The sequence below is a fragment of the Bradyrhizobium sp. MI1.3 genome, assembly GCF_055811695.1.
Genome location: NZ_JBVVPQ010000036.1, coordinates 1 through 56,395 on the forward strand (window position 1 = coordinate 1; position 56,395 = coordinate 56,395).

Annotated in this window: 51 protein-coding genes (1 of these 51 cut by a window edge); 24 read left to right on the forward strand and 27 right to left on the reverse strand. The window is 64.5% G+C overall.

Going from position 1 to position 56,395, the window contains the following annotated elements:
* Positions 1-141 precede the first annotated feature (141 nt).
* The 10 genes from AC0L3A_RS24425 to AC0L3A_RS24470 form a co-directional block, all read right to left on the reverse strand.
* On the reverse strand, positions 142-1,179 hold the full coding sequence (locus AC0L3A_RS24425) for an amino acid ABC transporter substrate-binding protein (RefSeq protein WP_473255366.1): 1,038 nt from the start codon (positions 1,177-1,179) through the stop codon (positions 142-144).
* Between the two features lie 54 nt (positions 1,180-1,233).
* Entirely contained in the window at positions 1,234-1,827 is a 594-nt protein-coding gene (locus AC0L3A_RS24430) for a L,D-transpeptidase (RefSeq protein ID WP_007597994.1), read from the reverse strand.
* Positions 1,828-2,210: 383 nt separating this feature from the next.
* On the reverse strand, positions 2,211-3,185 hold the full coding sequence (locus tag AC0L3A_RS24435) for a hypothetical protein (RefSeq protein ID WP_354127045.1): 975 nt from the start codon (positions 3,183-3,185) through the stop codon (positions 2,211-2,213).
* Positions 3,186-3,288: 103 nt separating this feature from the next.
* Positions 3,289-3,852 carry a thioredoxin family protein gene (locus tag AC0L3A_RS24440; RefSeq protein WP_473255353.1) on the reverse strand — a complete coding sequence of 188 codons (564 nt, stop codon included), beginning with the start codon at positions 3,850-3,852 and terminating at the stop codon, positions 3,289-3,291.
* Positions 3,853-3,883: 31 nt separating this feature from the next.
* Complete coding sequence (locus tag AC0L3A_RS24445; protein WP_007597990.1) at positions 3,884-4,582, reverse strand: cytochrome c biogenesis CcdA family protein; 699 nt, start codon at positions 4,580-4,582, stop codon at positions 3,884-3,886.
* 508 nt (positions 4,583-5,090) lie between these two features.
* Entirely contained in the window at positions 5,091-5,702 is a 612-nt protein-coding gene (locus tag AC0L3A_RS24450; RefSeq protein WP_018456005.1) for a sigma-70 family RNA polymerase sigma factor, read from the reverse strand.
* A 409-nt stretch (positions 5,703-6,111) separates the two neighbouring features.
* On the reverse strand, positions 6,112-6,846 hold the full coding sequence (locus AC0L3A_RS24455; RefSeq protein WP_007597984.1) for a response regulator: 735 nt from the start codon (positions 6,844-6,846) through the stop codon (positions 6,112-6,114).
* A 10-nt stretch (positions 6,847-6,856) separates the two neighbouring features.
* On the reverse strand, positions 6,857-8,602 hold the full coding sequence (locus tag AC0L3A_RS24460; RefSeq protein ID WP_007597982.1) for an ATP-binding response regulator: 1,746 nt from the start codon (positions 8,600-8,602) through the stop codon (positions 6,857-6,859).
* Positions 8,572-10,602 (reverse strand): sensor histidine kinase, encoded by a 2,031-nt coding sequence (locus tag AC0L3A_RS24465; RefSeq protein WP_473255367.1) that lies wholly within the window; start codon positions 10,600-10,602, stop codon positions 8,572-8,574. The genes AC0L3A_RS24460 and AC0L3A_RS24465 overlap by 31 nt, the downstream gene beginning before the upstream one ends.
* Before the next feature lie 54 nt (positions 10,603-10,656).
* Positions 10,657-11,652, reverse strand: coding sequence for a TRAP transporter substrate-binding protein (locus AC0L3A_RS24470; protein ID WP_473255357.1), 996 nt, complete (start codon positions 11,650-11,652; stop codon positions 10,657-10,659).
* A gap of 185 nt (positions 11,653-11,837) precedes the next feature.
* On the opposite strand from AC0L3A_RS24470, the gene ugpB reads away from it, so the two are divergent.
* From ugpB to AC0L3A_RS24520, 10 genes are all read left to right on the forward strand, one after another.
* A complete protein-coding gene (gene ugpB, locus AC0L3A_RS24475; RefSeq protein ID WP_473255368.1) occupies positions 11,838-13,178 on the forward strand; it encodes a sn-glycerol-3-phosphate ABC transporter substrate-binding protein UgpB in 1,341 nt (446 codons plus the stop codon).
* 190 nt (positions 13,179-13,368) lie between these two features.
* Positions 13,369-14,316: an aminoglycoside phosphotransferase family protein gene (locus tag AC0L3A_RS24480; protein WP_354127040.1), complete on the forward strand. Its 948-nt coding sequence runs from the start codon at positions 13,369-13,371 to the stop codon at positions 14,314-14,316.
* A 395-nt stretch (positions 14,317-14,711) separates the two neighbouring features.
* Positions 14,712-16,334 (forward strand): ABC transporter substrate-binding protein, encoded by a 1,623-nt coding sequence (locus AC0L3A_RS24485; RefSeq protein WP_007597970.1) that lies wholly within the window; start codon positions 14,712-14,714, stop codon positions 16,332-16,334.
* 239 nt (positions 16,335-16,573) lie between these two features.
* Positions 16,574-17,587: an ABC transporter permease gene (locus AC0L3A_RS24490; protein WP_106941332.1), complete on the forward strand. Its 1,014-nt coding sequence runs from the start codon at positions 16,574-16,576 to the stop codon at positions 17,585-17,587.
* Between the two features lie 9 nt (positions 17,588-17,596).
* Positions 17,597-18,496 (forward strand): ABC transporter permease, encoded by a 900-nt coding sequence (locus tag AC0L3A_RS24495; RefSeq protein WP_354127039.1) that lies wholly within the window; start codon positions 17,597-17,599, stop codon positions 18,494-18,496.
* Between the two features lie 103 nt (positions 18,497-18,599).
* A complete protein-coding gene (locus tag AC0L3A_RS24500; protein ID WP_354127038.1) occupies positions 18,600-20,357 on the forward strand; it encodes an ABC transporter ATP-binding protein in 1,758 nt (585 codons plus the stop codon).
* 19 nt (positions 20,358-20,376) lie between these two features.
* The gene (locus AC0L3A_RS24505; RefSeq protein ID WP_007615797.1) at positions 20,377-20,556 is read left to right on the forward strand and encodes a DUF4089 domain-containing protein; all 180 of its coding nucleotides are present in this window, start codon (positions 20,377-20,379) and stop codon (positions 20,554-20,556) included.
* A gap of 7 nt (positions 20,557-20,563) precedes the next feature.
* A complete protein-coding gene (locus AC0L3A_RS24510; RefSeq protein ID WP_354127037.1) occupies positions 20,564-21,961 on the forward strand; it encodes an AtzE family amidohydrolase in 1,398 nt (465 codons plus the stop codon).
* A gap of 1 nt (position 21,962) precedes the next feature.
* On the forward strand, positions 21,963-22,355 hold the full coding sequence (hpxZ, locus tag AC0L3A_RS24515; protein ID WP_219678985.1) for an oxalurate catabolism protein HpxZ: 393 nt from the start codon (positions 21,963-21,965) through the stop codon (positions 22,353-22,355).
* A 4-nt stretch (positions 22,356-22,359) separates the two neighbouring features.
* Positions 22,360-23,082, forward strand: coding sequence for a GntR family transcriptional regulator (locus AC0L3A_RS24520; RefSeq protein ID WP_007597956.1), 723 nt, complete (start codon positions 22,360-22,362; stop codon positions 23,080-23,082).
* A gap of 111 nt (positions 23,083-23,193) precedes the next feature.
* On the opposite strand, the gene atzF is transcribed toward AC0L3A_RS24520, so the two are convergent.
* On the reverse strand, positions 23,194-24,999 hold the full coding sequence (atzF, locus tag AC0L3A_RS24525) for an allophanate hydrolase (protein ID WP_354200164.1): 1,806 nt from the start codon (positions 24,997-24,999) through the stop codon (positions 23,194-23,196).
* A 308-nt stretch (positions 25,000-25,307) separates the two neighbouring features.
* Between atzF and AC0L3A_RS24530 the strand changes: the two genes are divergently transcribed.
* On the forward strand, positions 25,308-27,158 hold the full coding sequence (locus tag AC0L3A_RS24530; protein WP_354127035.1) for a feruloyl-CoA synthase: 1,851 nt from the start codon (positions 25,308-25,310) through the stop codon (positions 27,156-27,158).
* Positions 27,159-27,517: 359 nt separating this feature from the next.
* Here AC0L3A_RS24530 and AC0L3A_RS24535 read toward each other — a convergent pair whose 3' ends face one another.
* Entirely contained in the window at positions 27,518-28,024 is a 507-nt protein-coding gene (locus tag AC0L3A_RS24535; protein WP_007597952.1) for a MarR family winged helix-turn-helix transcriptional regulator, read from the reverse strand.
* Positions 28,025-28,108: 84 nt separating this feature from the next.
* Here AC0L3A_RS24535 and AC0L3A_RS24540 point away from each other — a divergent pair, with 84 nt between their 5' ends.
* Both AC0L3A_RS24540 and AC0L3A_RS24545 read left to right on the forward strand, forming a co-directional pair.
* Complete coding sequence (locus tag AC0L3A_RS24540; RefSeq protein ID WP_354127034.1) at positions 28,109-29,329, forward strand: cytochrome P450; 1,221 nt, start codon at positions 28,109-28,111, stop codon at positions 29,327-29,329.
* Positions 29,330-29,373: 44 nt separating this feature from the next.
* Complete coding sequence (locus AC0L3A_RS24545) at positions 29,374-30,585, forward strand: ABC transporter substrate-binding protein (protein ID WP_354127033.1); 1,212 nt, start codon at positions 29,374-29,376, stop codon at positions 30,583-30,585.
* Positions 30,586-30,761: 176 nt separating this feature from the next.
* Here the strand turns inward: AC0L3A_RS24545 and AC0L3A_RS24550 are convergent, their stop codons facing one another.
* Positions 30,762-32,024 carry an NAD(P)/FAD-dependent oxidoreductase gene (locus tag AC0L3A_RS24550; protein ID WP_473255361.1) on the reverse strand — a complete coding sequence of 421 codons (1,263 nt, stop codon included), beginning with the start codon at positions 32,022-32,024 and terminating at the stop codon, positions 30,762-30,764.
* 307 nt (positions 32,025-32,331) lie between these two features.
* On the opposite strand from AC0L3A_RS24550, the gene AC0L3A_RS24555 reads away from it, so the two are divergent.
* Complete coding sequence (locus tag AC0L3A_RS24555; RefSeq protein WP_007597947.1) at positions 32,332-33,504, forward strand: ABC transporter substrate-binding protein; 1,173 nt, start codon at positions 32,332-32,334, stop codon at positions 33,502-33,504.
* Positions 33,505-33,654: 150 nt separating this feature from the next.
* Here the strand turns inward: AC0L3A_RS24555 and AC0L3A_RS24560 are convergent, their stop codons facing one another.
* The 9 genes from AC0L3A_RS24560 to AC0L3A_RS24600 form a co-directional block, all read right to left on the reverse strand.
* Positions 33,655-35,526 (reverse strand): bifunctional sugar phosphate isomerase/epimerase/4-hydroxyphenylpyruvate dioxygenase family protein, encoded by a 1,872-nt coding sequence (locus tag AC0L3A_RS24560; RefSeq protein ID WP_473255363.1) that lies wholly within the window; start codon positions 35,524-35,526, stop codon positions 33,655-33,657.
* Positions 35,523-36,260 (reverse strand): ABC transporter ATP-binding protein, encoded by a 738-nt coding sequence (locus AC0L3A_RS24565; protein WP_007597945.1) that lies wholly within the window; start codon positions 36,258-36,260, stop codon positions 35,523-35,525. Before AC0L3A_RS24565 ends, AC0L3A_RS24560 begins: the two co-directional genes overlap by 4 nt.
* Positions 36,261-36,270: 10 nt before the next feature.
* The gene (locus AC0L3A_RS24570) at positions 36,271-37,014 is read right to left on the reverse strand and encodes an ABC transporter ATP-binding protein (RefSeq protein WP_007597944.1); all 744 of its coding nucleotides are present in this window, start codon (positions 37,012-37,014) and stop codon (positions 36,271-36,273) included.
* On the reverse strand, positions 37,011-38,009 hold the full coding sequence (locus AC0L3A_RS24575; RefSeq protein WP_473255364.1) for a branched-chain amino acid ABC transporter permease: 999 nt from the start codon (positions 38,007-38,009) through the stop codon (positions 37,011-37,013). The genes AC0L3A_RS24570 and AC0L3A_RS24575 overlap by 4 nt, the downstream gene beginning before the upstream one ends.
* The gene (locus AC0L3A_RS24580; protein ID WP_354127029.1) at positions 38,006-38,881 is read right to left on the reverse strand and encodes a branched-chain amino acid ABC transporter permease; all 876 of its coding nucleotides are present in this window, start codon (positions 38,879-38,881) and stop codon (positions 38,006-38,008) included. Before AC0L3A_RS24580 ends, AC0L3A_RS24575 begins: the two co-directional genes overlap by 4 nt.
* Positions 38,882-39,038: 157 nt before the next feature.
* Entirely contained in the window at positions 39,039-40,169 is a 1,131-nt protein-coding gene (locus AC0L3A_RS24585) for an ABC transporter substrate-binding protein (RefSeq protein WP_007597937.1), read from the reverse strand.
* 58 nt (positions 40,170-40,227) lie between these two features.
* Positions 40,228-41,106, reverse strand: a complete 879-nt coding sequence (locus AC0L3A_RS24590) for a shikimate dehydrogenase (protein WP_007597935.1) — start codon at positions 41,104-41,106, stop codon at positions 40,228-40,230.
* Between the two features lie 143 nt (positions 41,107-41,249).
* Entirely contained in the window at positions 41,250-42,188 is a 939-nt protein-coding gene (locus tag AC0L3A_RS24595) for a LysR family transcriptional regulator (RefSeq protein WP_219679008.1), read from the reverse strand.
* 328 nt (positions 42,189-42,516) lie between these two features.
* Entirely contained in the window at positions 42,517-42,693 is a 177-nt protein-coding gene (locus tag AC0L3A_RS24600) for a hypothetical protein (protein WP_007597932.1), read from the reverse strand.
* Between the two features lie 167 nt (positions 42,694-42,860).
* Between AC0L3A_RS24600 and AC0L3A_RS24605 the strand changes: the two genes are divergently transcribed.
* From AC0L3A_RS24605 to AC0L3A_RS24635, 7 genes are all read left to right on the forward strand, one after another.
* A complete protein-coding gene (locus AC0L3A_RS24605) occupies positions 42,861-43,589 on the forward strand; it encodes a helix-turn-helix transcriptional regulator (RefSeq protein WP_007597931.1) in 729 nt (242 codons plus the stop codon).
* 83 nt (positions 43,590-43,672) lie between these two features.
* Positions 43,673-44,332, forward strand: coding sequence for an acyl-homoserine-lactone synthase (locus AC0L3A_RS24610; protein ID WP_354200159.1), 660 nt, complete (start codon positions 43,673-43,675; stop codon positions 44,330-44,332).
* A 1-nt stretch (position 44,333) separates the two neighbouring features.
* Entirely contained in the window at positions 44,334-44,552 is a 219-nt protein-coding gene (locus tag AC0L3A_RS24615) for a hypothetical protein (protein WP_027514447.1), read from the forward strand.
* A gap of 311 nt (positions 44,553-44,863) precedes the next feature.
* Complete coding sequence (locus AC0L3A_RS24620) at positions 44,864-45,781, forward strand: branched-chain amino acid ABC transporter permease (RefSeq protein ID WP_007615745.1); 918 nt, start codon at positions 44,864-44,866, stop codon at positions 45,779-45,781.
* A complete protein-coding gene (locus AC0L3A_RS24625; RefSeq protein ID WP_473255365.1) occupies positions 45,778-46,722 on the forward strand; it encodes a branched-chain amino acid ABC transporter permease in 945 nt (314 codons plus the stop codon). The genes AC0L3A_RS24620 and AC0L3A_RS24625 overlap by 4 nt, the downstream gene beginning before the upstream one ends.
* Entirely contained in the window at positions 46,715-47,482 is a 768-nt protein-coding gene (locus AC0L3A_RS24630) for an ABC transporter ATP-binding protein (protein WP_354127025.1), read from the forward strand. Before AC0L3A_RS24625 ends, AC0L3A_RS24630 begins: the two co-directional genes overlap by 8 nt.
* A complete protein-coding gene (locus AC0L3A_RS24635) occupies positions 47,475-48,203 on the forward strand; it encodes an ABC transporter ATP-binding protein (RefSeq protein ID WP_354127024.1) in 729 nt (242 codons plus the stop codon). Before AC0L3A_RS24630 ends, AC0L3A_RS24635 begins: the two co-directional genes overlap by 8 nt.
* Positions 48,204-48,384: 181 nt before the next feature.
* On the opposite strand, the gene AC0L3A_RS24640 is transcribed toward AC0L3A_RS24635, so the two are convergent.
* The 3 genes from AC0L3A_RS24640 to AC0L3A_RS24650 form a co-directional block, all read right to left on the reverse strand.
* Positions 48,385-48,762, reverse strand: coding sequence for a hypothetical protein (locus tag AC0L3A_RS24640; protein WP_354127023.1), 378 nt, complete (start codon positions 48,760-48,762; stop codon positions 48,385-48,387).
* Positions 48,763-49,101: 339 nt separating this feature from the next.
* Positions 49,102-50,550: a glutamine synthetase family protein gene (locus tag AC0L3A_RS24645; RefSeq protein ID WP_354127022.1), complete on the reverse strand. Its 1,449-nt coding sequence runs from the start codon at positions 50,548-50,550 to the stop codon at positions 49,102-49,104.
* A gap of 130 nt (positions 50,551-50,680) precedes the next feature.
* Positions 50,681-52,039, reverse strand: a complete 1,359-nt coding sequence (locus AC0L3A_RS24650; protein WP_354127021.1) for an aromatic ring-hydroxylating dioxygenase subunit alpha — start codon at positions 52,037-52,039, stop codon at positions 50,681-50,683.
* Positions 52,040-52,149: 110 nt separating this feature from the next.
* Between AC0L3A_RS24650 and AC0L3A_RS24655 the strand changes: the two genes are divergently transcribed.
* A complete protein-coding gene (locus tag AC0L3A_RS24655) occupies positions 52,150-52,935 on the forward strand; it encodes an IclR family transcriptional regulator domain-containing protein (RefSeq protein ID WP_354127020.1) in 786 nt (261 codons plus the stop codon).
* A gap of 87 nt (positions 52,936-53,022) precedes the next feature.
* Here AC0L3A_RS24655 and AC0L3A_RS24660 read toward each other — a convergent pair whose 3' ends face one another.
* Complete coding sequence (locus AC0L3A_RS24660) at positions 53,023-53,418, reverse strand: group II truncated hemoglobin (protein ID WP_219679028.1); 396 nt, start codon at positions 53,416-53,418, stop codon at positions 53,023-53,025.
* Between the two features lie 12 nt (positions 53,419-53,430).
* Complete coding sequence (locus AC0L3A_RS24665; protein ID WP_007597907.1) at positions 53,431-54,339, reverse strand: helix-turn-helix transcriptional regulator; 909 nt, start codon at positions 54,337-54,339, stop codon at positions 53,431-53,433.
* Between the two features lie 152 nt (positions 54,340-54,491).
* Here AC0L3A_RS24665 and AC0L3A_RS24670 point away from each other — a divergent pair, with 152 nt between their 5' ends.
* Positions 54,492-56,033, forward strand: coding sequence for a benzoate-CoA ligase family protein (locus AC0L3A_RS24670; RefSeq protein WP_219679030.1), 1,542 nt, complete (start codon positions 54,492-54,494; stop codon positions 56,031-56,033).
* 245 nt (positions 56,034-56,278) lie between these two features.
* A protein-coding gene (locus AC0L3A_RS24675; RefSeq protein WP_007597904.1) for an alpha/beta fold hydrolase crosses the window boundary here: on the forward strand, positions 56,279-56,395 show its beginning. The gene runs 705 nt beyond the window's last position; only the first 117 of its 822 coding nucleotides appear in the window; its start codon is at positions 56,279-56,281; its stop codon lies off the right edge, out of view.

Below are 56,395 nucleotides of genomic sequence, written 5' to 3' on the forward strand. Positions count from 1 at the left end.
CCATCGGCTATATCAGCCCGGTCGAGATGGAGCTAAAATCGGCTTGATCCATGTCCACTTTTTTGGGGGAAGATCAGACTGTCACCGCGGAGGGATTCTGGATTGCTTCGCTTCGCTCGCAATGACGGCGGATAGAGCTCCCTACCGCACCGGCGGTGCATACTGCACGCCGCCCGCATTCCACAGCTGGTTCATGCCCCGCGGGATCTTCAGCTTCGACTTCTCGCCGATGTTGCGCTCGTACATCTCGCCGTAGTTGCCGACGTGACGGATGATGCGGACCACCCAATCCTTGGTCAGGCCGAGCTGCTCGCCGTAATTGCCCTCGGTGCCGACCAGCCGCATCACTTCCGGCTTCTTCGACTTCAGGGCCTCGTCGATGTTCTCCGAGGAGACGCCGAGCTCCTCGGCGTTGATCATCGCGTACAGCGTCCACTTGACGATCATCATCCAGTCGTCGTCACGCTGGCGCACGACGGGCGCGAGCGGCTCCTTTGAGATCATGTCCGGCAGGATCATGTGGTCGCCGGGCTTCGACAGGTTGATCCGCAGCGCGTAGAGCTGGGAGACGTCGGCGGAGAGCGTGTCGCATTTGCCGGTGTCGTAGGCTTTCACGACGTCGTCCAGCTTGTCGAACTTCACCTCTTCATACTTCATGTTGTTGGCACGGAAGTAATCCGCGACGTTGAGCGCCGTGGTGGTCCCGGTCTGGACGCAGATCTTGCTGCCGGTCAAGTCCAGCGCGGTTTCCTTGTTGCGCGCGCGCGGCAGCATGAAGCCTGCGCCGTCGTAATAGGCGACCGCGGGGAAATAGAGATCGTAGTCGAGCTCGCGCGCCATGCTCCAGGTCGAGTTGCGCGAGAGGATGTCCACTTTCCGGCTCTGCAATTCCTTGAAGCGCTCGCTGGCATCGAGCGCGACGAACTTCGCCTTGCTCGGGTCGTTGAAGATCGCGGAGGCCACCGCGCGGCAGAAATCGACGTCGAAGCCGGTCCAGTTGCCCTTGTCGTCGGGGATCGAGAAGCCCGGCAGGCCCTTGTTGACGCCGCACAGCACTTCGCCGCGGCGGACGGTGCGCTTCAGCGTGCGGGTGTCGTAGAATTCATAGATGATGGCCAGGACGGCGACCAGCACGGCGACTGCGAGCCCGATCAGCAGGCCGCCACGAAAAGTGCGCATCATGTTGCTCTCTCGAAATAATCGGGAAAAGGAATATTCGCCAGGGCGAGGAGATCAGAGTTCGGGCTTCTGCCGGATGACCACCTTGGTGCCGACCGGGACGCGATCGTAGAGATCGGCGACGTCGCGGTTGACGAGCCGGAAGCAGCCCGAGGAGACCTTGGTGCCGATCGTGTCGGGCCGATTGGTGCCGTGGATGCGGTAGACCGTGGTGCCCAGATACATGGCGCGTGCGCCGAGCGGATTGCCGGGGCCGCCGGCCATGAAGCGCGGCAGATAGGGCTGGCGCTGGATCATCTCCGGCGGCGGCGTCCAGTCCGGCCACTCCTTCTTGTTGGTGATGTTCACCAGCCCTTGCCACTGAAAACCATCGCGGCCGACGCCGATGCCGTAGCGGATCGCGCGACCACCGGGCTGCACCAGATAGAGATGCCGTTCGGCGGTCGAGATGATGAGGGTGCCGGGCGCCTCGGTGGTGCGGAAGTAGACGACCTGCTTCTGCCATTCCGGATCGAGCTCATAGGCATCGTCGGCGACCAGGCCCGGCTCGTCGCCGCGGTCGGGCTGCTGGGCGTAGGCATGGGGCGCGGACAGGATCAGGCCGATCGCAGCCACAAACATCCCGGTCAGGCGACGAAAATCCGTCATTTCAAGCTCTCCCCCACTGCCACAGCAAATATCGTTCGGAACCATCTGAACCCAGCGGCAGCTTCATGGCAAGTTGATGGCGCGCCCGGCTGGCATGTCACGAGAATGCTTTGGTTTTCTGACGGACCGCCGGCAATGCCACAAACAGGGGATGGCGCGAAAAGCAGTGAGCTGGGCACGATGTGCTCCCTCCCCCGCCTGCGGGGGAGGGTCGGGGAGAGGGTGTCTCTGCAATGGGGCACTGCCAACGTGGAGAGAACCCTCACCCGTCGCGCGGGACGATGCTTCGCATCGCCCGGACGCGCCGACCTCTCCCGCAGGCGGGAGAGGCTCAGACCGAATTCGCGGCGAGATCAAACTTCGCCAATCGCACTGGATCCCAGCTAGATCTGGTTGTTCTCCGGCGCGATCCCGAGCCGCCGGACGATCTCCGTCCCCACGGCCCGGGCCTCTGGCCTTGACCCGATGCGAGGGCTGCGAAACCGTCGTCCCGACTGCAATCGGATCACGACGATGCAGTGCTCGTCCTCGGAGCGGCCGCGGCGCTCGACCGTGATCGACTTCACGTCGCGCCCCTCGATGTGGTCGGCGCGCAGCGTGCCGTCGCCCCACAGGCGTTCGACGCGGATATCGCCCTGGCGGATGATCCAGAAGGCGCCGGTCACAAGGTTGGCATATCGATAAACGCCGATAGCGGCGATCGCGCCGACCGGCAGCAGCATGATGTCCACCGGCCCGGGCGACAGGCCACGCCAGAGCCTGTAGGCGTAGGGAACGGCGCACAATGCGACGACGATCAGTGCGACGATCCTGATGTCTCTTGCGGAAAACGGCTCGAGGGGGTCGCCGAGGCGCATCTCGGGATTGCTGGCATCGAGAGGATTGACCGGAGACTCGACCTCGGGAACGTCGAATTGCGTGGCGATCCGCGCCACCGTCTCGTGCACGTGGGTGACATCGGCGATCGGCGGCGATGTCAGCCGCTCACCGGAGGCCAGCGTGAAGGCGAGCTGGAAGCGGGCTTTCGCCCTCTTGCTGCCGGGAACCTGTAATCCCTTGATGTCGTCCTTGGCGACGATCCGCGTCCGGAGTTTTCCGAACGGGCGCTGCTCCCCGATCAGGATCTCGTCTGGCGTGATGATCCACACCACCGCCGGCGCCAGCATGATGATTCCGACGAACGCTGCTCCCACCAGCAGCGCGACCACGGAGATGATCACCTCCAGGGGGTCGTGCGTGAACAGGCCCGGCGTGAAGCACAGCGCAACGGCAGCCGCAAAGCCGGACATGACCAGCCGCTGCGCGATCGAGGCGCCTTCACGAAGGCGAATGTCAGTGCTGCTGGTGGCGTCGTCCATCGCGGGCGGCTGATTACGTGGCCCGCGAAACTCCACGGACGGGTCCGTGGAGTCAAGCAACAAGCCCGTCAGGCGAACCCAGCCGCGTGATATCCGGGCCGCATCAGCTGCTGGCGTTCAGCAGCTTTGCCACGGTGCGGTCGATCTCGTCATAGCGGCCCTCGCCCGCGTGCTGGAACACGATCTTGCCGTTCTGGTCGATGATGTACTGCGCCGGCCAATACTGGTTGCTGTAGGCGTTCCAGGTCCTGGAATCATTATCCTGCGCCACCGGATAGGAGATGCCGTGGCGCTTCAGCGCCGCCTGCACATTGGACGCCGAGCGCTCGAACGGGAATTCCGGCGTGTGCACGCCCACCACGACGAGACCCCGGTCCTTGTACTTGGCGTAGAGCTCGGTGACGTGCGGCAGCGTGTTGACGCAGTTGACGCAGCCATAGGTCCAGAAGTCCACCAGCACGACCTTGCCGCGGAGGTCGGCGAGGCTGAGCGGCTTCGAGTTGAACCAGTTGTTGATGCCGGTGAAGTCGGGCGCAGTCTGCTGGCTTGCGGCAGCGGTGACGACAGGGACAGCGCGCGCGGCCTCGCCGCAGATGCCGGGGATGACAGCGCCTGTTACGGCGATGCCGATCAGTGCGGCGGAGACGGCGAGCAGTTTGAAAGTCATGGACGAGTCCTCCGGTTGAGATGCGCGATGATCACAGGCCGATCTGGCCGGTGGGATAGAAGCCGGTGAGCCACGCCACGATCAGCGTGTCGTATTGGAAATAGGCGGCGAGCGCGAAGCCGATCACGACGACGCCAAAGCCCTGCTGCAGCCGCGGCGAGATGCGCGCGAGGCTGCGCACCCGCGTCGTCGCGGCCTGCCCGCCATAGGCAATCGCCAGCATCGGGATCGCCGCGCCGATCGCGTAGGCGATCAGCAGCGTGCCGGCCCAGGTCGCGTTCTGAGTCGTCGCGACCAGCGTCAGGATCGAGCCGAGCACCGGGCCGGCGCAGGGCGTCCAGACCAGGCCAAGCGTGGTGCCGAGCACGAGCCCGCCGAGCGCACCCTCGCGCTGCGTGGCGCCGGAATTGCCGAGATCGAGCCAGCCGTTGAGCCGGATCGACAGCCATTCGAACGGCGCCGGCCACAGCATCAACAGGCCGAAGCCGAGCAGCAGGATCGATGCCGCCTCGCGCAGCACGTTCGGATCGAAATTAAACAGCCGCGTGATGGCGCCGAGCAGCAGCGCGGTCGCGGAGAACGACACGACGAAGCCGAGCGCGATCATCGCCGGACGCAGATGCGAGCTGCGGCCGATCGAGGCGCCGAGCAGGATCGGGAGCATCGGCAGCGTGCACGGCGCGGCGATGGTGAGGATGCCGGCAAGGACGGCGAAGAGAAGTTCGAGCATCAGGGCACTCGTGAAGGGGTCACGAGGATGGTTCGGCGGTGATGGGCGGATTGTTACGAGTGTCACGTGCTCGTGACGGAGGAGGTGCCGGCCAAGGGCGGCGGTGCGTTCCCTCCCCCCTTTGTGGGGGAGGGTTAGGGAGGGGGTAGCCCAGCAAATGGTCTATCCGTCTGGCATCATGCCGCGCGTACAAGTCGAGAGAGTCCCCGTGTGGGCCCCTCTCCCTGCCCCTCCCCCACAAGGGGGGAGGGAAGGAGAGAGACCGCCCGCCTCACTCAAGCGCACCGCCGCAGCAGTCTGCCCCAAACACAAAACGACCCGGAGGGGGGCATCCCGTCCGGGTCGTTGGAGGTCTTGGGAGGTTTAACGAAACCGTATGTGAGCTTTATAGGAGGGAAGTTTTTCCGCCTGATGTTGTGCTTTGTTTCAATTGTTTCGTCGGCGGTAACACTTCCGTGTCCGGGGCAGGGCCAAAACAGATGTCCTATCCCATTGAAATATCTGAACTTCAGGCGGCGAAGCGCTCGACGCCACAGCCCTTGAGCAATTCGGCGAGTTGCTTGCGGGCGTAGAACATCCGGGTCTTCACCGTGCTCTGCGGGATGCCGATGATCTGTCCGACCTCCTCCACCGACTTCTCGTGGTAGTAGACAAGCGTGATGATCTCGCGATGGGCGGGCGACAGCTTCTGAACGCAGGCGCGCAGGATGGCGCTGGTGTCGCTGCGGTCGAGCGAGGTCTCCGGCGTGTCGCAACCATCGGCGATCTGGCGCACGTCTTCCTGGTCGATGTCCTCGAAGCGACGCTGGCGCATCGCGGTCAGCGCCTTGAAGCGGGCGATCGAGAGCAGCCAGGTCGAAACCTGCGACCGGCCCTGGAATTGGCCAGCGGTCCGCCACACGTCCAGAAACACCTGACTGACGAGGTCTTCCGCCGTGGTGGCGTCGCGCACGATCCGCAGGATGAAGCGGTAGACGCGCACATTGTGCCGGCAATAAAGGATGTGCATGGACGTCCGGTTGCCGTCGGCAATGCTTTCGAGAAGCATGTCGTCCGAGGTCGCCTGAGCGGCAATGATGCTCTGGCTGGCTTGGGCGTTGATGGCGATCACGTTCGGCATTGACTTGGCTCCCCGTAGCGCCGCAACCGAGCGGCGTTTCCTTCGACCAAAGTGTTAATGAGCCAACGTTTCGGGACGTCTGCACGAAAAGGGGAAAATGGTTTCGTGCGCCGCCAAATTGTTTCGTCGGATTAGTCGCGACGAAACATTCCGGGCAAAAAAGCGTGGAATTTCAATGTACGGAAAATACGGGGTGGGGATGAGGCGACAAGCGGAGGCGCCGGGAACGTATTTCGGGCTTTTGCGTTCGCGCTCCCGTGTCGTCCTGGACAAGGGAGCAAAGCGAGCGCCGATCCAGGACCCATTACCCCAGGGAGACGTTTTGCGACGACTGGCGATCACCAGCCGTGTGCCAAATTAGCCGTCGGGGTAATGGGTCCTGGCTTTCGCCAGGACGACGATGGGGCCGCTACGCCTTCTCGCCCGCCGGCGAGAACAAATAGCCGCCGCCGCGGATGGTGCGGATCACGGCGGGCTTTGCCGGATCGGGTTCGATCTTGCGGCGGATGCGCATGATGCGCAGATCGACGGCGCGGTCGAAGGCTTCGGCATCGCGCGCGTTGGCCAATTCCAGCAGGCGCTCGCGCGACAGCACGCGTTTCGGATTGGCCGCGAACACTTTCAAGAGCCCGAACTCGGATGCGGTCAGCGGGTGCTCGTTGCCCTCGTCGTCGCGCAAGGCCTGCGCTTCGAGATCGAGCCACTTCGTCCCGAACCGTACCAATTGCTCCTTGTCCGATTTCGCAGCCGCCGTTTCCGCCACCGCTTTCGCCGGCGCGCTCCGGCGCAGCACCGAGCGGATGCGCGCCATCAGCTCACGCAGCTCGCACGGCTTGGCCACGTAATCGTCCGCGCCGAGCTCGAGGCCGACGACGCGGTCGATCGGGCTCGCCGTCGCCGTCAGCATGATCACCGGCACGTTGATGCGGCTCTTGAGGTCGCGGATGATCGAGAGCCCGTCTTCCTCCGGCATGTTGAGGTCGAGCACGACGAGGTCGGGCATGCTGCCGTCGATCGCCGTGCGCAAGGACTTGCCGCCGTCGCACAGCGTCACGGTGAAGCCGTGCATCTTGAGGTAATCGCCGACCATCTCCCGGGCCGGGGCCTCGTCGTCGACGATCATGATGTGCTGGCTTTGGGTCATGGTCCTGAGATCACGGAATTTCGGTCGCGGGGAGGGTGATGGTGAAGGTCGAGCCCTTGCCGGGGCCCTCGCTCTCGGCGGTCACCTCGCCGCCGTGCATGTCGATAATACGCTTGACGATGGACAACCCAAGCCCGGTCGAGCTCTCACCGGCGGTCGGTTTTGCCGACAGTCGCTGGAACCGGCCGAACAGGCGGCCGAGATCCTCCGGCGACAGGCCGGCGCCCTCGTCGCTGACGCGGACGATGGTGTCGCCGCCTTCATGGCTCACGATGACGCCGATCTTGCCGCCGATCGGTGAGTATTTGATGGCGTTGCTGATCAAATTGTCGATCGCCTCGCGGATGCGGTCGGTGTCGCACATGGTGACGATGTTGACGGGCGCGGTGACGCTGATCGCCTGCTGCTTGTTGACGGCGAGCGGCTGGTTGGCCTCGGCGACCTCCTTGACCAGAGCCGCGACGTCGACGGGCTCGCGGCGGATGGTGATGTCGAAGGCATCGGCCATCGCGTCCGAGATCAGATGATCGACCATCGTGGTCAGGCGCTTGGTGGCATCGCGGATGTGATCGACCTGGGCCACCACGCCGCTTGACGACGCGCCGGTCGAGATCAGCTCCTTCAGCATCTCGGTGCGGCCCAGGATGACGCCGAGGGGATTCTTCAGATCGTGAGCAACGGTGCCGAGAATTTCGTTCTTGAAGCCGTTGGCGCGCTGCAGCCGCAGCCATTGCGCCGAGAGGCGGCGGTTCGCCTGCATCAGCGCGCGGGTGCGCTGGGCGACGCGGTCTTCCAGCTGGGTGTTGGCGGCCTGGAGCTGCTGGTAGAGGATGACGTTGTCGAAGGCGATCGAGAGCCGGCTGGAGAAGATCTCGACCAGCGAGCGGTCGGTCTCGGACAGCTCGCGCTCGGCCTGCAGCAGCACCACGACCTCGCGTCCGCTTCCGGTGCGCAAATAGATCACGCTGCGGTGGTCGGCGAATTCGTTCTTGCGGCCCTGGAAAGCGGCTTCCACCATTGCGCGCAGATCGGGGTCGAGCGCCTTCGACGAGGTCGTGCCGATGAAGCGGCTGTAGCAGCCGCTGCCGGCGAGCACCGAGAGCTCGGGGTCGATGCCGCCATTGTCGCGCAAGACCAGGATGCCGGCGCAATCGACGTTGAGCAGCGAGGCGAGCTGGGTCAGCACGCCCTCGGCGAGCCGTTGCATCGACTTGAAGTCGTACAGCGTGGAAGCCGCGTCGATGATGATCTCGAGCCCGCGCCGGGTTTGCAGCATGCGCTCGAGCTGCTGGTAGGAGCGCAGCGCCGCGGTCAGCGAGGTGAACAGCTTGTCGGCAGTGAGCTCGGTCTTGGCCTTGTAGTCGTTGATGTCGTACTGCACGATCACGCGCCGCTCGGGCGCCTGGCCGGGCTGTCCGGTGCGCAGGATGATGCGGACGGTCTCGTTCTTGAGCTCGTTGCGGATGTACTCGACCAGCTCGAGGCCGGCGACATCAGTCTCCATGATGACGTCGAGCAGCACGGCGGCGATGTCGTTGTGCGCGGCCATCAGCTTGCGACCTTCGGCCGCGGAATGGGCGGAGAGGATCTCCAGGCCCTGGCCGTTGAGGTTGTAGTCGGACAGCGCGAAGCGCGTGCCGTCATGCACGGCCGGATCGTCGTCGATGACGGCGATCTTCCATTTCCGGGCGTCAACATCCTCCGATGCGGTACCGGTGTCGTCGATCAGGTGGAGGACATCGTCCTGTTCGGCCATTGAGAAGTCCCGTCAGTCTCTGTGCTTTGCCCGCCGCCCCTGGCGACCCGGGGCATGATAATGCGAAATGTAGTGCCTTGTCCCAGCTTGGATTCCAGCATCATGCGACCGCCGAGCTGCTGGGTGACGAGGTTATAGACGATATGGAGGCCGAGTCCCGTGCCACCTTCATTGCGCCTGGTGGTAAAGAATGGGTCAAAGGCCTGGCGCTGCACGTCGGAGGTCATGCCGGCCCCGTCATCGGTGAATATGATCTCGACGTCGTCGGCCCCGCGCGGCCGCGCCGAGATCGTGATCGTGCCGGCGCGGCCGTCGGCAAAGGCGTGGTTGGCGGCATTGAGGAACAAATTGGTCAGGATCTGGCCGTAGGAGCCGGGATAGCCATCGAGCAGCAGCCCCTCGGGCATGTCGACATGGAGCGTGATCGGCGACCGCTTCAGCACCGGCCGCAGGCTCGCGATGATCTGGTCGGTGGCTTCGCTGAGTGAGAACTGCCGCCGCTCGGCATGGGAGCGGTCGACCGCGACCTGCTTGAAAGACTGGATCAGTTCGCCGGCGCGCTGCAAATTGGCGACGAGCTGCTGCGAGGCGTCGCGTGAGGACTGCACGAATTCTTCCAGCTGCGAGCGGCGCAGGCCGCCTTCACCCTTGAGCTGGGCCTCGAAGATTTCGGTGCGCCGGGCAAAACTCGACGCAACGGTGAGGCTGATGCCGATCGGATTGTTGACCTCGTGCGCAACGCCGGCGACGAGGCCGCCGAGGGCTGCGAGCCTCTCGGCATCGATCAGATTCTGCTGCGCGGCGTTGAGCTCGAGCAGTGCACTCTCGGCTTTCTCCTTGGACGCGCGCAGCTCGTCCTCGGTCTGACGCTTCGCGATCGCGTTCTCGCGGAACACTTCCACCGCGCGCGCCATGGCGCCGACTTCGTCGCGCGCGCGCGTGCCCTGCACCTCGCGGCCGAGGTCGCCGAGCGTGATCGCGCGCATCGCCGCCATGATCTGCTGCAGCGGCAGCCGGATCGACAGCGCGATCAGCACGCCGGCGGTGAGGATGATGCCGAGGAAGATCACGGCGATGGAGAGAACACGGCGGGAGATGTCCGCTAGCGTGCGGTCGAACGTCTCCTGGGCCTTCTGCTCGCGCTGGCGCATCTTGGTGGAGAGATCGTCGATGGCGCCGATCGCCTCGGCCTGGTTGGCGTCGATGGTGTTGCGCAGCAGCTCGGTACGGTTCGTGAGCTGCTCGGAGAGCTTTGCAAAGCCTTCGCGCAGCGCGGCGGTCCGGGCCGCGAGTCGTCGCAGCGCCATGCGCTGGAGGTCGTTGTCGGCGAGATCGATCATCACGGGGATGGTCTTCTCGATCGTCTCGGTGTTGCGGCGGGCGTCGTCGGCCGCACCCGATGACAGCGACAGATAGTAGGAATTGGCCGCGACCAGCATCGCGGTGAAGGCCTCGCGCGACTTGCCGAGCGAAGGCCAGATCAGCGCGTCGCGATGGCCGGTGGCGCCTTCGATGATGGAGTAGAGTCCGGCCATGTCTCTGGCCGGTCCCTGCACCTGATCCTCATAGGTCCTGGCGATGGTCGCCTGCACGCTGCGCAGCTCGCCGAAGCCGTTGAGGAAGCGGTCGGTGGTGCGCTCCAGCTCCTCGACCGAGCCCGACAGCATCGGGTCCTTGGCGGCTCGGTTGCTCAGTGTCCCCAGCACCGCCTCGCGCAGCAGCAGGATCTCGGCGAACAAATCGGGGCTCGGCTGGTTGATGTAGCGGTGGATCAGATTGTGCAGCCGCCCGGTCTCGCTTTCGAGCAGCGCCAGGATCCGGTCGGATTCGCGCACCTGGCGCACGTCGTCCCAGGCCGAGCCGAGCACCTGCGAGCCGTTCCAGATCAGCCCGACCAGCACGATGACCACGGCGGAGTTCAGCGCCGCGATGGACAGGATGCGCCAGCGGATCGGCACGGCCCGGAGCATGCCGACCAGCCGCGCGCGCAGCCGCCCCATCGGGCCCGGCGACCTGTCTGCGTGCTCGCTGTGTCCAAGCCCGGGCAAGTGGCCTCACTCCACCTTGCGAATGCGTTCGATCAGCGCGGCCGCGACCGGATCCTGCCCGGCCTTGGCGTAGATCGCGACCATCGCGTCCTCGAACGGCTTGCGGTCGATATCCCTGACGATGGTGACGCCCGCTGCTTCCGCCTTGCGCTGCGACTGCTCCTCGAGGTCGCGCCATTTCTCGCGCATGAAGCGGCTCGACCGCTGCGCGGCTTCCCTGAAGATGGTCTGGTCAGCGGCCGACAGGCTTTTCCAGGCCTTCAGCGAGATCACCAGCACTTCGGGGCTCATCGTGTGCTCGGTGAGCGCGAGATAGCCGGCATGTTTGTAATGGTCCGTCGTCACGTAGGAGGGCCAGTTGTTCTCCGCGCCGTCGATCAGATGGTTGGCAAGCCCGGCAAGCACCTGCCCATAGGGCATCTCGACCGGCTCCGCGCCGAGCGCGCGGATCATCTGGCTCATCAACTCCGACTGCTGCACCCGGATCCGCAATCCCTTGAGGTCCCCGACACTCCGCACAGGCCGGGCGCCGTTGTAGATCGACCGCGCGCCGGAATCGTAGAAGGCGAGGCCGACGAAGCCATAGGGCTCGAAGCTGCCGAGGATCTCGCCGCCGATCGGTCCGTCCAGCACCTTCTGCATGTGCCCGATGGACCGGAACAGGAACGGCATCGCCAGCACGTTCATCGCCGGGACGAAATTGCCGATCAGCGCCACATTGGTCCGGTTGAGATCGATCGCGCCGACCCGGGTCTGCTCGATGGTCTCCTTCTCCTCGCCGAGCTGGCGGGAGTGAAACACCTTGACCTCGTGCCGGCCGCCGCTGCGCTCGGCGATCAGGGCGCCCATGTAGCGCAGCGCCTGCACGGTCGGATAATCCTCGGTCTGGGTGTCGGCCGCGCGGAATTCGCGCGCAACGGCTCCCGTCGCGCAGATGGCGATCAGAAGCGCGACGAAAACCACCCCGGTCCGCTTGCGTTCGGCACGGTTCAACACTGGCACACTCAACCCCTCAGTGGTGGAGTCTATGGCGGGAGGAAAAGGTTCAATGCAATCTAGCAGATGGTCGTGGGAAGGCCATCCCGCCCGGCACTGCTGTGTGATTGTGCGGCGCGGCCGGGGCTCATTCCCGGTTGAAACCGCAAATGCCGCGCCTTAAGCAGGGACAGCCGCTTTCGTCGTGCGGCATGGAAAGAGCCATCGTGACTTCAGCATCGCGCCTTTTGCAGGTCGTCGCCGCCTTTGCGGCCCTCTCATTGGCCGCGCCGGTGCGTGCCGCGACCGACATCGCGTGGTGGCACGCCATGTCCGGCGAGCTCGGCCGCCAGCTCGAAAAGCTCGCCTCCGACTTCAACGCCTCGCAGCCGGATTATCGCGTGGTGCCGACCTACAAGGGCAATTACACCGAGACGGTGACGGCCGCGATCTTCGCCTTCCGATCGCGCAGCCAGCCCGCGATCGTCCAGGTCAACGAGGTCGCCACCGCCACCATGACGGCGGCCAAGGGCGCGATCTATCCCGTGTTCAGCCTGATGCGGGACATGAACGAGCCGTTCTCGCTCAATGACTACCTTCCCGCCGTCTCCGGCTACTACACCGATGCCGCAGGCAATCTCTTGTCGTTCCCGTTCAATTCGTCGACGCCGATCCTCTATTACAACAAGACCATGTTCCGCGACGCAGGGCTAGATCCGGAGACGCCGCCGAAGACCTGGCCGGAGCTTGGTGCTGCTGCGAAACGCCTGCGCGATCGCGGCGCGGCGTGCGGCTTCACCACGTCCTGGCCGTCCTGGATCCATGTCGAGAATTTCTCCGCCTTCCACAATCTGCCGCTGGCGACGCGGACCAACGGCTTCGCCGCGCTCGATGCCGAGTTGACCATCAACAATCCGTCTCTGGTGCGTCACGTCTCCGAGCTCAGCGAGTGGCAGAAGACCAAAGTGTTCGACTACAGCGGCCGCGGCCAGTCGGCCGAGCCGCGCTTCCAGAACGGCGAATGCGGCATCTTCATCGGCTCCTCGGCGACGCGCGCCGACATCAAGGCGAATTCGAAGTTCGAGATCGGCTACGGCCTGATGCCGTATTGGCCCGACGTGAAGGGCGCGCCGCAAAACTCGATCATCGGCGGCGCCACGTTGTGGGTGCTGCGCGACCGCCCCCGCGAGGAATACAAGGGCGTGGCGCGATTCTTCGCCTATCTGTCGCAGCCCGGCGTGCAGGCCGCCTGGCACCAGAACACCGGCTATCTGCCTGTGACGCGCGCGGCCTTCGAGCTGACGCGCGCGCAAGGTTTTTACGAGCGCAATCCCGGCTCGGCGATCTCGTTCGAGGAGATCACGCTGCATCCTCCGACGGAGAATTCGAAAGGGATCCGGCTCGGCTCCTTCGTGCTGATCCGCGGCGCGATCGAGGACGAGCTGGAGCAGGCCTTTGCCGGCCGCAAGAGCGCGCAAGCCGCGCTCGATGCCGCGGTCGAACGCGGCAACAAAATCCTGCGCCAGTTCGAACGCGCCAGCCCGGATCGGTAGCGGGCGCTGAGCGCACGCCTCGTCCTTCGAGACGCCCGCTGGCGCGGTCTCCTCAGGATGAGGCTAAGCGGCTTCGCTGCCCGCCAAAATTGTTGTCGCGCACTCCGTCCTCATCCTGAGGAGCCCGCCAAAGCGGGCGTCTCGAAGGATGGGCCGCGGGGAAACTACTCTTGAAATGTATTAGGTTACGATGTCGATGTTACTCCCCCACTTCGCCGACGCCGAGAGCTTTCGCGCGTTTCGCGCCGACCCTCCGCGATGGCTGCCGATCGCGCTCGACATCGCCCGCAGCCACGATCTCGATGTCAGCGCGCCGCACGTGTTTACCACCGGCACCAATCTCGTGGTCGGGCTCGGCGATCGCTTGATCCTCAAAATCTTCCCGCCGCTGCTCCGCGCGCAATTCGTCTCCGAGCGCGGCTCGCTGGCCCAGCTTGCCCGCCGCCTTGACCTGCCGATCCCCGAGATCGTCGCGGAAGGCGAGCGCGATGGCTGGCCTTATCTCGTCATCACGCGCCTTGCCGGCACGCTCGGCTCGGAGGTCTGGCCGTCGTTGCCGGAAGCGCAGAAGGAGCGCGTGCTGCGCCAGATCGGCGAGACCATCGCGTCCGTGCAGCGCGCGCCGCTCGGTCCGCTCGCGCAGATCCAGCCGCGCTGGGACGACTTCATGCGCGCCCAGATGCAGGGCTGCGAGGCGCGCCACACGCGTCTCGGTCTTGCGCCGAAATTCCTCGCCGGCCTCGACGATCTCCTGCGTGATGCGGCAAAACTGATTCCGACGGATGCGCCGCCGGTGATCCTGATCGGCGAATACATTCCGGAGAATTTTCTGCTCGCCTGTCATGACGATCAATGGTCGCTCGCCGGACTGTTCGACTTCGGCGACGTGCTGGCGGGATGGCGCGACTACGATCTGCTCGGCCCCAGCGCCTTCATGGCAGCGGGCCGGCCGGGGAGGGTGCGCAGCCTGCTCGAAGGCTTTGGCTACGCCAAGCCCGACTTCGCGCTCAAGCGCCGCCTGATGGCGCTGATGCTGCTGCATCGCGCCAGCGACCTCAACAGCCACATCTGCATCGAGGGCTGGCAGGACAAGGCGAACGATCTGGTCGAGCTGCAGGAGCTGATCTGGGCAGAGTAATTCACCGCTGCCGACCTCATCAACGCTGTCGTCCTGGACAAGCGCAGCGCTGATCCAGGACCCCTTACCCCAGGGCGGGGGTTTGCGAAGACTCGTGGTTGCCAGCTTCGCGCCGCAACTTCTCCCTGGGGTAATGGGTCCTGGCTTTCGCCAGGACGACGGCGGTTCAATAAGCCGCCCGCCAAACAAGCGAAGCTCAATTCAGCTTATTTTATGAGCAAATGCGCATCTTTGTATGCAACGCCCCAAATGATTGGCCCTTGATCGACGGTCCGGTCAATGGCTGTTTCATGTAGATATATCAGTGGCTTATGCTGGTTTAAACGCTCCTTAAGCCTTGGCACGAACCTTGCGAATCCAGTTCCAACCAGAAAACTTTGTGTTGGAGCCATTTCATGAAGCGCCGCGATTTCCTCAAGTCCGTTTCCGGATTGGCCGCAGGCGCGGCGCTTCCGGCCATGCCGTCCGTGATCTCGTCGGCCAAAGCCGATGCGCGCTCGGAGACGCTGCTGATCGTCTCGGAAGGCGGCCCCAACAATCTCGACATCCACGGCGTCGGCACCAACGTGCCCGGCTACGAGGTGTCCTGGAATTGTTACGATCGCCTGCTCAGCCACGAGATGAAGACCGGCCCCGGCGGCGTGCCCTATTACGACCGCGACAAGTTCAAGGGCGAGCTCGCCGAGGACTTCAAGATCGACGACATGTCGGTCACCTTCAAGCTGAAGAAGAACGCCAAATTCCACGACGGCGCGCCTGTCACCGCCAAGGACGTGAAGTGGTCGCTCGACCGCGCCGTCAGCGTCGGCGGCTTCCCCACCTTCCAGATGAGCGCGGGCTCGCTGACCAAGCCTGAGCAGTTCGTCGTGATCGACGACTACACGGTGCGTGTCGACTTCCTGAAGAAGGACAAGCTGACGATCCCCGATCTCGCGGTGATCGTGCCCTGCATCATCAATTCCGAACTGGTGAAGAAGAACGCCAGCGAGAAGGATCCCTGGGGTCTCGAATTCACCAAGCAGCAGACCGCGGGCTCGGGCGCCTACAAGGTGACGAAGTGGACCGCCGGCACCGAAGTGGTGATGGAGCGCAACGACGACTGGGTCGGTGGCCCCCTGCCGAAGATCAAGCGCGTGATCTGGCGCATGGTGCCGCAGGCCGGCAATCGCCGCGCGCTGCTGGAGCGCGGCGACGCCGACATCTCCTATGAGCTGCCGTTCAAGGACTTTCAGGAGATGAAGGCGAGCGGCAAGCTCAACGTGGTGTCGCTGCCGTTCTCCAACGGCATCCAGTATATCGGCATGAACGTGACCAAGCCGCCGTTCGACAATCCCAAGGTGCGTCAGGCGGTCGCCTACGCGATTCCCTATCAGAAGATCATGGACGCGGTGATGTTCGGGCTGGCGAACCCGATGTTCGGCGCGCCGAAGGACAAGCCGACCGAAGTCGCCTGGCCGCAGCCGCACAAATACAACACCGACATGGACAAGGCGAAGGCGCTGCTGGCCGAGGCCGGTTATCCCAACGGCTTCGAGACCACGATCTCGTTCGACCTCAACTTCGCGGGCGTCAACGAGCCGCTCTGTGTGCTCGTGCAGGAGAGCCTGGCCCAGATCGGCATCAAGACCACCATCAACAAGGTGCCCGGCGCCAATTGGCGCACCGAGTTGAACAAGAAGGAGATGCCGCTCTTCACCAACGTGTTCTCGGGCTGGCTCGATTACCCCGAATACTTCTTCTACTGGTGCTATCACGGCAATAATTCCGTCTTCAACACCATGAGCTACAAGTCGGCGGAGATGGACAAGCTGATCGACGGCGCACGCAATGCTGCCGCCACAGGCGACACCGCGACCTACGACACCGACGTGAAGGGCTTTGTCGACCTCGCCTACAGCGACATCCCGCGCATCCCGCTGTACCAGCCCTTCGTCAACGTCGCGATGCAGAAGAACATCAGCGGCTACCAATACTGGTTCCACCGGAGGCTGGATTATCGCGCGATGGCGAAGGGGTGAGGGCGGATGGCGGGCGCTGTCCTTCAGAGTGAGGTGAGCACGCTCTTCGGGCTCCCTCCCCCCTTGTGGGGTCCGAGGCGAGCGAAGCTCGCTCTCGAGGTTGGGGAGAGGGGTAGCCACAACCTCAGACCTCTCGCGGAGCCACCCCCCTCCCTAGCCCTCCCCCACAAGGGGGGAGGGAACGCAGTGGAGCGAGCCGCGCGAGCGTGCTCACCAGCGCAGCCCAGGAGGAGCACCCCATGCTGACCATGATCGGCAAGCGCCTGATGTTCGCGATTCCCTCGTTGATCGGGGTCGTCATCGTCACCTTCCTGCTGACCCGCGCGCTGCCCGGTGATCCCGCCGCGTATTTCGCCGGCCCCGCCGCGACGAAGGAAGCCGTCGAGCAGATCCGCAAGAAGCTCGGCCTCGACAAGCCGCTGATCGAACAGTTCTTCCGCTACACCAACGATCTCGCCCATGGCGATTTCGGCAACTCGCTCACGACCGGCCAGCCGGTCGCGGCCGAGATCCGCAACCGCCTGCCGGCCTCCGCCGAGTTGACGCTGCTCGGCCTCATCGTCTCGATCGTGATCGCCATCCCTCTCGGCGTGCTGGCGGCGACGCGGCCGGGATCGTGGGTCGATCATCTCTGTCGCATCACGACGACGGCCGGCGTCTCGCTGCCGGTATTCTTCACCGGTCTCGTGCTGGTCTATGTCTTCTATTTCCGGCTCGGCTGGTCGCCCGCGCCGCTCGGCCGGCTCGATGTGTTCTACAGCGCGCCGCCGACGGTCACAGGCTTCTATCTGATCGACACCCTGATCGCGCGCGACTTCGAGGCGTTCCGTTCCGCATGCAGCCAGCTCATCCTGCCGGCGACGACGCTTGCGATCTTCTCGCTGGCGCCGATCGCGCGCATGACGCGCGCCTCGATGCTGGCGGTGCTGTCGTCGGAGTTCGTGCGCACCGCGCGCGCCAGCGGCCTGTCGCCGGCGACCGTCATCGTCACCTACGCCTTCCGCAACGCGATGCTCCCCGTCATCACCACGCTGAGCATGGTGTTCTCCTTCTTGCTGGGCGCCAACGTGCTGGTCGAGAAAGTGTTCGCCTGGCCCGGCATCGGCTCCTATGCGGTCGAAGCGCTGATCTCGTCGGACTTCGCGCCGGTGCAGGGTTTCGTACTGACCATGGCGGTCATGTACGTGCTGCTCAATCTCGTGATCGACATTCTTTATGGGGTGATCGATCCGCGCGTGCGCTTGGAAGGGTAGGGGGACACAATGAGCACCGTTGCGCCTGCTGTTGAACCTGTCGGTCCCGCGCGGACCTCGGGATTCGTCGCGCTCCTCGACCAGACCCGCTACGTGCTCGGCGAGAACAAGGTCACCGGTTTTGCCTTCGCACTGCTGATCGTGATCCTCCTTGCCGCGATCTTCGGTCCCTATGTGGTGCCGTATGACCCGCTGGCGTCCGACACCGCGGCGTCGCTGAAGCCACCCTCGGCCGCGCACTGGTTCGGCACCGACCAGTTGGGCCGCGATATCTTCAGTCGCGTCGTGGTGGCGACGCGGCTCGATACGTTCATCGCGGTCGCCTCGGTCGTCCTGGTGTTCCTGATGGGCGGGCTCGCCGGCATCGCGGCCGGCTATTTCGGCGGCTGGACCGATCGCATCGTCGGTCGCATCGCCGACACCATCATGGCGTTCCCGCTGTTCGTGCTCGCCATGGGCATCGTCGCCGCGCTCGGCAACACCGTGCAGAACATCATCCTGGCCACCGCCATCGTGAACTTCCCACTCTATGCCCGCGTCGCGCGCGCCGAAGCCAATGTCCGCCGCAACGCCGGCTTCGTGCAGGCCGCGCGTTTGTCCGGCAACGGCGAATTCCGCATTCTCCTCGTGCATATCCTGCCAAACATCATGCCGATCATGATCGTGCAGATGTCGCTGACCATGGGCTATGCCATCCTCAATGCCGCCGGTCTCTCGTTCATCGGCCTCGGCGTCCGTCCGCCGACGGCGGAATGGGGCATCATGGTCGCCGAAGGTGCCGGCTTCATGGTGTCAGGCGAATGGTGGATCGCGCTATTCCCGGGCCTCGCTCTGATGATCGCCGTGTTCTGCTTCAACCTCCTCGGCGACGGCCTGCGCGACATCGTCGACCCCCAGCGGAGGACGTGATGGCTGGATTCCGCGCAAATTTTCGCTCAAAATTCTCCAATGATTTCAATCCCGTTCTACTGTGCATGGGGTTGTTTTCGACGTTTTTGTTTGGGAGGCACCCATGACCGCCCAGCCGCTGCTCGACGTCCAGGACCTCACGGTCGAATTCACCACCCGCCGCGGCATCGTCAAAGCCGTCCAGCACGTCAACATCTCCGTCGCCAAGGGCGAGACGCTGGCGATCGTCGGCGAGTCCGGCTCCGGCAAATCGGTGACCTCCTATGCCGTGATGCGCATTCTCGATCGTGCAGGGCGGATCGCCGAGGGCTCGGTGATGTTCTCGGGCATCGACGTGAAGGCCGCGACCGAAGACCAGATGCGTGATTTGCGCGGTCGCGAAGTCTCGATGATCTTCCAGAACCCGCGCGCCGCGCTCAACCCGATCCGGAAGGTCGGCGACCAGATCGAAGACGTGCTGCGCACCCATGTCCAGCAGGCCATGGTTTCCGATCGCGGCGAAAAGGCGATCGAGGCGCTGGAGCAGGTCAAGATCGCCCGCCCGCGCGAGCGCTATCACGCGTATCCGTTCGAATTGTCCGGCGGCATGTGCCAGCGCGTCGTCATCGCGCTCGCGCTTGCCTGCAATCCGCAGCTGCTGATTGCGGACGAGCCGACGACTGGATTGGACGTCACCACGCAGAAGGCGGTGATGGATCTGATCGTCGAGCTGACCAAGCGCAAGGCGATGTCCACCATCCTGATCACGCATGATCTCGGCCTCGCCGCAGCCTATTGCGACCGCGTCGTGGTGATGGAAAAGGGCCGGGTGGTCGAGACCGCAAAGGCCGCCGACATCTTCGCCAACCCGCAGCACCCCTATACGAAGAAGCTGATGCGCGCGACGCCGCGGCTCGGCGTGAGCCTGCGGGATCTGTTGCCGGAGGAGGAGACTCTTGCCTCTCCCAGCACCGTGCCCGCGGAAGCAGCCCCTCACCCCAACCCTCTCCCCGTGAAGGACGGGGAGAGGGAGAAGACGCCTCTTCTCCTCATCGACAAGCTGGTCAAGGAATATCCCCGCCAGGGCGCGACCGCCACGCTCGGAAAATTGTTCGGCCGCAAGCCGCCGGTCGAGCCGGATGTGTTCCGCGCGGTCGACGGCATCAGCTTCACGGTCGGCCATGGCGAGAGCGTCGGCCTGGTCGGCGAGTCCGGCTGCGGCAAATCGACCACGTCGATGATGGTGATGCGGCTGCTGGACCAGACCTCGGGCCTGATCCAGTTCGACGGCGAGGATATCGGCGCCATCGCGCCCGCCGGCTTTGCCCGGCTGCCGCAGCGCAGCCGCATCCAGATGGTGTTCCAGGATCCGACCGACAGCCTCAACCCGCGCTTCACCGCCGTGCGTGCCATCGCCGATCCCATCATGCAGCTTGGCGACATCAGGGGGCGGGACGCGCTCCGCGCCCGCTGTGAGGAGCTCGCCACCATGGTGGGCCTGCCGCACAATCTGCTGGATCGCTTCCCGCACCAATTGTCGGGCGGCCAGAAGGCCCGCGTCGGCATCGCCCGCGCCATTGCCCTGCACCCGAAACTCGTCATCCTGGACGAGCCGACCGCCGCGCTCGACGTCTCGGTCCAGGCGGTGGTCCTTAATCTGCTCCAGGACCTCAAGGCGCGGCTAGGTATGAGTTATCTGTTCGTCTCGCATGATTTGAACGTAGTGCGCTTGTTGTGCGATCGTGTCATTGTCATGCGGTCGGGTCGAATCGTCGAGGAAGGATCTTCCGAGAGGGTCTTGAGCGATCCGCAGGACGATTACACCAAGGAGCTGCTGACGGCGATCCCGCATCCGCCGCTGCAGACACTGGGCGCACACTGAGAGCTTGTTTGGGAGCGTGATGGCCGAACCGCTGGACGATTATATCGACGCTGTTACGAAAGCGTTGGCGTTGCCTGTCGAGGAAGCATGGAGGTCGTCCATTCGCGCCAATCTCGAGGTCTCGCTACGGCTCGGCCGCCTCGTCGACGAATTCGCGCTGCCGGACGAGACCGAGCCGGCGCCCGTCTTCACGGTCTGACGCCGCCATGACGACCAAGCCAGAGATGACGGCCTCCGAGATCGCGAGCGCGGTTGCGGGCCGCAAGATGTCGGCGCTCGATGCGACCGAAGCAGCGCTTGCGCGTATCAAGCAGCACGACACCATCCTCAACGCCTTCACCGACATCACCGCCGATCGCGCCCGCGCCAAAGCGCGCGCGATCGATGCCGACATCGCCGCCGGCAAGACCGTCGGCCCGCTCACCGGCGTGCCCTTCGCGGTGAAGAATTTATTCGACGTCGCAGGCCTCGCCACCCGCGCCGGCTCGAAGATCAACCGAGACCGCGCGCCCGCGACGCGCGATGCCACGCTGATCGAGCGTATGGAAGCGGCTGGCGCCGTGCTGGTCGGTGCGCTCAACATGGGCGAATACGCCTATGACTTCACCGGCGAGAACGTCCATGACGGTCCCTCGCGCAATCCGCATGATACCACGCGGATGAGCGGCGGCTCCTCCGGCGGATCCGGCAGCGCCGTCGGCGGCGCGCTGGTGCCGATCGCGCTCGGCTCCGACACCAACGGTTCGATCCGCGTGCCGTCCTCGTTCTGCGGCATCTTCGGCCTGAAGCCCACCTATGGCCGGCTCTCGCGTGCGCGCTCCTTCCCGTTCGTCGCGAGCCTCGATCATCTCGGCCCGTTCGCGCGCTCCGCCACCGATCTCGCGCTCGCCTACGACGCGATGCAGGGGCCGGATGCGGACGACGCCGCCTGCACCACCACACGTGGTCTGGAGCCGACGCTGCCGCTGCTCGCCAATCCGGTTTCGGACCTGCGCATCGCAATCGCCGGCGGGTACTTCCAGCAGAATCTGTTTCCGGAAGCCGTCGAAGCCGTCAGCCGCGTCGCCAAGGCGCTGGGCGCAACGCGCGTGGTGGACGTGCCGGAAGCCGCGCGCGCCCGCGCGGCGGCCTATGTCATCACCACCACGGAAGGCGCCTCGCTGCATCTCGACCGGCTCCGCAAGCGGCCGAACGATTTCGATCCCGCCGTGCGCGACCGGCTGATCGCGGGCGCTATGGTGCCGGCGCCGCTGGTCGACCGCGCGCAAAAATTCCGCCGCTGGTATCGAACGCAACTCGCCGAGATATTCAAGTCGGTCGACGTGCTGATCGCACCGGCGACGCCGTGCACCGCGCCGAAACTCGGCCAGATCAATTTCAATCTTGGCGGCGTCGAGCTGCCGGTGCGCGCCAATATCGGCATCCACACCCAGCCGATCTCCTTCATCGGCCTGCCTGTGGTTGCCGTGCCGGTGCCGCTCGAACCGCTGCCGATCGGCGTGCAGATCATCGCCGCGCCATGGCGCGAGGACATCGCGCTGCGCGTCGCATACGCGTTGGAGAAGATGGGCGTCGCCGCCGCGCCCAGCGCAAAAGGATTTTGAGATGGAGATCGATCTCCCCGACGTGATCGCGGACGTCAAAGCCGCGTTCGATCGCTATGAGCAGGCGTTGATCACCAACGACGTCGCGGTGCTCGGCGAGCTCTTCCGCAACGATCCCCGCACGCTGCGTTATGGCATCGGCGAGAATCTCTACGGCTATGAGGCGATCTCCGGATTCCGCGCCGGGCGCTCGCCGGTCGGCCTCAATCGCCGCACCGCGAAAACCATGATCACCAGCTATGGCCGCGACACGGCGGTCGCCTCCACCCTGTTCTATCGCGACACGATGCCGGGCAAGGTCGGCCGGCAGATGCAGACCTGGGTAAAATTCCCGGAGGGCTGGCGCGTCGTCGCCGCCCATGTCAGCATCATCGACGAGTCGAAAGAGACCTGACCGTATGACGCTTGACGATCTTCCGCCCGGAGCGCTGCCGGCCGATCCGGCGGTGCCGCGTGTCGACCGGGCGTCACCATCAGCGCACAAAATCACGCGCGCCGAGGAGCTGCGCCTGCAGCTCGCCGACGAGATCGTGCGCGGAGCTCTGCCGCCCGGCGCGCCGCTTGACGAGACCGACATCGCGCGCCGCTTCAGCGTCTCGCGCACACCGGTGCGGGAAGCGCTGCGCCAGCTCGTGGCAAGCGGCCTCGTCGAAGCACGCGCCCATCGCGGCGCGGTGGTGGCACAGCCTTCGTTCGAACGGCTGACGGGCATGTTCGAGGCGATGGCGGAGCTGGAAGCGCTGTGCGCGGGTCTTGCCGCCGAACGCATGTCGGCCACTGAGCGTCACGGTCTGGAAGCCATCCACGAAGAGCTGCGGGTGTTGAGCTACGCCGGCAATCCCGAGCGCTTCCACGAGGTCAACGAGCGCTTCCACAACGCGATCTATGCGGGATCGCAGAACGGCTACATCGCCGAGATCACGCTGGCGACGCGCGTGCGCGTGCAGCCGTTTCGTCGCGCCCAGTTCCGCAACCTCGGCCGATTGGCAAAGTCGCAAGCCGAGCACGACCGCGTCGTCGTCGCCATCATGCGCGGCGACAAGCAGGGCGCCGCCGCCGCGATGCGCGCGCATATCGAGCTGGTGCGCGGGGAGTACGAGATCTACGCGGTGTCGGTGTAGGGCCGCGCGCACGGTGCCGTAGGATGGGCAAAGGCGCAAAGCGCCGTGCCCACCATCTACCCAAGCTGACGGTGATGGTGGGCACGCTTCGCTTTGCCCACCCTACGAGACCTATGCCGTAGCGGCTTCCGCCATAAACTTCCGCCATCCACCATAAGCCGTGATATCTCGCGCCTCGCCCAGCACCTCGGGCTCGACGAGAAATCCCTTCACGCTGCGGCCATCCGCCAGCCGCACGGTGCCAATCGCCATCGGCGCGGGAATCGCGTTGACGAACTTGCCGAAGGCGGACGACGACAGCATCCAGATCTCCAGCTCGATCGACGCGCCCTTGCCGGTTTCGACGCGCAGCATGCCCGGCTTCGGCGGCGTGGTCTTCAATGCGTAGAGCTTGTAGTCCGCCGCGGTCCTGGTCGCCTCGATCAGCTGGCCGTTCAGCGCTTTCAACTCGCCGTTCAACGCCATGCCGGACAGATGCGCGCCGACCACGGCGATGGGAATCTCGTCGATGCCGTTTGCGGCAAGCGGCGCCAGCGCTGCTTGCGCCGCACCCTTTGCGCCAAGCGTCAGTTTGGTATCGGCATGAAACACGCGTCCGATGCTCGCGAGCAGCGCGTCGTGACCCGTGGGTGCAAGGAGCGTGATGCCGAACGGGATGCCGTCGGCGCGCATCGCCGCCGGCAGCGCGAGACCGCAGAGGTCGAGCAGATTCACAAAATTGGTGTAGGTGCCGAGCCGGCTGTTGAGCTCGATCGGATTGGCCAGCACCTGCGCGGTCGTATAGGCCGTCGGCGCCGTCGGCAGCACCAGCGCGTCGATATTGGTGAAGGTTCGCTCGGCGATCTTGCGCAGGCCCTGCAGGCGATAGAGCGCGGAGAAGGTCTCCGCCGCCGTCAGCCGCGCGCCGGCAGCAGTGATCTCGCGTGTCACCGGATGGATCGTATCCGGCGCGGACGCCAGCAGGTCGCGGATCACGAGATAGCGCTCGGCGACCCACGGTCCTTCGTAGAGCAGCCGCGCCGTCTCGTAGAATGGCTCGAGGTCGAACTCGACGAGGGTTGCGCCAAGCGCGGTCCAGCGCTTCAACGCGTCGGCGTAAGCCGCTTCCGCCTTCTTGTCGCCGAAGAAGATCAGCTGTCCGCTGCGCGGCACGCCGAGGCGCAGGTTTGCCGGGAGCGGGGTGATCGCGCCGAGCGGCCGGTCGCGCGAGAACGGATCGGCCTGATCGGGACCCGCCATCACCGACAGTGCGAGCGCGGCGTCGTCGACCGTCAAAGCGAACACCGAGATACAGTCGAGCGTCCGGCAGGCCGGCACCAGGCCAGCGGTCGAGATCATGCCGAGGCTCGGCTTGAGACCGACGATGTTGTTGAGCATCGCCGGCACGCGCCCGCTGCCGGCGGTGTCGGTGCCGAGCGACAGCGGCACCAGCCCGGCGCCGACGGCGGTAGCCGATCCCGAACTGGAGCCGCCGGGAATGAGGTCCTCACGGATCGCGTTTCTGGGGATGCCATAGGGCGAGCGCACGCCGACAAGGCCGGTCGCGAACTGGTCGAGATTGGTCTTGCCGATGATGATCGCGCCGGCGGCGCGCAGCCGCTGCACCGCCGTCGAATCGTGTGTCGGGATGTACGAGAAGGCCGGACACGCCGCAGTGGTCGGAAATCCCAGCGCGTCGATATTGTCCTTCACCACGACCGGCACGCCATAGAGCGGCAGGCCGGCGGCCTCCCCGGTGGCGAGCTTCTCGGCCTCCGCGATCGCGTCCTTTTCGTCGCGCAGGCTGATGAAGACGGCGGGATCGTTGTGGTCGCGGATGCGCTGATAGGTGCGCGCGACCGTCTGCGCCGGGGTGAGCGTGCCCGCGCGGTGCGCGGCCACGATCGCGGCAATCGTTTCAGGCTGCTCAGCCCCCATTTCAGCCCTCATGGCGACAAAACTCCGGCTACGTCTCTTCACCCGGATCGAAGCAAGCGATGTGCCATTGTGTACAGAATCCGGGCAGGACAAGTGCTGCGGATATTATCGATGGATCAGTGGCTTGGGGGATATTTCGAGCGCCGGCGGGCCTGCGTGTCAGCGCCCTGTTACGGGCATTTGCGCAAATAATGGGCAGCTCACCGGCCTCGAGCTTGCGCCCCAACAATTGTCGTGGCCAACATGCCGGCCAACGCGGTCCGCGACGAGGCTGCGGTCGATCCCGGCTTCCGGGCGAGGAGGAAACCATGACAGCCGCCCCTCGCGGTGATGCTTCGAGCCTGTTCGCGACACCCAGAACCGTTGCCGAGCATCGCGCGGACGGCAGCATCGTGCTGCGCTCGCCCGAGGCCCTGCGCGATGGCGCGCGTTGCGTCGGCGACTGGCTGGAGCAATGGGCGCGGCAAAAGCCCGACACGGTCTTCCTCGCTGAGCGTGACAGCGCCGATACGCCCTGGGCCACCATGACCTACGCGGGGGCCTTGCGGAGAGTCCGCGCGGCCGCGTCGTGGATTTTGGCGCAAAGACTCGGCGCCGAACGCCCGCTCGTGATCCTATCCGATAACAGTATCGACCATGCGCTGCTTGCGCTCGCGGCCCAGCATGTCGGCGTGCCCTCGGCCGCGATCTCGCCAGCCTATTCGCTGATGTCGAAGGATTTTGACAAGCTCAGGAGCATGATCTCGTTGCTGGAGCCCGGCGCGATCTATGTCTCCGCGACCAAGCCGTTTGCGGCGGCGCTGGCCGCGATCAAGCCGCTGCATCGTGCGCAGGTCATCAGCGGCAACGCGAGCGACGCCGATGCGCTCGCCTTTCGCACCGTTGCGGCGACGCCTGAAACGGCGGACGTCGCAAGAGCCTTCGCCGCTGTCACACCGGACACCATCGCAAAATTCCTGTTCACCTCGGGCTCGACCGGCACGCCGAAAGCCGTGATCAACACCCAGCGCATGCTGACGTCGAGCCAGCAGGCCAAGGCGCAGACCTGGACGTTTCTCGAACAGGGGCGCGACGATCTCGTCATTCTCGACTGGCTGCCCTGGAGCCACACCTTCGGCGCCAACCACAATTTCAATCTCGTGCTGCGCAATGGCGGCTCGCTCTATATCGACGGCGGCAAGCCGGCGCCCGGTCTGTTTGCGATGTCACTCGCCAATCTCAGAAGCGTGATGCCGACGGTCTATTTCAACGTGCCGCGCGGCTTCGATATGCTGATCGCGGCGCTGCGCGGCGACGGGGAACTGTGTCGCCGCTTCTTCAGCGAGGTGAAATTCGCGTTCTACGCCGGTGCCGCGTTGCCGCAGAATCTCTGGGACGCGCTCGAAGAACTCTCCGTCAAGACTGTTGGCCGCGCGATGCCGATGGTCTCGGCCTGGGGCTCGACCGAGACCTCGCCGCTGGCCACCGACTGCCATTTCCTCGCGGAACGCTCGGGCAACATCGGCGTGCCTATCCCCGGCACCGAATTGAAGCTCGTCACCTCGGGCGACAAGCTGGAGGTGCGCGTGCGCGGCCCCAACGTCACGCCGGGCTATTGGAAAGCGCCGGAGCTGACCAGGCAGGCGTTCGACGACGAGGGATTTTATCTCATCGGTGACGCCGTGAAGTTCGCCGATGCGAAGCGGCCCGAGCGCGGCCTGTTCTTCGACGGCCGCGTCGCGGAGGATTTCAAACTCAATTCCGGCACCTGGGTCAGCGTCGGCACGCTGCGCCTCGCCGGCATCGCCGCGCTGGCGCCGCTCGCGCAGGATATCGTCATCACCGGCCATGGCGGCGACGAGGTGCGCTTCCTGGTGTTTCCGAACATCGCTGCGTGCCGCGCGCATGCGGGCCTGCCTGAGACCGCAGGCGTCAACGACGTGCTTGCGCATGACAAGGTCAGAGCCGCGATCGCGCAGGGTCTGGCGAAGCTCAAGCAACACGGCGCCAACTCCTCCGGCCACGCCACGCGTGCCCTGCTGCTCGACGAGCCGCCGTCGGTGGACGGCGGCGAGATCACCGACAAGGGCTACATCAATCAGCGCGCGGTGCTGACGCGGCGTGCCGATGCGGTGGCGCGGTTGGATGACGCTGCGCCAGGCGAGTGGATCGGTCTGTAGGGCTTGGGCCCGTGCCCCGGAAGCAGCGCAGCACCCAGTGATGCGCTGCAGAGCCGGGCCTATCTCGTTTGTGCGCGCGGTCGCGTGGATCCCGGCTCTGCGCAGCAGCGCTTCACGCTGCAGCGCGTCCGGAACACGAGAGCGGGGCAAAGAAAAAGGCCAGCCAACCTGCCGCATTATCCTGCATGATTCTTTTGTTGCCTAAGCAACTAGTTTGTGCGAACCGTTCCAGACTAGGATGACGGCGGGAGAACCGCCGCGTCGGATCGGAGGAAGCTATGCTCGGCAGAGAGGGTACCGCCGGCGAACGACGGTGCATGCCCGGACATGACAGGGCTCAGCGCTCGCTGCGTGGTTCGTCAGGTCTCGGTGCTGCCGGTGACCGCGCCGAGATTTTCGTGCAGACGGCGCAACAGGTCGATCAGCACCTCGCGCTCGTCTTTGTCCAGGCAGGACAACAGGCGCCGTTCGCGCTCGAATGCCGCGACGATCACCTTGTCATGGATGGCGCGGCCCTTCGCCGTCAGCGAGATCGAGTGGGTGCGCCCATCGTTGGGATCGGTGCGGATCGAGATCAGGCCCCGCTTTTCCAGACCGGCCAGCGTTCGGCTCACCGGGCCCTTGTCGAAACCGATGACGTGGCAGATGCGCGACGCCGGAATGCCGGGCTCGATCGCCAGCAGCGACATGATCCGCCATTCCGTGACGTTGACGCCGAACTGCCGCTGATAGAACGCCGTGGCGCTGTTCGAGAGCTTGTTGGCGATGAAGGTGATGAACGCGGGGACGTAGCGGTCGAGATCGAGCGTCGGTCCCGTATCGGCGGGCGCAGGTTTCTGGCGGGCTCTGGTCGAAGACGGCGGCATATCGGGATTCTGTCTCGCGGCGTGTCCGAAAGACCTAAGGGTAAGCGCCGCCCTTGCACAAGATCAAAATAAGTGAGGACTTCCATGAGCGCTTCCAGCTCCCCGGAAATCAACGGTTCGTCGGCCGTCCCGCATCTCGACGTCGATCCTTTCGCGATGGATTTTTTCGCCGATCCCTATCCCACGCATGAGCTGCTGCGGGAGGCGGGACCTGTCGTCTATCTCGACAAGTGGAACGTCTATGGCGTCGCGCGCTATGCCGAGGTCCATGCCGTCCTGAATGATCCCGCGACCTTCTGCTCCAGCCGCGGCGTCGGCCTGTCCGACTTCAAGAAGGAGACGCCGTGGCGGCCGCCGAGCCTGATCCTCGAAGCCGATCCGCCCGCGCACACCCGCACCCGCGCGGTGCTCTCAAAGGTGCTGTCGCCGACGGTCATGAAGGGGCTGCGCGACCGCTTTGCCGCGGCAGCGGAACAGCGTGTGGACGCGCTGCTGGAGAAGCGCAGCTTCGATGCCATCACGGACCTCGCCGAGGCCTATCCGCTGTCGATCTTCCCGAATGCGCTCGGGCTGAAGCCGGAGGGGCGCGAACATCTGATTCCCTATGCGAGCGTCGTGTTCAACGCCTTCGGCCCGCCGAACGAGCTGCGCCAGGAAGCCATCGCGCGCTCGGCGCCACACCAGGCTTACGTCACCGAGCAGTGCCAGCGGGACAACCTCACGCCCGGCGGCATCGGCGCCTGCATCCACGCCCATGTCGACGAGGGTGCCATCACCGCCACCGAAGCGCCGCTGTTGGTGCGTTCGCTGCTGTCGGCGGGCCTCGACACCACCGTCAACGGCATCGGGGCTGCGGTCTACTGCCTCGCGCGCTTCCCTGAGCAGTGGCAGCGCCTGCGCAACGATGTCACGCTGGCACGCAACGCTTTCGAGGAGGCCGTTCGCTTTGAAAGCCCGGTGCAGACCTTCTTCCGCACGACAACCCGCGAGGTCGAACTGTCAGGCGCGACCATCGGTGAGGGTGAGAAGGTGTTGATGTTCCTGGCGGCTGCCAATCGCGATCCGCGGCGCTGGGACAAGCCTGACAGCTACGACATCACCCGCCGCACGTCCGGCCATGTTGGCTATGGCTCAGGTATTCACATGTGCGTCGGCCAGCTGGTCGCGCGGCTCGAAGGCGAGACAATGCTTGCGGCGCTGGCTCGCCGGATCGCGAAGATCGAGATCACGGGCGAGCCACAGCGCCGCTTCAACAACACGCTGCGCGGTCTTGACAGCCTGCCTGTAACGATCACGCCGGCCTGATGCTACTGGCGTCGAAGACAATCAATACGACAGGGGAGGGAACCATGAGACATTTGAAGTGGACGCTTGCGCTGGCCGCGAGCCTGATTGGCGGTGCGGCAAATGCCGAGATATCGGACAATGTCGTGCGCGTCGGCGTGCTCAACGATATCTCGGGCATCTTCCAGGACACCAACGGCATGGGTTCGGTCGAGGCCGCGCGCATGGCCGCTGAGGATTTCAACGGCGGCGGCAAAGGCATCAAGGTCGAGATCGTCTATGCCGATCACCAGAACAAGGCCGACGTCGGCAATGCCATCGCGCGCAAATGGCTCGATGTCGAAGGCGTCGACGCCATTGTCGACGTGCCGAATTCGGCGGTCGGTCTGTCCATCAACACGCTGCTGCGCGACAGCCGCATGACGTTCCTGGCATCGTCGACCGCGAGCTCCGATCTCACCGGCAAGGCCTGCTCCCCCAACACCATCCAATGGGTCAACGACGCCTGGGCCACCGGCAACACCACGGCGGCCGCGATGATGTCGCGCGGCGGCAAGGACTGGTATTTCCTCACGGTCGATTACGCGCTCGGCAAGGGCATCGAGGCGGAAGCCCAGAAATACATCGAGGCGCATGGCGGCAAGGTGTTGGGGTCCTCCAAGCATCCGCTCGGCACCTCCGACTTCGCCTCCTTCCTGTTGCAGGCGCAGGGCTCGAAGGCGCAGGTGATCGGGCTCGCCAATGCCGGCGGCGACACCATCAATGCGGTGAAGCAGGCCGCCGAGTTCGGGATCCAGCAGGGCGGACAAAAGCTCGTCGCCTTCCTGCTCTTCATCAACGACGTCCACGGCATGGGCATCAAGGTCGCGCAAGGGCTCCAGCTCATGGAAGCCTTCTACTGGGACATGAACGACGACACCCGCGCCTTCGCCAAGCGGTTCGCCGCGCGGCCCGGCATGAACGGCAAGATGCCGAGCGGCAACCAGGCCGGGGTCTATGCATCCACGCTCGCTTATCTCAACGCGGTCGCCGCGACCGGCAGCGACAACGCCAAGGACGCCGTGCCCGAGATGAAGAAGTTTAGGGGTAAGGACAAGCTGTTCGGCGACACCACGATCCGCCAGGACGGCCGCGTCGTGCATCCGATGTATCTGTTCGAGGTGAAGAAGCCGGAGGAATCGAAATATCCGTACGACTATTACAAGCTGGTCTCGACGATCTCTGCGGAGCAGGCGTTTCGACCGTTGGCGGAAGGTGGGTGCGGGTTGGTGAAGTAGTGATGTAGCCGCGAGCGCCGCTGCACCCTCTCCACCTGTGGGAGAGGGTGGCTTCGCAAAGCGAAGCCGGGTGAGGGGTTCTCTCCGCGAGTCATTCTCTTTCGAGCGCGCTGAGACAGACCCCTCATCCGGCGCTTCGCGCCACCTTTTCCCGCAAGGGGAGAAGGAAGAAAAAGCTACACCACCTTGCTGCTTCCCTGCGTAATCAGCCGCGCGGCGCGCTGGTCGCGGGCGTAGATCCAGAGCCAGCTCAGCGCGACGCTGAGGCGGTGGCGCAAGCCGATCAGGAAGTAGATGTGGGCGATGCCCCAGATCCACCACGCGATGGTGCCGCGCAGCTTGATGCGGCCGAAATCGATCACCGCGAGCCGCTTGCCGATCTGCGCGAGGCTGCCGGAGTGTTTGTAGCGGAACGGCCCGGTCGGCTCCTGGCGCAGCCGGGCCTTGATGGTCTCGGCCACGTGACGGCCCTGCTGCTTGGCGGCCGGCGCGATGCCGGGCACCGGCTTGCCGTCCCAGGCGTTGATCAAAACGGTGTCGCCGATCGCAAAGATTTCTGGATGACCGGGGATGGTGAGATCGGCTTCCACTTGGACGCGTCCGGCGCGATCGGCCGGTGCGCCCAGCCATTCCGCGGCGGGCGAGGCACGGACGCCGGCGGCCCAGATCTTGGTTTTGGCATCGAGCCGCTCGCCGCCGAACACCACGCCGTCGCGGTCGATCTCAGTGACGGCCTGTCCCAGCACGACCTCGACGCCGATTTTCTCCAGCGAGGCCTGCGCATAGGCCGAGAGATCATCGGGAAAGCCTGCGAGCACGCGCGGACCCGCCTCGATCAGCACCACCCGCGCCTTGTTGGTGTCGATATTGCGGAAGTCGGCTGGCAAGGTGTGGTGCGCCATCTCGGCGATGGTCCCCGCGAGCTCCACGCCCGTTGGACCGGCGCCGACGATGACGAAAGTCAGCCGTGCCGCGCGTTTGGCCGGATCGGTCTCGCGCTCGGCGCGCTCGAACGCCACCAGGATATGACGGCGCAAGGTGGTCGCGTCCTCCAGCGTCTTCAGGCCGGGCGCGAACTGCTCCCATTCGTCGTGGCCGAAATAAGCGTGCCGCGCGCCAGTGGCGAGCACCAGCGTATCGTACGGCACCTCGCTGCCATCGTCGATCAGCACGCAGCGCCTGCCGGCATCGACGCCGCTGACGGTCGCAAACAGCGTCGTCACATCGCGCCGGTCGCGCATCAGGTGCCGGACCGGCCAGGCGATCTCGCTGGTCGCGAGCGAGGCGGTCGCGACTTGGTAAAGCAGCGGCTGGAACAAATGATGGTTGCGGCGGTCGATCAGCGTGATCTCGACCGGGCTGCCGGCGAGCCGGTAGGTCGTCTCCAGCCCGCCGAAGCCGGCTCCGACAATGACGACGCGGTGCGGTGTCGTGGTCATGATGCGCCCTCGAATCTCGCTGCTCTATTCTCTCATTTAAGTGCGGATTGGGCGTGGCGGTCCAATAGCCGTCATCAATGGACGGATAGGCTAAGGGTATCGAGTGTATCGCTATCCCGCTAAAAAGCGCCGCATGCTCCGCCGAAGTGAGTAGAATTATATTTCTTGCTATCGCCGATCGGGGCGAAATATGGTGCAGGGGCGGGCGCCGAGCCATTGGCGGCGCGACAGATTTTGCGTTCAATAGAGATGACCCGGGGCGGCAATCACCCCGCTTCCGGGCATAATAATATGGAGGGGAGTGGTTATGAGGACGGCATTCTGGCTGGCGGGCGCAGCGGCGCTGGTGCTGGCAGGCCCGGCATCCGCCGGCGACACCATCAAGATCGGTTTCGTTTCGACCTTCAGCGGCCCGACCGCCGTGATCGGCAATGACATGCGCAACTCGTTCGAGCTCGCGCTCGATCATCTCGGCCGCAAGATGGACGGCAAGCCGGTCGAGGTGATCTACGAGGACGACGGACAGAAGCCCGACGTCGGCAAGCAGAAGACCGAGAAGCTGGTGCAGTCCGACAAGGTCGACTTCATCGTCGGCTATATCTGGTCCAACGTGCTGCTGGCCTCGCTGAAGACCGCGGTGGACTCGCAGACTTTCCTGATCTCGGCCAATGCCGGCCCGTCGCAACTCGCCGGCGATCTTTGTTCGCCCTACGTGTTCTCGACCTCCTGGCAGAACGACCAGACTCCGGCTGCCATGGGCCTCTACATGAACCAGAAGGGCGTCAAGAGCGTGTTCCTGATCGGCCCGAACTATGCCGCCGGCAAGGACATGCTCGCGGGCGTGAAGAGCACGTTCAAGGGAGAGGTCAAGGGCGAGGAATACACGGTCTGGCCGAGCCAGCTCGACTTCTCCGCCGAGCTGTCCAAGGCGCGCGCCTCGGGGGCCGAGTCGATCTTCGTGTTCTATCCGGGTGCAGCCGGCGTGCAGTTCCTCAATCAATATGCGCAGGCCGGGCTGAAGAGCACGATGCCGCTCTACACGGCTTTCACCGTCGACGAGCTGTCGCTGCCGCTGCAGAAGGAGAATGCGCTCGGCGTTCCCGGCGCGCAGGAATGGGTGAATGATCTGCCCAACGAGCAGAACAAGCGCTTCGTCGCCGACTATCGCAAGAAATACACCGGCCTGCGTCCCACCTATTACGGCGCGCAAGCCTACGACGCGGCCCAGCTCATCAACAGCGCGGTGGTCGCGGTGAAGGGCGACACCAGCAAGAAGGACGCGATGAAGGCCGAGATGGAGAAGGCCAACTTCAAGTCGCTGCGCGGTCCCTTCAAGTACGGCAAGAACCACATCCCGGTGCAGAGCTTCTATCTCCAGGACGTGGTCAAGGACGGCGAGGGCCAACTCTCGCTGAAGACGGTCGCGACCATCGTCGAAAACGACCAGGATCGTTTCCACGACAAATGCGCGATGAAGTGAGCTGATTGCTTCTCCCTCTCCCCGTCCTTACGGGGAGAGGGGTTCTCAGCTCTCTCTCTCGTCATTGCGAGCGTAGCGAAGCAATCCAGAATCTTTCCACGGAGGGATTCTGGATTGCTTCGTCGCAAGGGCTCCTCGCAATGACGGCCACTACACCCGCGGCATGCTCACAGGCCGCACCTCGCGAGCCTGCGCGGCAAGCCTGATTCCGGCATTGGCCGCACCAAACCCCTGATAATCCCGCCGCTCCACGATCTCGAAGAAAAACCGCTCGTCGAAGATGTGGGTATAGACCTGGAAGAACTCCCCGTCGCCTTCGCGGTCGTAGAGAATGTGGTTGGCGCGCAGCTGGGCCATCAACTCGGGTGCGAGGTCGTATTTGGCTTCGATGTCGTCGTAGTAATTGTCCGGGATATCCAAAAAATCCGCGCCCCGCTTGCGCATTTCCGCGACCGCCGCAAAGATGTCGCGGCAGGAGAATGCAACGTGCTGCACGCCCGAGCCGAAAAACTCCGAGATGAAACGGGCCGGCAGCGTGCGGTTGGCGGATGAGCCGTTGAGCACGAAGCGCAGGCTCTGGTCGCCGTTGATGACGGCCTGGCTTTGCACGAGGCCTCTGGGATCGGCGATCTCCATCTGCGGCAGCCGCTCGAGATCGAGGATGCCGGTGTAGAACAGCAGCCAGGACAGCATCTCGTCGTAGGGCATCGACTGCGCGATGTGATCGACAGCTAGCAGCGCGTCCGCGCCGGCGTCGCTCGGGACCGGTTCGAAATCCGTGTTCCAGTTCTTGCCGGCTTGGTCGAGAAAATACAGCAGGCTGCCGCCGACGCCGTGAATTGCGGGAATCTCGAGCTCGCCCGGCCCGACCGGCTGGTAGAAGGTGCGCGCCTTCAGTGTCTCGGCGCGCTGCATGACGAGGCCGGCATTGTCGACGTCGAGCGCGATGGCGCAGACGCCGGGGCCATGCGTCACGTAGTGCGAATGCGCAAAGCCGTCGGTCTCGGAGTTGACGACGAGCTCGACCTTGCCCTGCGACCATCGCTCCACCGCCTTGCTGCGATGCTTGCCGGTCTTTCGGAAACCGAGCTGCGCGAGCAGGCGGGCCAGTTCGCCGGCCTTGGTCTCGTTGACGGCAAACTCGATGAATCCCGTGCCTCCACTTTTGGGCTTGGGCGCCAAGGGTTCGCTGACGAGCTTTGGCCAAGCCGGTGCAAGCTGGTCCTCCAGCAGGATCAGCGAACGCAGGCCGTCGACCGCGGTCTGTATGGCCGAGCCGGCGCGGAATTGGTCGTTGAAGATCTCCAGCGACAGCGGCCCGGCATAGCCCGTCGCCGCGATCGCCGCCATGAACTCGCCGACCGGCAGGTCGCCCTGGCCGGGGAAGGAGCGGAAGTGCCGGCTCCACGACAAGATGTCGAGCTCGAGCTTCGGCGCGTCCGCAAGCTGGACCAGGAAGATCTTGTCGCCGGGGATCGAGGCCATCGCGCGGACCGGAAAGCCGGGGGCCAGTGCGTGAAAGCTGTCGAGGATCACGCCGATCGCGGGATGGTCGGCGCGCCGCACGATCTCCCAGGCGTCGCGGTAATCGTTGACGTGGCGTCCCCAGGCCAATGCCTCGTAGCCGACGCGCAAGGACCGCTTGGCGGCGCGCTCGCCAAGCTCGCGAAAATCGTCTGCGGCGCGGTCGATGCCGCCGAGCGCGGCCGGCGACACGTTGGAGCAGATCAGCAGCAGATCGGTGCCGAGCTCCTGCATCAGGTCGAACTTGCGCATCGCGCGGGCAAAGTTGCGCGAACGCTGCGGCTCCGGCATGCCCTCGAAATCGCGGAACGGCTGAAACGCGCAAATCTCGAGATTGAGGTCCCCGCAGAGCTTTGCGATGTCGCGCGGGCCTGAGCCGAACGACAGCAGATCGTTCTCGAAAATCTCGACCGCGTCGAATCCGGCGGATGCGATGGCGCGGAGCTTTTCGTCAAGTGCGCCGGAGAGAGAGACCGTTGCGATCGAGCGTTTGGTCATGCTGCGTTGTCCTCCATGGCGCCGCCAAGGAACAATTGTCCGATGCGGGGATCATTCAAAATGCGCTTCGCACCGTCGACCATGCGGGTCTGGCCGAGCTCGAGCACGATGCCGATGTCGGAAATCTCCAGCGCCGAGCGTGCGTTCTGCTCGATCATCAAAATGGTGACGCCGCGGTCGCGCAGGGATTTCAGGATGTCGAAAGTCTGCTGCACCATCAGCGGCGACAGGCCGATCGACGGCTCGTCGATCAGCACGAGCTTCGGCTCGAGCAGCAGCGAGCGGGCGATTTCGAGCTGCTTCTGCTCGCCGCCAGATAGCGTGGAGGCCTGCTGCGTCGATTTCCGCCGCAGCGCCGGGAACAGGTCGAGCGCGGCCTCGATCCGGCTCTGCAGGTCGATGCCCTTGCCGGCGGAAACGCCGCCGAGCTCGATGTTGTGGCGCACCGACAGCTCGGGAAAGATGTTGCGGCCCTGCGGCACGTAGCAGATGCCGGCATTGAGCAGCGCGCGCTGGCTCAGATTGGTGACGTCGCGGCCGGCGAAGCTGATTTTGCCCTCGCGCAGCTTGAGCAGGCCGAAGATCGCCTTGAACACGGTGGACTTGCCGGCGCCGTTCGGGCCGATGATGGTGGTGATGGTGGCCTGCGGCACGGCGAAGGTGGTGCCGTTCAGGATCGTCATCTTGCCGTAGCCGCCGACGAGATTGTGAACCAAGAGGATCGGATCGCTCATGGTCGCTCTCCTAATGTCCGAGATAGGCTTCGATCACGGCGGGGTTCTTTCGGACCTCGTCGGGTCGTCCCATTGCCAGCACTTTGCCTTCCGCCATCACCATCACGCGCGAGCACAGCGACATCACGAATTCCATGTTGTGCTCGATCACGACGAAGGTGGCGTTCTTCTCGCAGTTGATCGCGACCAGCCGCTCCTTCAGGTCCGCCAGCATCGACGGGTTGACGCCGCCGGCGGGCTCGTCGAGCAGCACCAGCCGCGGTCCGCCCATGAAGGCCATGGCGGCGTCGAGCAGCTTCTGCTGGCCGTAGGACAAACCGCCGGCCGGCTCGTCGGCAAGATGATCGAGCTTGAAGAAGCCGATCATCTGGTTGGCGGCCTCCGTCAGGCCGGCATCGGAGCGGCCGACCAGCCGCGAGGCCATGCTGCCCTGGTGCTCCTGTCCTGCGAGGATCAGGTTCTCGCGCACCGAGAGTTTTGGGAAAACCTGCAGGAGCTGGAAGGTGCGGCTGACCCCGAGCTTGTTGAGCTCGGCGGGTCGCAGGCCCGTGACGACCTTGCCGTCGAGCTTGACCTCGCCGCCGCTCGGCGTGAGCTGGCCGAGGATGCAGTTGAACAGGGTCGACTTGCCGCAGCCGTTCGGTCCGATCAGGCCAAGGATCTCGCCCTCGCGGACGTCGAAAGAGACGCCGCCGACGGCGCTGATGCCGCCAAAATTCTTCTTGATGTCGGAGACTTCGAGGACCGCGCTCATTGCACTGTCTCCAGCCGGGACTTTGCGACGGCGCGCTGGGCCGAGGCCGCCTTGGTTCGGCGCTCGGCGAGATAGCGGTCGAGGATTCCCAAAATGCCGGTCGGCGACCAGATCAGCAGCCCCATCACCGCGATCGCGTACAGCATCAGATAATAGCCCTCGGTGAAGCGCAGCCATTCCGGCAGCAGCACCGCGATCATCGCGCCGAGGAACGGACCCAGGAAGAAGCCGGCGCCGCCGACGATCACCATCATCAGGAGGTCGAGCGAGAGCGACAGGTTGAACGGCACGGGATCGATATATTGCGTCAGCGGCGCATAGAGCGCGCCGGCGACGCCGCCGAGCGCAGAGCCGATCGCGAACGCCATCAGCGTATAGCGTCGCGTGTCGACGCCCAGCGACTGCGCCCGCAGCGGGTTTTCGCGCAGCGCCATGAAGGCGCGGCCCCAGGGCGAGCGGATCAGCCACCACACTGCAAGCGACACGATCGCGAGCGAGCCGAGACAGACATAGTAGAACGGCAGCGGCTTGTTGGTCGCGATGCCGAAGATGTGCGGGCGCGGAATGTTGGAGATGCCGTAGATGCCGCCGGTGAGCCAGCTCTCGTTGCGAAACACCAGGAAGGCCAGCGTGGAGAAGGCGAGCGTGACGAAGGCGAGGTAGTGGTGCTGCACCCGCAGCGCCGGATAGCCGAGCACCCAGCCGACCGCGAAGCTCAGGCCGATCGCGACGACGATCGCCGCCGGCAGCGGCCAGCCATGCGTGGTCATGATCGCTGCCACGTAAGCGCCGATGCCGACGAAGGCGCCCTGCGCCAGCGAGACCTGGCCCGCATAGCCAAGCGTGAGGTTGAGGCCCATCGCGGCGATGGCCATCACCGCCCATTGGCTCAGGATGAACAGGCCATAGCGGTTGAAGTTCATGGGGACTGCGATCAGCGCAGCGATGACGATGAGGCCGAACGCGATCTTGAGAGGTTTGGCGAAGCCTCTCATACTGTGCGCTCCTCGGCGCGGCCGAGCAGGCCCTGCGGCCGGAACAGGATGACGGCGATCAGGAAGATCATCGGCACGGCGGCGCGATACTGCGTCGAGACATAGGCGGCTGCGAGATTGTCGAGCACGCCGATCAGGAGGCCGCCTGCGATCGCGCCTCGCACCTGGTTGAAGCCGCCGATGATCGCGGCGATGAAGGCAGCCTGGCCCAGCACCTCGCCGGACGTGAATTTCGCGAGGTAGATCGGCGTGATCAACAGCGAGGCGAGCGCGACCAGGAACGCGTTGATCAGGAAGGTCAGGAGAATCATGCGCTCGACAGGGACGCCGATGATGCGCGCCACCGTCGGGTTCTGCGCCGCCGCCTGCATCTGGTGGCCGAGCGAGGTGCGGTCGAGAAGCGCAGTCAAGCCGAAGACGGCAAGGATGGCGAGGAGGAGAACGCCGATGCTTTGCAGCGAGACGGCATGGCCGAGGATGGAGATATCGCCGGTCGGCACGATCGAGGGGAAGGGTGAGGCTTCGGCGCTGAAGAACTGCTTGACGGCCTCCTTGAGGCCGATCGCGAGCGCCATGGTCGCGATCGCGAGCGGCAGCACGCCGTGGCGTAGCATCGGATCGACCAGTAGCATCTTGAAGGCGAGGCCGAGCAGGAGCATCGAGAGCAGGATGCCGAGGATGATCGCGAGCCAGAACGGCGCGCCGGCATGCATCGCCGCCAGCATCAGGAACGCCGGCAGCATCACGAACTCGCCCTGCGCGAAATTGATGGTCTGCGAAGTCTGCCACAGCAGCGTGAAGCCGACCGCGACCAGCGCATAGATCGCGCCGGTGGCAAGTCCCGCGACCAGAAGATCGAACAGATTGGACATTTTCCCCTCTCGGCGCTCGCGCTCTGTCTTCTCGCTCTCCCCGCTCTTCCTTTTCTCCCTCTCCCCGCGAAGGGCGGGGAGAGGGAGACGAAAGATCTCGCTCCGCATCCGCCTTCGCTAAACCTTCGGCGGACAGGCGCGGCGAGAGGCAAAGACCTCACTTCACCTTCGGCAGCACCTGCTTCACCACTTGCTTGCCTTCGACCACTTCCACCAGAAAGCTCTGGCGGTCGATGTCGCCGGTGTCGCTGAAGGTGACGTCCATCAGGATGCCCGGCTCGTCCGCGGCCTTAATGGTCAGGCCGTGCAGGGTGTCGGCGAACGCCTTCGAATCCACCTTCCCCATCTTGTCGGTGGTGGCCTTCACCATGTAGACCGCGAGATAGCCTTTCAGGCCGTTATGATCAGGCACGTAATTGTACTTCTTCGCGAACTTGTCACGAAACGCCTTGATCAGGTCGACCGGCGCATCGGTGGTGAGACCGACATGGCCACGCGCGCCGTTGGCGGCATCGCCCGCGAGCTCGATCACCTTCTGCCCGATCAGCGTGGTCTCGCCCATCAGCGGCGCGGTGACGCCCTGACGTTTCAGCTCCTTCAGGATACGTGCGCTCTCTTCCTCGTTCAAATAGACGAACACGGCATCGGGATTGGCGGCCTTGATCTTGCCGACGTCGGCGGCGAAATCGGCCTGACCTGCTTCGGTCGAGAGATCGGCGACCACCTTGGAGCCGAGCCGGTCGAGCTCCTTGACGACGACATCGCGACCGCCGCGGCCAAAATCGTTGTTGACCCAGACCACGGCGACCGACTTCGCCTTCATGTCGTCGTGAATGTATTTGGCGACCTTCGGCATCGACGATTGCTGGCCGAACGAGGTGCGGAACAGGAATTTGTTTCCGCCTTGCGTCAGCTCGGCGGCTTCGCCGCCCATGATCTGCGCGATGCCGGCTTCGGCCGCCAACGGCGCGGTCACCTTCACCGAGCCGGAATAGCCGGGTCCGAGCAGCACATAGGGCTCGGCGTCGAGCGCCTTTTGCACCTGCGCGCGCGCGACGCCGGGGTTGGATTGCGAATCCGCATGAGTGACTTCGAGCTTGCGGCCGAGCACGCCGCCCTTGGCGTTGATCTCCTCGATCGCGAGGTCGATGCCGTTTTTCCAGTTGGTGCCGACGGTGGCGCCGCCGCCGGACAACTCGGCGACGTCGGCGAGCTTGATCGCCTGGGCGTGGACGCTGGTTGCAGTCGCGAAGGCAAGCAGGGCGCCGGCCAGAATGGTCGATTTCATGGTCTCTCCTCCCATTTTTCGTTGATGTTGTGCGCGGCCTTGTGTCCGGCCGCTTCGGTTACGCTGCGTGATAGGCCGAGCTTCGTGCCGCCATCACCTCGTCGAATGCCTCTCCCATGATCTCGGTCGATGGGGCAAGACCCGTGAACAGTTCGAAAGCGTCGGCGGCCTGGTAGATCGCAAGCTCCCGGCCGGTCATGATCCGCGCGCCCTTGGCTTGGGCGGCCGCCAGCAGCGGCGTGATCAGCGGTGAGTAGACGGCGTCGGCGACCCACAGGTTTTGACGCAGCAGCGTCGGCGAGACCGGCGTTTCCCGGTTCGGCAGCATGCCGACCGGTGTGCCGTTGACGAGGCCGGTTGCGCCGTCGAGCGCATCCTCGACGCTTGCGGCGACCCTGGCGCCCCCCTGCTTGACGAGCAGCGCGGCGAGTTTTTCGGCGCGTGCCGGCTCGCTGTCGAAGATGCGGATGTCGGTCACGTCAAGGCTCGCCAGCGCAAAGGCGATCGCCTTGCCGACGCCGCCGGTGCCGATCACGGCCACCGCGTTGCCGGACGGCGCCAGCAGCGGCGCGACGGCGCGCGCAAAGCCGGTCGTGTCGGTGTTGTGGCCGGTCAGCCGTCCGTTCCTGACGACGACGGTGTTGACCGCCCCCATGGCGGCCGCACCCGGTGCCAGTTCATCGAGCAGCGGGACCACCGCCTCCTTGTAGGGAAAGGTGACGTTGACGCCGGCAAAGCCGAGGCGCCGCACGCCTTCCAGCATCAGCCGGAGCCCGGCCGTATCGGCGCCGGCCACTTCGATGAGCTGATAATGTCCGCGCAGGCCAAGCCCCTCCGCGGCGCGCTCATGCATGGCAGGGGAGGCGGAATGCGCGATGGGTGCGCCGATCAGGCCGGTCAGGAGCTTTTTGGATGCGGCGGGTCCGCGCTTTGACATGGTTCGCTATCGTCTCGTTGGGAGCGTTCGGTCCCGGCCATTAGCGGGGAAATCCGCCCAATTCCAAGGGGCTTCCCCTAGGAACGATAGTCTTTCCTCGGCCTAACACAATTACCCTTTTGTCCTGCAAACCTAACATAATGTTATCTCTTCCGCCCCCGTGCCGCCGCGGCCCTGCCTTTGCCCTGCGACGGCTCGACTGCGCGCATCTCCGCGCGCAGGGACTCGATGAAATACTCGACATGAAGCGACAGCGGCGCGCCGCGCTTCACCGCGATATAGGTCTCGAATCGCGTTGGCTCGGTGATCTTGATCAGCTCGATGCCGGGATAGCCGCCATGGGCCACCGTGAACTGGTCGATGACGGCGATGCCGAGCCCCGCCTTCACCAGCGCGCAGACCGTGGTGCCGAAGCGGGCGCGGATGGTGATGTTGTATGCGAGGCGGTGGCGCGCGAAGATCTCGGCCATGATCCGCCCGTAGGGATCGTTGGGATCAATGCCGATCAGCGGATAGCGCGTGATCTCGGCGGCGGAGACCTGCTTGCGGCCGGCGAGCTCGTGGCCCGGCGGCACGATGCAGTAGAGCTCGCCTGAGGCGAGCGGCATGAAGTCGAGCCCGGAATGCTCCAGGCGGTAGCTCATCGCCACGCACTCGCCGCGGCCGAGCATGAGGTAGTCGATGGCTTCCTCGAGCTTGAGGATGTTGATGTCGATGCCGAGATCCGGATAGCGCCGCCGGACCCGCTCGATCGCGCGCGGCACCATGACTTGCGAAATGCTCGGCACCGAGCCGATGCGCAATTCCGACAATCCGCCGCGTCCGATCTTGGAGATGATCTCGGAAAGGTCGTCGACCTTCTTGTAGACGCCGTTGATCTGCTCGAAGATGTTCTCGGCTTCCGGGGTGGGGAAATAGCGTCCGTTCTGGCGCTGGAAGAAGCGGATGCCGAGCGAGCGCTCGGTGTATTTGACGAGGCGGCTGATGCCCGGCGCCGAAACGTTCAGCAGCTTCGCCGCGCCGCCGATCGTGCCCGTCACCATCACGGCACGGATCACTTCAACCTGGCGCAGCGTCATCATGTCCTAGGCATCCAAAAGATAATCGTAGGCGGCGCTGCCTTCCCCTCTCCCCTTTGTGGGAGAGGGTGGATCACAGCGATAGAGCGAGACGGGTGAGGGGTTCTCTCCCGCGCGAGCCTCGCGCATTTGAACGCGTGGAAACAACCCCTCATCCGGCGCCATAGCCGATGCGAAGCATCGGCGTTTTGTTTTAAGAACGGCGGCCGAAGGCCGCCTATGCCACTTCTCCCACAAGGGGAGAAGGAAGGAAACATTCGCGTTCGGTTGTTCGGTTCAGAGGAAGGCATGGCACCGAACGGACCGTTCGTGCGCTCACAGCGATTGCGTGCTAGCTCGCCGGTCCGTCCGGCGAGGCGCTCTCTGCTGGCTTGCTGCGCTCGCTTTGCAGCACCCCGCGCGCGAACTCGATGATCTTCTGCTTGTTTGCCGTTTCGCGGACCGCGAAAAATACGCGGTTGAGTTCCAGGCCGAGCACGCTGTTGAGGGCGATGTCCTCGTCTTCCATCGTGGTTTCCCCGCTTCAGACATTGTAGGTGTATCTTGACGTCGCTTCTTCCACAAGTAGATTAAACCTTCTTGGTCAATGGGATACCGGGAAACTACGGAAACCGTGAATTGAGGCAGTGCCCAAAGACGTGCTATATCGCACAGCGAGGGTCAGGAAACGCACCGATGTCCGCCGTGGATTATGGCCGGGAAGCGCTCGACTTCATTGAGGGGCTAGGGGCCTATCGGAGGGTTCCGGACGCTATGAATGCGCTCGAAGGGGCCTTCGGGCGCTTCGGCTTTGAAACCATCATCGTGACAGGGTTGCCGAATCCCGACCAGCGGTTCGCACAGATGGTGCTCGCCAAGCGCTGGCCCGCGGAATGGTTCAGCCTCTACACCCAGAACAACTACGACCGCGTCGACCCCGTGGTGCGGATGTGCCGACAATCGGTCAACCCATTCGAGTGGTCGGAAGCGCCCTATGATGCCGAACTCGATCCGGGCGCGGCGGAGGTCATGAACCGCGCCGGCGATTTCCGCATGTCGCGCGGCTTCATCGTGCCGATCCACGGGCTCACCGGCTATGAAGCCGCCGTGTCGCTCGGCGGCATCCATCTCGATCTCAACGCCCGCAGCAAGCCGGCATTGCACCTGATGGCGATGTATGGCTTCGACCACATTCGCCGTCTGCTCGATCCGGCGCCGTATCCCTCGACGCGCCTCACTCCGCGCGAGCGCGAGGTGATCTCCTGGGCCTCACAGGGCAAATCGGCCTGGGAAATCGGCGAGATACTGCACATCACGCAGCGTACCGCCGAAGAGCATCTCGCGACCGCCGGGCGCAAGCTCGGAGCCGTGAACCGTACGCATGCGGTTGCACTGGCGATTCGCAACAAGATCATCAATCCCTAAGCGACGTACTGGGAAATTTCCCAATATCGAACCATTCTCTTTTCGCAGAGGGTGCCCTCCATTGAGGACGAATGGGGGCTTTCATGATTCACGCCATTTCTGCAGTAAATCGCCACCTTTACGAAGATGTACTCGATCAGCATTTCCGGCTGCGGCACGACATCTTCGTCGAAGAGCGGCGCTGGGAGACGCTGCGCAGGCCGGATTGTCGCGAGATCGATGCTTATGACGACGAGGACACAGTCTATCTGCTTGCGCTGGAGGGACGCCGTGTTATCGGCGGTCACCGGCTCTACCCGACCACCAAGCCTTCGATGATGAGCGAAGTCTTTCCGCATCTGGCATCGGTTCGCGGCTGTCCTTCGGATCCGCTGGTCTGGGAATGGTCGCGCTACTTCGTCGTGCGCGATCGCCGCGACGGCGCGCTCAACCTGCAACTGATGGCGGCGGTGCAGGAGTTCTGCCTCGGTCAGGGGATCGCGCAGGTCAGCGCGATCATGGAAACCTGGTGGTTGCCGCGCTTTCATGAGGCCGGCTTCGTCGTGACCCCGCTCGGCCTACCGGCTCTGGTGGAGAATGCGTGGACCATGGCGGCGACGATCGACATTCGTCGCGAGACGCTCGATGCCCTGCATGATCGCATCGGTGTGCCTTCTATCGTGCAACAGGACGGCCCGCGTCTGGACGCCGTCGCCCGTGCCAACCTCTGCGGCCTCGCTGCCGCGCAACGAAAGAGCGCCTGAGATGTCGAACATGATGCGGGACAGCCAGATCATGGCGCAGATCAAGGACGAAAATCTCGGCTACATGTCCGACATGGCGCTCGAACTCGCGCAGATGGCGGAAGACACCGGATTGGCGACGCTCGCCTATCTGTTCCGGATGGCGGCGCTGGAGGCCTCGACGGCCAATAGCGTGCTTGCCGAGCCGGATGACCTTCCCCGGCAGATGACGTCGCACTAGGCGGCTCCATCTACACGTTGCGACGAATTCACACCCTCTCTCCGGCAACGGAGGGAGGGTGATCCGTTTTGGGTGCGTCAGGTTGACCCATCCTGCGCGGCAGTCTTCTTGCAAGGCCGATTGCAGGGGCCAGGACCGATCGGATGCATCGGCATGCAACAAAGTGCATGTTGGGTGTCGAATCGCTCTTGCCTCGGAACGATACTGCCATTACCCATTTTTCCGCCTTGTAGAGGCAGGGGGAGCTCTTTCACTGATGGCGACCGTGTTCGAACATCGGCGCGAACCTGCGTGCGCCTGAAAGAGTTTTGATGCTGCTCGTCGTCGAACAGTTCTTGAACGGATTGCAGTTTGGCCTGCTGCTGTTCCTGCTCGCCGCCGGCCTGACGCTGGTGTTCGGGATCATGGATCTCGTCAACCTCGCGCACGGCTCGCTCTACATGATGGGCGCCTATTTCGCCGCGACCTTCGCAGCCTGGACCGGCAGCTTCCTGCTCGGCGCGCTGCTGGCGCTCGGCGCGACGCTCGTGCTCGGCATTGTGCTCGAGATGACCGCGCTGCGGCATCTCTATGGACGCGACCATCTCGACCATGTGCTCGCGACCTTCGGCCTGATCCTGTTCTTCAATGAAGCCGTGCGGCTGATCTGGGGGCCGGCCGGGCTTGCGCTGCCGCTGCCGGCCTGGCTCACCGTGCCGGTGCCGATCCTGCCGGGCATTCACTATCCCGCTTATCGCCTCGCCATCATCGTCGTGGCGCTGCTGGTTGCGCTGCTGCTCTATCTCGGCGTGATGCGCACCCGCATCGGCATGCTGATCCGGGCCGGCGCCTCCAACCGCGAGATGATCGGTGCGCTCGGCATCAACATCAAGCTGCTCTACACCCTGGTGTTCGGCCTCGGTGCCGCGCTCGCCGGCCTTGCCGGCTTGATGCAGGCGCCGATCCTCACCGTGCAGATCGGCATGGGCGAGAACATCCTGATTCTGGCCTTCGTTATCATCGTGATCGGCGGTATCGGTTCGATCCGCGGCGCGTTCCTGGCCGCGATCTTTGTCGGCATGATCGACACGCTCGGCCGCGCTTTCCTGCCCAATTTGTTGCGGCAGGTGCTGAGCGGCGCCGCGGCCTCCACCGCCGCGCCCGCGTTGTCGTCCATGCTGATCTATCTGCTGATGGCGATCGTGCTGGTGGTGCGTCCGGAGGGGCTGTTTCCGGCCAACCGCCGATGAAGACTTTCACTGTGAGCAAGGCCGTCACGGCTCTGATGCTGGCTGGTTTGGTGCTGCTGCCGCTGTATTCGCAACTGTCCGGCAACATCTTCATCCTGACGCTGTTCACCCGCGTCGTCATTCTGGCGCTGGCGGCCGCGAGCCTCAACCTCATCATGGGTTTTGGCGGCATGATGAGCTTTGGCCACGCCGCCTATCTCGGCATCGGCGGTTACGCGGTCGGCATGCTGGCGCAGGAAGGCGTGGGAAGCGGCTTCATCCAGTTTCCGGTCGCGCTCGCGGCCTCCGCGACTTACGCGCTGGTGATCGGCGCGCTCTCGCTTCGCACGCGTGGCGTTTACTTCATCATGATCACGCTCGCCTTCGCGCAGATGGCCTATTACGTCGCCTCGGGGCTGGCGCGTTATGGCGGCGATGACGGCCTCACCGTCTACAAGCGCAGCGACTTCTCCGGGCTGATCAATCTGTCGAACCGCACCCAGTTCTATTATCTCTGCCTCGCCTGCCTATTGGGCGTGGTCTTCCTGATCTGGCGCATCGCCAATTCGCGCTTCGGCCTCGTCCTGCAGGGCCTGCGCTCCAACGAGCAGCGCATGCAGGCGATCGGCTTTCCCTCGAAACGCTACCAGCTGGTCTGCTTCGTCATCTCGGGCATGATGTGCGGCCTTGCCGGCGCGCTGCTCGCCAACAACACCGATTTCGTCAGCCCGGCCGCGATGTACTGGACGCGTTCCGGCGACCTCATGGTGATGGTGATCCTCGGGGGCATGGGCACGCTGTTCGGTCCGGTCATCGGCGCCGTGGTGTATTTGCTGCTGGAAGAGTTCTTGTCGCAGCTCACCGAATACTGGGCGCTGATCATGGGCCCGATGCTGCTGCTGATCGTGCTGTTCGGCCGCGGCGGCATCATGGGCCTGCTCGGGAGGCTCCAACGTGGCTGAGCCGCTGCTCCGCGTTGACAAGCTGGTGCGCCGCTTCGGCGGCATCATTGCGACCGACAACGTCTCGCTCGACGTCGCGGCGGGTGAGCTGCACGCCATCATAGGCCCGAACGGCGCCGGCAAGACCACGCTGATCAGCCAGCTCACCGGGCATCTGGAGCCGCATTCCGGCAGCGTCTCGCTGGCGGGGCGCGACATCACCTATCTGCCGGCCTATCGCCGCTGCGCGTTGGGCCTGGCACGTTCGTTCCAGATCACTTCGCTGCTGCTCGATTTCACCGCCGCCGACAATGTTGCGCTCGCGGCGCAAGCGCATGCCGGCACCTCGTTTCGCTTCTTCGCCGATGCACGCAAGGAGAAGGGCCTGCGCGATGCCGCGCATGCCGCGCTCGACCGCGTCGGTCTCGCCCATCGTGCCGATGTCCTGGTGTCTAGGCTCAGTCATGGCGAGCGTCGCCAGATCGAGCTGGCCGTGGCGCTGGCAAGCAAGCCGAAACTTTTGCTGCTCGACGAGCCGATGGCCGGCCTCGGCGTCACCGAGTCCCAGCGCATGGTGCAGCTGCTCCAGGAACTGCGGAAAGAGGTCTCGATCGTGCTGGTCGAGCACGACATGCCGGCGGTGTTTGCGCTGGCCGACCGTATCTCGGTGCTGGTCTATGGCCGCGTCATCGCCTCCGGCGATCCGGCCGCGATCAGGGCGAACGAGGACGTCAAGCGCGCCTATCTCGGCGAGGCGCATGTGGTGACGCACCATGGCTGAAAAAGGGATGGGTGACACGCTGCTCGAGGTCGACGGCATCGAGACCTGCTACGGCCTGTCCCAGGTGCTGTTCGGCCTGTCGCTGTCGGTCAAATCAGGCGAGATGGTCTCGCTGATGGGCCGCAACGGCATGGGCAAGACCACGACCATCCGCTCCATCATGGGCCTGACGCCGGCGCGCGCAGGCAGCATCCGCTTTGCGGGCTCGGAAGTGCGGACGCAGCCGTCCTACAGGATCGCGCAACTCGGAGTCGGCCTCGTCCCCGAGGGGCGGCAGATCTTCCCGAACCTCACAGTGCGCGAAAACCTGGTCGCGGCCGCCGCCGATCGTTTCGACAGCAGCAATCCCTGGACGCTGGCGGCGATCTACGTGATGTTTCCGCGCCTCGCCGAGCGCGCCTCCAACATGGGCAACCAGCTCTCCGGGGGCGAGCAACAGATGCTCGCGATCGGCCGCGCGCTGATGACCAACCCGAAGCTCCTCATCCTGGATGAAGCCACCGAAGGCCTGGCGCCGCTGATCCGCGAAGAGATCTGGAGCTGCCTGTCGCTGCTCAAGAGCCGGGGACAGTCGATCCTGGTCGTCGACAAGAACGTCGACCACCTGGCCCGCATCTGCGACCGCCACACCATCATCGAGCGCGGCAAGACGGTGTGGAGTGGCACCTCCGACGAACTGATGGCCGAGCCGGATCTGCAGCACAAATATCTGGGGATTTGAGGCGGCGGCGAGGTGAGGGACGGTACGCGTGGCCGCTCACCCGGTGTCGTCCTGGCGAACGCCAGGACCCATACCGCGAGGTCTGTCCATTGTGGACGGTATCAGTACCGGAGGAAGAATCTTCGCCAAACCCCTTCCCCGGGGTAATGCGTCCTGGCTTTCGCCAGGACGACATTGGCAATCACCAGTAAATCCCATGCCGATGCAGTTCGCGGATCACGCGCGCCTCGGTGGATGGCTGGCGGCGCTTCGGCTTGGTCGTCTCGGTCGTGCTGGCCACCGGTGCACCAGTGGACTGAGTTGCAGCCGGAGCGCTCGCGGTTGTCGTGGCAGTCGCTGCCGGAGGCGCTAAAGTCGGGCTAGTGGTCGCCGTCTGGACATTCGCCGGCGGGGTTGCCGTCGGGGCCTGCGTCGTCTGCGGTGCGGCTGTCGGCGAGGCCGGTTGCTCGGCGGCCGGTTGGCTTGCGTTGGTCGCCGCAAGACTCAAACTGCGTGCACCGCCGGCATGTGCTTGTGTTGCGAACAGCGAGAGCGCTGCGATCAGGATCAGCTTTCGCATGGAAATCCCCATTATCTGGTCAATCCGGCTTACCTATTGGCGTCTGACTGGCCCATCAGCGCGCCAGCCGATGCGCGCCGATTTCGATCAGAGTGGTCCGGCAGGACAGGCGATAGATCAGGCTGAACAATTCACCCCACATGACCGAACTCCGTTGTTGATCACTGGACAAAGGTTAACCCCGGTGTTTTTCCGGCGGTTTTCGGCACGTGACGAAAATGGTTTCGTCGGACCGCGACCTGATGTCGCCGGAACAGGTGGGACGAAGTCACCTCACGGGGGTGTGAGCATTGAGCCGCTGCGCCTCCACCTGCAAGGGAGGAGGTCAGAGGGAGCAGGTCAAAACACCTCGAAATATTCGCGGTGCTCCCAGTCGGTCACCTCGGACAGGAAGCGGTCGATCTCGGCATTCTTGATGTGGGTGTAATAATCGACGAACTCAGGCCCGAGCTTTTCGCGGAAGAACGGATCGTCCTTCAGTGCGCCGACCGCATCGCGCAACGACTTCGGCAAGAGCGGCGCCTTGGTTTCGTAGGGTGTGTCGGCCGACGGGCCGGGATCGAGCTTGCGATCGACGCCGTCCAGCCCTGAGAGGATCTGCGAGGCCATGTAGAGATAGGGATTGGCGGCGGGCTCGCCGATGCGGTTTTCCAGGCGCGTGGCGGCATCGCCGGCCGCTCCGAGCACGCGGATCATCACGCCGCGATTGTCGCGGCCCCAGATTGCGCGGTCCGGCGCCAGCGAATAGGAGCGGTAGCGCTTGTAGCCATTGATGGTCGGGGTGGTGAACACGGTCGACGCGCGGGCGTGGTCGAGCAGGCCCGCAAGCCAGGCGCGGCCGAACGCGCTGAGCGGCTCGCCGCCGTCTTTGGTCGTTTCCTGGGCCATGAACTGGTTCTCGCCGCTCGCGCGTGAGACCACCGATTGGTGCAGATGCCAGCCGCTCGCGAACAGGTTCGGCAGCTTCGGTCGGCACATGAAGGTGGCGTGATAGCCGTGGCGGTGCGCGATCTGCTTCACGGCGGAGCGAAACAGCACCATGTTGTCGGCGGGCTCCAGCCCCTTCTTCGGCGCGAAGGTGAACTCGCACTGGCTCGGCCCGAATTCGACCTCGACCGAGCGCAACGGCAATCCGAGCGCGACGATGTCACGCCGCAAGATCTCCAGCACCGGCTCCATCTGATCGAAGCGCTGCTCGGTGAGATATTGATAGCCGTGGCTGAGCAGGCTCACCGAGGGCGGCGTGCCGGGCTGGCCAGCGTCCTCGGGCCGCATATGCGGATCATCGAGCTTGAAGATGTGGAATTCGACCTCGAGGCCCGCCACGAAATCGTGGCCGCGGCTTGCGAGCTCGCCGAGCACCTTGCGATAGAGCCCGCGCGTCGCGAACGGCACGGGACGGCCGTCGTTGAAATAGAGGTCGCAGAGAACCCAGCCCGTGGTCGGTGCCCACGGCAAAACGCGAAACGTGGAGGGATCGGCGATCATCAGCACGTCGGCCGCGCCCTCCATCTCCTTCATGCCGAAGCCGCCGCCCGACGTGAACACCGGAAACACCGTGCGGTGCGAGGTGTCCTTGGCGAGCATGGTGGTGGTGATGGAGCAGCCGCTCTCCAGCGAAGCGATCGCCTCGGCCGCGACGATGGTCTTGCCGCGCAAAATGCCGTGCTGGTCCGGGAAGGCGAGGCGGATGACCTCGAGGTTCTTCTCCTCCACGATGCGGCGCATGCGTGTCGCCGCGTCGTTCTGCTCATCCGACCACAGCGCATGACGCGCGACGAAAGTCACTTTGCCACTCTCCCAACTGATGTAGGGTGGGCAAAGCGAAGCGTGCCCACCGCGTCTATCGTCTTCGTGGAAGCATGGTGGGCACGGCGCTTTGCGCCTTTGCCCACCCTACCGCTTCCGTGCACGAACGTCACTCCGCCGCCGTCAGCCGATGCACGTTGTCCGCGATCTCCTTCGGCACCGGCGCCGTCCACGGCGCGCCGCGGCGGCGCTTGACGTCGACTTCCATCCAGTAGATCTCCCAGCCTCGTGTCGGCCCGATGCCGTCCATGGTCGCCGGGCCCTGGATCGAACGTGCGGTGGCCTCGTCGAGATGCAGCATCGGCTTCTCGCCGCCTGCGACCTTCTCGATCTCCTGCCGCAGCAGGCGGCGGTATTGCACGATCGCCTTGTCGCTCGTGCCGAGGTGCTCCCGGGTGCGGTCCTGGATCGCGCCCATCGATTCCACCGCCCACTGGTCGTGGACGTTGATGTCGGTGCCCATGCCGGTATAGGTCGCCGTCTGCTGTTCGTGCGGATCGAAACCGTAATCGTTGGTCCTGTTCTTGCGGGATTTGTAGTCCGGCAGCTCATAGAGCTCGAGCCGCTGGTCGCGCATCTTCTTCTTGTTCACGGGGTTCGCGTAGCTCGTGAAGATCGCGTACCAGTAGCAGTTCTCGTCGTCGACCGGCACGTGCCACTGCGTGATCGTCATCTCCGTGCTCATGGGGATGACGAAGCCGTGCGGGAAGAGCTGGTTGGTGACGCGCACATGGGTGCGCTCCTCGTCGATCTCGCGCAGCGCGATCAGCCGCAGGCCGTATTCGGTGTGCTCGACATTGATGATCGGACGGTCGTACTCGCGCAAGATCTTCGTCATCGGCAGGTCGGAGCCTGCCGATGCGCCGCGGAACTGCTTGCCGTAGGCCGTGGACGTGTCCTCGTCCTCGAAGAAGCGATGCAGGTAGGAGGCGTGCGCGGGATCGATGCCGACTTCGAGCGCCTGCAGCCAGTTGCAGGCCATGTGCCCCTTGAACGCGAAGGTGTGCGTGCCGGGCGCGACGAAGCAGTCGAGCTCCGGAAAGGCCGGCGGCTCACCCTCGCCGAGATAAGCCCAGAGGATGCCGCTCTTCTCCACCACGGGATAAGAGCGCTGACGAATGTTCTGGCAGAGCTTTGAGTCCTTCGGCTCCGCCGGGGTTTCAATGCATTGCCCGGTGGCGTCGAACAGCCAGCCATGGAAGGCGCAGCGCAGGCCGCCATGCTCGAGCCGTCCGAACGCGAGATCGGCGCCGCGATGCGCGCAGTGCCGATCGATCAGCCCGTAGCGTCCGGTCTCGTCGCGGAATAGCACCAGATTTTCGCCGAGCAATCTGACGGGGCGGATCGGACGATCGCCGTCGAGCTCGTCCACCAGCGCCGCCGGCTGCCAGTAGCTTCGCATCAGCTTCCCGCAGGGGTCCTTTGGACCGGTGCGGGTGATCAGGTCGTTCTGCTCCTGGCTCATCATGGCGAGTGCATCCTTTGTGGAGTGGCGTTTGTTCGCCTATTGAACGAATGGGCGAATTATGACATGCCTTGGTCTGGCAGCAAGCACTATTTTGCAGGATCCCGACACCCATGCCCAAGCTGAAGCGAAGCGAGAGCGACGAACGCGCGACGGATTTCGTCGAGAGCCTCGATCGCGGGCTGCGCCTGTTGCAATGCTTCGGCACCACGGCTGGACCGATGACACTCAGCGATCTCGCCCGTGCCGCTGAGCTTCCACGCGCCACCGCGCGGCGCATGCTGTTCACGCTCCAGCGCGGCGGCTTCGTCAGCGGCGACGGAAAACTGTTCTCGCTGACGCCGCATGTGCTGACGCTGGCGGCGTCGTATCTGCGCTCCAGCCAGCTCGTCACGGTCCTGCAGCCGGTGCTCGACCGCGTTGCGACAGCGGCCAACGAAATCTCCTCGCTCGCGGTGCTCGACGGCGATGAGGTCGTGTTCGTCGCACGCAGCAGTCCGACGCGGATGTTCTCAGGCGGATTGGAGATCGGCTATCGGCTTCCGGCGTTCTGCACCTCGGTCGGGCGCGCCATGCTCGGGCAGCTCGATGATGCCGAGCTTGCTGCGCGCCTGAAAGCGATGAAGCGCGAGGCGCTGACGCCGCAGACGGTGACCGATGCAAAGGCGCTGCTCGCACGCATCGCCGCCGACCGCACCCAAAACTATTCGCTGGTGGACCGCGAGGCCGAGCCGCATTTCCGCTCGATCTCAGTCCCGGTGCGTCGTTATGACGATGTCATCGTCGCCGCCATCAACATGGGCGCTCATGTTGACCGGGTGCCGGCCAAGGAGTTGATCGAGCGATTTTTGCCGCTGTTGCGCGAGGGCGCGGAGGCGGTGCGGTCGCAACTCTTGTAGCCCGGGTGAGCGAAGCGATACCCGGGAAAGTCATCGTGAAGACCCGGATGTCGCTTCGCTCATCCGGGCTACGCGCCTGTGCAAAAATCACGACCGGTTGCGCATCCAGTCGGCGAGGCCCGATATCGCACGATCGAGATCCTGTCGCGCAGCGCTATCCGTCACCGTCTCTTCCAGCGCGCCGCGCATGCAGAGCATCCACGCGTCGCGCTCGGTATCGCCGATGCCAAAGCCGATGTGGCGCTGGCGCAGCCGCGGGTGGCCCTTCTCGACCGAATACAGTTTCGGGCCACCGGTCCATTCGGTGAGATAGCGCTTCAGCACATCCCTGATGAGGCCGAGGTCGTCCGCATGCATTGCGCGAATGATCTTCGCCTCCGGCAGCGTATCCATCCGCTCGTAGAAGCGATCGACCAACAGGTCGATCGTGGCGCTGCCGCCGATCCGCTCGAACATGGAGATTGCGACGTCGCTGTCGGTCATGGGAGTTCGGACCTACAGCGCCACGCTGCGCAGCCCGAAGCTGCGTGCTTCGTTCTGCAGCACCGGCCGCACCGCATCAACCAGGCGCGCCGCGGCGGCATCGACGGACAGTCCTGCCGTGTCCACCACCGCCGTCGCGCGCGCATATAGCGGCTCGCGGCTCAAGAGGATGTTGCGCAGCTCCGCCATGGCGGAGCGGTCGTCGGCCATCGGACGCAGATCGCCCTGGCGGCGGACGCGGGCCATGTGCTCCTCGGGCTCGGCCTTCAACCAGATCGTGTAGAACGACGACAGGATCTGGTCGAACGTCAGGGGCTCCGAGACGATGCCGCCGCCGGTCGCCAGCACCATCAGCTCGTTGCGCGCGAGCAGCTGCTGCAGTGCCGCCTGCTCCATGCGGCGAAAGCCTTCCTGGCCGTAGAGCGCGATGATCTCGGCGACCGAGAGCCCGTTCTGCTGCTCGACCTCCTTGTTGAGCTCGACAAAACTCCAGCCGACCTTCTTCGCCAGCATCCGGCCGAGCGTGGATTTGCCGGCGCCGCGCAGGCCGATCAGCGCGATGCCGCAGAACGGCGCGCGCCGCGGCGCGGAGGCGCTGCCGCCCGCGAGCAAATCCTTGGCTTGCGCGATCTGACTTGGCGTCGCCTTGCGCAGGAGATCGCGAAACATCTGCCAGTCCGGGGTCGGATCGACCGAGGGAAGCAGGTCCTCGAGATGCGCGCCCATCGCGTCGGAGACGCGGCGCAGCAGCACGATGGAGACATTGCCCTTGCCGCTTTCGAGCTGCGCGATGTAGCGCTCCGATATTCCTGATACCTTGGCGAGCACCTTGCGCGACATGCCGCGCAGCGCGCGCGTGGTGCGCACGCGCTGGCCGAGCTGTTCGAGAAATCGGGATTCGGCGTCGGGACTGTCGGTCATGGACTACGGATCATGGGCCTGCTTGAGCGGATGTCTTCTTTTAAGGAGGTCCTGCGGCGCGTATTAATGAAACATAGTGCCTGCTGGCATTGACAGCAAGCCAATGCGGTGTCTTTCTATGAATTATAATTCTAAATTCAGGGGAGAAGTCCGTGAGCGAGGGATCCTATAACGCGGTGACCTGGCTGCTCGACCGAAACGTCGAGGAGGGACGCGGCAACAAGCTCGCCTTCGACGACACCGTCTCACGGCTCACCTATGGCGAGCTCCAGCGCGAAACGCGGTGCGCCGCCAACATGCTGCGCCGGCTCGGTGTTCGCCGCGAAGAGCGCGTGGCCATGATCATGCTGGATACTGTCGACTTCCCGATTGTGTTCCTGGGCGCGATCCGCGCCGGCGTCGTTCCGGTGCCGCTCAACACGCTGCTGACATCGGATCAATACGCCTACATCCTCGCCGATTGCCGTGCGCGCGTGTTGTTCGTCTCGGAAGCGCTCTATCCCGTCATCAAGGACGTCGTCGGCCGCATGCCGGATCTCGAGCATGTCGTGGTCTCCGGCGCCAAGCAGAATGGTCACAAGCAGCTCGCCGAGGAGATTGCGGACGAGAGCGACCGGTTCACGACCGCTGCGACACATCCGGATGAGCCGGCGTTCTGGCTCTATTCGTCAGGGTCGACGGGCATGCCCAAGGGCGTGCGGCATATCCATTCGAATCTCCAGGCAACTGCGGACACCTACGCCAAACAGGTGCTCGGCATTCGCGAGAGCGACGTCTGCCTTTCCGCGGCAAAGCTGTTCTTCGCTTATGGTCTCGGCAATGCGTTGACCTTTCCGATGTCGGTCGGCGCCACGGTCGTGCTCAACAGCGAGCGCCCGACGCCCGCCCGCATGTTCGACCTGATGAACCGCTACAACCCCTCGATCTTCTACGGCGTGCCGACCTTGTTCGCGGCGATGCTCAACGACGAGAGCATGAAGAGCGAGCGTGGCGGCAAGAATTTGCGCATCTGCACCTCCGCCGGCGAGGCGCTGCCGGAATCCGTCGGCAACAGCTGGAAGGCGCGCTTCAGCGTCGACATTCTCGACGGCGTCGGCTCGACCGAGCTGTTGCACATCTTCCTGTCGAATGCGCCCGGCGACATCAAATACGGCTGCTCCGGCAAGCCGGTGCCGGGCTATGCGGTGCGGCTGGTCAACGAAGCCGGACAGGATGTTGCCGACGGCGAAGTCGGCGAGCTCCTGGTCGATGCGCCCTCCGCCGGCGAGGGCTACTGGAACCAGCGCCACAAGAGCCGCCGCACGTTCGAAGGACCGTGGACCCGCACCGGCGACAAATATGTCAGGGATGCCGAGGGCCGCTACACCTTCTGCGGTCGCGCCGACGACATGTTCAAGGTCTCCGGCATCTGGGTCTCGCCCTTCGAGGTCGAGAGCGCGCTGATCACGCATCCCGCCGTGCTGGAAGCTGCCGTCGTGCCCGAAGCCGATCCGGAGGGACTGCTGAAGCCGAAGGCCTTTGTCGTGCTGCGCCCCGGCGCGACGACGACGGGCCTGCAGGAGATGCTCAAGGACCACGTCAAGCAGAAAATCGGCCCGTGGAAATATCCGCGCTGGATCGACGTGGTGGACTCGCTGCCGAAGACGGCGACGGGAAAGATCCAGCGGTTCAAGCTGCGGGACGGGACGAATTGAGTGCGTGGATGTCTTGCGTTTCTGTCGCGCCGAATCTCGCTGCGCTCCCTTGTGGGGGTGGGGGAGGGCGGGGAGAGGGGTGGCCCAGGAAGCGGTGTTCGTCGTCACGCGCCAGATGTTCTTCGTCACGCCCGGAATCCCCGTGTGGCACCCCTCTCCCTAGCCCTCCCCCCACAAGGGGGAGGGAACGACTGAACCAGCGGCCGCGTCTCGTTCCAAGTCCGTGCGAAGAAGAGCGACAGAACATGACCAATCTCGCCTCCACCGGCTTTCTCAGCATCGATGGCGCCAGCCTCGAATACAAATGGCTGGCGCCGCAATCCGCCGATTCACCCACCATCGTCATGCTGCACGAAGGCCTC

What these genes read in the sequence shown, in the direction of transcription:
- AC0L3A_RS24425 (WP_473255366.1), bottom strand. Translation starts at nt 1,179, where the DNA reads ATGCGCACTTTTCGTGGCGGCCTGCTGATCGGGCTCGCAGTCGCCGTG.
- AC0L3A_RS24430 (WP_007597994.1), bottom strand. Translation starts at nt 1,827, where the DNA reads ATGACGGATTTTCGTCGCCTGACCGGGATGTTTGTGGCTGCGATCGGC.
- AC0L3A_RS24435 (WP_354127045.1), bottom strand. Translation starts at nt 3,185, where the DNA reads ATGGACGACGCCACCAGCAGCACTGACATTCGCCTTCGTGAAGGCGCC.
- AC0L3A_RS24440 (WP_473255353.1), bottom strand. Translation starts at nt 3,852, where the DNA reads ATGACTTTCAAACTGCTCGCCGTCTCCGCCGCACTGATCGGCATCGCC.
- AC0L3A_RS24445 (WP_007597990.1), bottom strand. Translation starts at nt 4,582, where the DNA reads ATGCTCGAACTTCTCTTCGCCGTCCTTGCCGGCATCCTCACCATCGCC.
- AC0L3A_RS24450 (WP_018456005.1), bottom strand. Translation starts at nt 5,702, where the DNA reads ATGCCGAACGTGATCGCCATCAACGCCCAAGCCAGCCAGAGCATCATT.
- AC0L3A_RS24455 (WP_007597984.1), bottom strand. Translation starts at nt 6,846, where the DNA reads ATGACCCAAAGCCAGCACATCATGATCGTCGACGACGAGGCCCCGGCC.
- AC0L3A_RS24460 (WP_007597982.1), bottom strand. Translation starts at nt 8,602, where the DNA reads ATGGCCGAACAGGACGATGTCCTCCACCTGATCGACGACACCGGTACC.
- AC0L3A_RS24465 (WP_473255367.1), bottom strand. Translation starts at nt 10,602, where the DNA reads ATGGGGCGGCTGCGCGCGCGGCTGGTCGGCATGCTCCGGGCCGTGCCG.
- ugpB (WP_473255368.1), top strand. Translation starts at nt 11,838, where the DNA reads ATGGAAAGAGCCATCGTGACTTCAGCATCGCGCCTTTTGCAGGTCGTC.
- AC0L3A_RS24480 (WP_354127040.1), top strand. Translation starts at nt 13,369, where the DNA reads ATGTCGATGTTACTCCCCCACTTCGCCGACGCCGAGAGCTTTCGCGCG.
- AC0L3A_RS24485 (WP_007597970.1), top strand. Translation starts at nt 14,712, where the DNA reads ATGAAGCGCCGCGATTTCCTCAAGTCCGTTTCCGGATTGGCCGCAGGC.
- AC0L3A_RS24490 (WP_106941332.1), top strand. Translation starts at nt 16,574, where the DNA reads ATGCTGACCATGATCGGCAAGCGCCTGATGTTCGCGATTCCCTCGTTG.
- AC0L3A_RS24495 (WP_354127039.1), top strand. Translation starts at nt 17,597, where the DNA reads ATGAGCACCGTTGCGCCTGCTGTTGAACCTGTCGGTCCCGCGCGGACC.
- AC0L3A_RS24500 (WP_354127038.1), top strand. Translation starts at nt 18,600, where the DNA reads ATGACCGCCCAGCCGCTGCTCGACGTCCAGGACCTCACGGTCGAATTC.
- AC0L3A_RS24505 (WP_007615797.1), top strand. Translation starts at nt 20,377, where the DNA reads ATGGCCGAACCGCTGGACGATTATATCGACGCTGTTACGAAAGCGTTG.
- AC0L3A_RS24510 (WP_354127037.1), top strand. Translation starts at nt 20,564, where the DNA reads ATGACGACCAAGCCAGAGATGACGGCCTCCGAGATCGCGAGCGCGGTT.
- hpxZ (WP_219678985.1), top strand. Translation starts at nt 21,963, where the DNA reads ATGGAGATCGATCTCCCCGACGTGATCGCGGACGTCAAAGCCGCGTTC.
- AC0L3A_RS24520 (WP_007597956.1), top strand. Translation starts at nt 22,360, where the DNA reads ATGACGCTTGACGATCTTCCGCCCGGAGCGCTGCCGGCCGATCCGGCG.
- atzF (WP_354200164.1), bottom strand. Translation starts at nt 24,999, where the DNA reads ATGGGGGCTGAGCAGCCTGAAACGATTGCCGCGATCGTGGCCGCGCAC.
- AC0L3A_RS24530 (WP_354127035.1), top strand. Translation starts at nt 25,308, where the DNA reads ATGACAGCCGCCCCTCGCGGTGATGCTTCGAGCCTGTTCGCGACACCC.
- AC0L3A_RS24535 (WP_007597952.1), bottom strand. Translation starts at nt 28,024, where the DNA reads ATGCCGCCGTCTTCGACCAGAGCCCGCCAGAAACCTGCGCCCGCCGAT.
- AC0L3A_RS24540 (WP_354127034.1), top strand. Translation starts at nt 28,109, where the DNA reads ATGAGCGCTTCCAGCTCCCCGGAAATCAACGGTTCGTCGGCCGTCCCG.
- AC0L3A_RS24545 (WP_354127033.1), top strand. Translation starts at nt 29,374, where the DNA reads ATGAGACATTTGAAGTGGACGCTTGCGCTGGCCGCGAGCCTGATTGGC.
- AC0L3A_RS24550 (WP_473255361.1), bottom strand. Translation starts at nt 32,024, where the DNA reads ATGACCACGACACCGCACCGCGTCGTCATTGTCGGAGCCGGCTTCGGC.
- AC0L3A_RS24555 (WP_007597947.1), top strand. Translation starts at nt 32,332, where the DNA reads ATGAGGACGGCATTCTGGCTGGCGGGCGCAGCGGCGCTGGTGCTGGCA.
- AC0L3A_RS24560 (WP_473255363.1), bottom strand. Translation starts at nt 35,526, where the DNA reads ATGACCAAACGCTCGATCGCAACGGTCTCTCTCTCCGGCGCACTTGAC.
- AC0L3A_RS24565 (WP_007597945.1), bottom strand. Translation starts at nt 36,260, where the DNA reads ATGAGCGATCCGATCCTCTTGGTTCACAATCTCGTCGGCGGCTACGGC.
- AC0L3A_RS24570 (WP_007597944.1), bottom strand. Translation starts at nt 37,014, where the DNA reads ATGAGCGCGGTCCTCGAAGTCTCCGACATCAAGAAGAATTTTGGCGGC.
- AC0L3A_RS24575 (WP_473255364.1), bottom strand. Translation starts at nt 38,009, where the DNA reads ATGAGAGGCTTCGCCAAACCTCTCAAGATCGCGTTCGGCCTCATCGTC.
- AC0L3A_RS24580 (WP_354127029.1), bottom strand. Translation starts at nt 38,881, where the DNA reads ATGTCCAATCTGTTCGATCTTCTGGTCGCGGGACTTGCCACCGGCGCG.
- AC0L3A_RS24585 (WP_007597937.1), bottom strand. Translation starts at nt 40,169, where the DNA reads ATGAAATCGACCATTCTGGCCGGCGCCCTGCTTGCCTTCGCGACTGCA.
- AC0L3A_RS24590 (WP_007597935.1), bottom strand. Translation starts at nt 41,106, where the DNA reads ATGTCAAAGCGCGGACCCGCCGCATCCAAAAAGCTCCTGACCGGCCTG.
- AC0L3A_RS24595 (WP_219679008.1), bottom strand. Translation starts at nt 42,188, where the DNA reads ATGATGACGCTGCGCCAGGTTGAAGTGATCCGTGCCGTGATGGTGACG.
- AC0L3A_RS24600 (WP_007597932.1), bottom strand. Translation starts at nt 42,693, where the DNA reads ATGGAAGACGAGGACATCGCCCTCAACAGCGTGCTCGGCCTGGAACTC.
- AC0L3A_RS24605 (WP_007597931.1), top strand. Translation starts at nt 42,861, where the DNA reads ATGTCCGCCGTGGATTATGGCCGGGAAGCGCTCGACTTCATTGAGGGG.
- AC0L3A_RS24610 (WP_354200159.1), top strand. Translation starts at nt 43,673, where the DNA reads ATGATTCACGCCATTTCTGCAGTAAATCGCCACCTTTACGAAGATGTA.
- AC0L3A_RS24615 (WP_027514447.1), top strand. Translation starts at nt 44,334, where the DNA reads ATGTCGAACATGATGCGGGACAGCCAGATCATGGCGCAGATCAAGGAC.
- AC0L3A_RS24620 (WP_007615745.1), top strand. Translation starts at nt 44,864, where the DNA reads ATGCTGCTCGTCGTCGAACAGTTCTTGAACGGATTGCAGTTTGGCCTG.
- AC0L3A_RS24625 (WP_473255365.1), top strand. Translation starts at nt 45,778, where the DNA reads ATGAAGACTTTCACTGTGAGCAAGGCCGTCACGGCTCTGATGCTGGCT.
- AC0L3A_RS24635 (WP_354127024.1), top strand. Translation starts at nt 47,475, where the DNA reads ATGGCTGAAAAAGGGATGGGTGACACGCTGCTCGAGGTCGACGGCATC.
- AC0L3A_RS24640 (WP_354127023.1), bottom strand. Translation starts at nt 48,762, where the DNA reads ATGCGAAAGCTGATCCTGATCGCAGCGCTCTCGCTGTTCGCAACACAA.
- AC0L3A_RS24650 (WP_354127021.1), bottom strand. Translation starts at nt 52,039, where the DNA reads ATGATGAGCCAGGAGCAGAACGACCTGATCACCCGCACCGGTCCAAAG.
- AC0L3A_RS24655 (WP_354127020.1), top strand. Translation starts at nt 52,150, where the DNA reads ATGCCCAAGCTGAAGCGAAGCGAGAGCGACGAACGCGCGACGGATTTC.
- AC0L3A_RS24660 (WP_219679028.1), bottom strand. Translation starts at nt 53,418, where the DNA reads ATGACCGACAGCGACGTCGCAATCTCCATGTTCGAGCGGATCGGCGGC.
- AC0L3A_RS24665 (WP_007597907.1), bottom strand. Translation starts at nt 54,339, where the DNA reads ATGACCGACAGTCCCGACGCCGAATCCCGATTTCTCGAACAGCTCGGC.